Consider the following 56,070-nt stretch of genomic DNA (forward strand, 5'->3'; position numbering starts at 1 on the left):
GGCGGTGCTCATAATGGTCATCGGCTGCGGGATGATCTCCATCCTCGGGGACAAGTCCCAGCCTGCCCTGATGGAAGGGAAGCTGCTGTGGTTCGACATGTACATGACCGAGGACAGCTTCAACCAGGCCTGGCTGGTCTTCTTCAGGGCGATAGCCGGCGTGACTCTCATGCTGGCCTTCGCCAGCTCCACGCCGATACCCCATCTGACGCAGGCATGCAGGAAACTGCATCTTCCCAGGGAGATTATCGAGATCGTGGTGCTGATCTACCGCTACGCCTTCCTCCTGCTGGAGAGGATGCTGGTGCTCATCAAGGCCGCCCAATGCCGCCTCGGGTACAACGGGGGCCTGCGCACGATCAGAGCATATGCTGGGGCCATGGTGGGGACGTTCCTGTTCTCCATGGAGATAGCCGAGAAATCGGACGCCGCCCTGGCGAGCAGGAACTACCTGGGAGTGTTCCCGGTCTACCGTCGCCCCAAGGGGATCTCGGCCGCCTGGGTCATCGCATCGCTGGCATGCGCGGCCTGCCTCTGGTGCTTCGGAGAGTACGCAGTCGACTGGAACGGGATGGCGGAGCTCTTCTCGCCGCTCTTCGGGTGGGGCCTGTGAGTGGCAGCGTGTTCAGGCTGGAAGGCGTGTCCTACAGCTACGGCAGCTCCGGCCGCAAGGCGCTCGACAGCGTCACTCTCGATATAGAGGAAGGGTCCCGCACCGCGATCCTGGGGGCCAACGGGTCCGGGAAGTCCACCATGTTCTACTCCATGGACGGCGTGTACAGGCCGTCGGAGGGGCAGGTGCTCCACCGCGGGAAGCCGATATCATACACGGTCCCGGGGCTCACATGCCTGCGCGCGGACGTTTCCGTGGTCCTGCAGAACCCGGACGAGCAGATGTTCTCCTCCACAGTGGAGGACGATGTCGCCTTCGGGGCTGTGAACACCGGCGCCACCAGGAAGGACATCGACAGGAGGATCGACGGGGCGCTGCGCCTGGTCCGCATGACGGAGTACCGCCGCACTCCTCTGCACCAGCTTTCCGGAGGGCAGAGGAAGAGGGTATCGATCGCCGGCGCCCTCGCTGTCCGTCCGCGGGTGCTGATAATGGACGAGCCCACCGCCGGGCTGGACCCGCAGGCGTACATGGAGGTCATGGAGCTCGCAGAAAGGCTCCGCCTGATGGGAGTCACCTTGATAATCTCCACCCACGACGTGGACCTGGCATATTCATAGGCGGACAAGGTTCATGTGATGAACGCCGGGAAGCATGTCTACGAGGGCAGTTCCGAAGGGTTCTACAGGGACCCGGCTGCCGTCCGCGCCTGCGGGCTGTTCAGGCCGGCGGTCTACGAGATGAACGATGCCCTGTCAAGGATGTCCGGGTCCGCCCCGGACCCATACCCGAGGACGGTCGGGGAATATCTGGCCAAATTCGGGGGCTCGGGAAAGGCCGGCACCGTATATTGCGTGAGCTGCCCGTCTGACGGGGAGGGCGTGGCCGAGAGGTACGCCGAAGAGGTAAGCAGGGCGGGGGAGGATTCCCGCCGCGGGATAACCGGCATGGATTCCAGGGATGCAGTGTCTGCCGCCCGCCTGAAGGCTGACTTCTATTTCGGCGGGATAGACTCGTGCCTCGCCGAGGCCGTCCTCGGCAGGGATTCCGTGCTGATATTCGATAAGGTCTACGCTCCGCTTGTAAAGGAGAGGGCGGAGAGGATCAGGAGCTTCGGCTCCGATGTGGAGCTGGAGGGGGACATATGACGGACACGCCGATAATGGAGCTCAGGGACGTCGCCTTCAGCTACGGCCGCGGTAAAGGGAAGGCGCTGGACGGCCTCAGCCTGAAGGTCCGCAGGGGGTCCAGGACAGCGGTCATCGGGGCGAACGGCGCCGGGAAGTCCACGATGTTCTGGAACATGAACGGGATCTACCGTCCCGATTCGGGCGAGGTGCTGTATGATGGCATCCCGCTGAAATACGGCCGCCGTGCGCTCACCAGGCTCCGTTCCGACGTAGCGGTCCTCTTCCAGAACCCCGATGAGATGCTCTTCCGCCCCATCGTGGGGCAGGATGTTGCCTTCGGCCCGGAGAACATGAAGCTTCCGAAGAGAGAGGTGGAGTCGCGCGTTTCCGAGGCCCTCCGTATGGTCGGCATGGAGGAGTACCGCGACAGTCCCGTCATGAAGCTCTCCTACGGCCAGAGGAAGAGGGTCGCCATCGCAGGCATCATCGCGATGATGCCCCGCCTTCTGATCATGGACGAGCCCACCGCCGGCCTGGACCCGCAGATGGCCTCCGAGGTCATGGAGATAGCCAGGCAGCTGAACGAAGAGGGCGTGACCGTGGTGATGGCGTCTCATGACACCGATCTGATCTATTCATGGGCGCAGGAGATCCATGTCATGAGGCACGGGAAGTGCGTTTACTCGGGGGACCCGGACGGTTTCTTCTCGGACGGGACCGCTGTGTACCTGGCGGGGCTGATGCCTCCGCGCATATTCCTGATGAACAGGGGGCTCTGCGAGCTGCGCGGGAAGGACCCCGCGCCCTATCCGAGGACCTATGCCCAGCTGATCTGCAAGACAGCGGAGCGCGGGGGTAACGCCGGGAAGGTAAGCATCCTGCCCGTTTCCAACGGCTGCGATGTCCTCGATGTGAAGGAATCCCTCTCCGCAGCGGGGCTGCTGGATGTTCCCAAAGGGGTCTGCGGCAGAAGTGCCAGATGCGCCGAGGGACTCCTGACCAGGGCACGCATAGACTATGTATGCGGAGCAGCGGAGGCCTCCATGGCCAGGGCGATGGAGGGCACCGACACGGCGCTCATCTGCGATCCTGCGATGGTGGACTCCGTGCTGTCGTCGCTTGAGTTCTCCGAGCGCTGCGGATGGGGGACGATACCCCATGAGGTCCTTCCCGAGTGCGTGCACAGGGACAGAGGAACCGGGAACTGACTGATCCGGGACATCAACGCATGCTTTTCGAAAGCGTCTCCGCCGAATCAGGAGCAGGACAAGAACTGGATGAGTGCATTCGTCGGGATTCGAACCCGAGTAGCAAGCTTGGAAGGCTTGAATCCTAACCAACTAGATTACGAATGCGCTTAGAAGTCGGATATTTTGAATCCGTATATAACACTTTTCGACAGATGCTGAAGTCCAGCCAGAACGGGACGGGCTGGAATGAAAATCAAGGGTTAGGGGACGGGTCTCCCCCGTCCCCGGGGTTTACTGCTCAGGCTTCCTGCATAGGGTCGCAGAGGACGTACTTCCAGACGGCCCAGGCGATCGCAGCGCCGATGAGGGGCGCGATGATGAACACCCAGACGTCTCCGGCATTGCCGACATCGGCGATGGCGTCGACGATAGCGGGGCCGATGGACCTGGCGGGGTTGACGGAGGTTCCGGTCAGGTTGATCCCGATGAAGTGGACCATGGTCAGGGTGAGGCCGATGAAGAGTCCGGCGTACTTGTCCATGCCGTTCTTGGCGGTGGCCGCCAGGGCGACGAGGACGAAGACGAAGGTCAGGACGACCTCGATCAGGATGGAGTATGCGACGTCGTCATGGACGAGGTGGTTGGACCCGACGCTGGTGAGATCGTCGAGAGCACAGTCGTTCATTCCCATGGCGAACAGGGCGACGACGAAGGCACCGATGATGGCGCCGATGACCTGGAAGATGAAGTAGAACACGAACTCGGTCCAGGTGATCCTCTTGTCGAGGGCCATGCCGAGCGAGACAGCGGGGTTGAGGTGGCAGCCCGAGATCTGTCCGACAGTAACCGACATGACGACTACAGACAGACCGAAAGCGAAGGCAGTGGCCACGAGATCGCCGGTCAGGACAGCGGTCCCGACACCGGCGAGCACGAGGACGAAAGTGCCGACCAGCTCAGCCATGTATTTCCTTATTTCAATTGCATCCATTTTATGCCCCCTCTGCCTGAGCAGAGAGTATCCTGCCAACCTCTCAGACCATATTAACGCTTTTTCATCGTACGGATACTGGAAATCACTCTCTCTAATATCTGGCACATTATGTAAGCCCGAGACTTCCATGCCGGCGTAAAATAACGCTCCCGCCTGCTGGCACATCATAAACGGATGCGTCCGCACTCTCAGCGGACCTTTTCCCATACCTACAAATATTAATTATAAGGCAAACCTTAGCCCCAGGCATGAACGGAAGGCCGGTCTTCGGCAATAAGACCGAGACCGAGGAATGGGAAGCCGTCCAGAGGATCGACCGTGCTAAGGACAAGGTCAAAGCCCTGTCCGACATCATCGTCAAGATCACCCTCTCGGACGGGCCGGTGCACTCAGCCATTCTCACAGATGTCATCAACAGGGTTGCGGAGCACAATGACGTCGATGACTGGGAGAACATTCTGAAAGACATGGTGGCCAAGAAGCGCCCGCAGGACACCCGTCCGGTGCTGGCGGCGGCCGAATACTGCGTCAAGATGGGCAGGGCGGACCTTGCCAAGGAATATCTGGATACAGTCAAGGAGACCTCGGACGTGCCCATGGCCTGCGTGGCGTGGGCGAAGTACCTGGACCTCATCGGGGACGCCAAGGGCGCCGTAAGGCAGCTCTACACTGCGATATCCAGCGACCCCTGCTGCAGGGAAGCGTACCTGATGCTCGAGAAGCTCGACCCGGAGAACGACTGGGAAGACCTGATGGCCTGCGAGTGCATATGGGCGAAGGAGCCGTTCGACGAGCCCCCGGAGAAGAACACTCCCGAGCACGATCTTTACGGGATATACCGCGAGTGGTTCGTGGACGGCGGGGAGAAGGCAACCCATGCCCAGACCCTGCTCACCAACCACAAGCTGTTCAACGAGGGCGAGAGCATGTTCCTCACCGTCCGCGCCAGAATGGCAGTGTCCGAGCGCGACTGGACCGTCGCCGAGAAGATGTACAGCGCCGCCACCGCCGGCAGGCGCGTCGGCCCTGCCATGCTCTGCGAGATCGCCGAGATGTACGCCGCCCAGGGCGATTACGGGAAGGCCCTCTCCAAATACCGCGATGCCGAGGCCAGCGATCCCGGGTCGGCCAGGGTGGCCATGGGCCTCATTGACTCCTACACCGGTCTCGGGAAGGTCAACGAGGCCGTAGAGGTCACCAAGGAGTTCCTGCCCTCCGAGACCTCCGGGTACGATGCCTATCTGCACGTGGCAGATATCCTGCTGAAGAAAGGGTACCTTGACGAGGCGTACTCCAACGCCGAGAGCGTGTTCACCACATATCCCAACGACTGCAGGACATCAGTTCTCCTCTCGAGGATATCCATGGCCCGCGGCGACACTGTGTCCGCCAGGAACCAGGCCAAGGATGCTGTCCATGCCGATCCCAAGGACCCGGAGGCCCTCGCCCACATGTCGAAGGTCTGCCTGGCCGGAGGGGACATAAAATCGGCCGTCAAGTACGGCAGGAAGGCCGTCAAGTACGGCCCATCCAATGTCAATGCCCACATCTCGCTGATGGAGGCGTACCGCCAGTCCGGTGACAGCGGCAAGACCATCTCGGAGTGCCAGGCGGTCCTGGCGCTCGACGGGAGCAACACTGAGGCGTCAGACACCCTGGCGAGCCTTCAGTTCGAGGCGTCTCAGCGCACCCGCACCGAAGACCTCTCGTCCAAGATCGAAGGCGAGGATGCGTTCGTCCAGAAGCTCAGCGACCTGATCGCCGCCGGGGATTACGACGAGGCGCTCACCCTATGCTCGACCCATGAGTCCCAGTTCGGGGGCCTCGCCATCGTCCGCAGGCTCAGGGGCAACGCTGAGTACGCGCTCGGGCAGTACGCCAAGGCGTCCGCGTCATATGCGAGCGCCGTCGCCGTCCAGCAGGATGCCGAGACCTGGTATTCCAAAGGTATGGCCGACGAGGCCCTCGGGGACCTGGAATCGGCCGAGTCGTCCTATGACAGGGCGATCATGATGGATATCAAGAACGACAAGTACTGGATATCCAAAGGCTGCGTCCAGGAGAAGAAGGGAGACCGCGCCGAGGCCGTCAAGTCCTTCAACCGCGCCATCGAGTTGAACCCTGTGTCCTCGTACGCCCTGGCGAGGAAGGCGGCCATATTTGCCGAGGAAGGCCGTTACGAGGATGCGCTGCACTATCTGTCCATGGCGGGCATGGTGGAGCCCAACAACGATGCCATCTACGCCCTGCGCATGAAGATCTGCCTGAAGGCCAGCAGGTACCGCGAGGTCATCGACATCGGCACCAAGCTCCTCAGGAGCAAGAGCGAGCCCGACGACACCATCGTGTACTGCATCGTGCAGGCGTACATCGGCTCCGGCGATACTTCCGGAGCTGAGAAGGTCCTGGAGAAGCCGCTCAGGAACAACCCCGAGTCGGAGATCCTCATGCGCGCATCGAGGGACCTCTATGTCGCCATGAGCAGGAACGATGAGATCATCCAGGTCTGCCGCGCGCTCCTCAGGGTGGCGCCGCATGATAGGGTGACCAAGAAGGACCTCGCAGACGCTCTCTTCCGCACCGGGAAGGGGGAGGAGGCGGCGTCCATCTACGCATCTCTCAGCGAGTCCGCCTCGTCCGAGAAGATCGATGACGCCGGTTCCATGAAGGACCCGGAGGCCAACATGGCGGTCGCCAGGTCGCTGATGGAGGCGAGGGACTACGTCGGGGCCGGGAAGATGGCCGACCGTGCGCTCAACGCGGACCCCAACAACACCGACTACATCCTCTTCAGGGCCTCGCTGTACCGCGTCAGCGACAGTGCCAGGATAGCAGAGGCATACCTCTCGCAGAACATCCAGAGGACCCTGCGGCCGCCCCGCTGTACGTTTACGCAGGCGACCTGCGCGTAGAGGAAGAGGATTACGAGGGGGCCATCGAGGCCTACAACAAAGCGATGGAGAAGGGGATCAAATCCGCTTCCCTGTACGATAAGCTCGGAGCAGTCCAGAAGACCATGGGCAGGACCGATGCCGCCATGCAGAGCTATGAGGCGGCCCTCAGGCTCGACCCGAAGGACGATTCCGCCGGGAAGGAGCTCGCGAAGCTGCAGATCTCCAAGAAGATGTACGACAAGGCGCTCATGACGATAGACAACGCCCTCGCCGTCCACCCCAGCTCAGACGGGTTCGCCATCAAGGCGGCCGCCTGCCGCGGGCTGAAGGACCGTGAAGGCGTGAAGGACGCCTACTCCAAGTTCATCGCCTATCCCAACCCGGCCGAGGAGGACGTCAGGGCGGTCATCGCCGCGCTGAACAGCGTCAATCTCAGGTCCGAGGCGGACAGCATGAAGGACGGCATCTCGCAGGAGGCCGTCAAGGAGACCCACCTAGTCCCGCAGAGCGTCATGAGGACCGCGGAGCGCATCATGCGCCGCGCCTACATGATGGGGCTGGCCATCGACGACCAGGATGTCCTCGACGCCATCGATAACGAAGAGAGCGAGGCCGCGGTGGCTATCTGAAGAACATCCCTGAGTACGGCGAGGTCGTCTACGGGGCCGCCGGCTACGAGAGGATGGAGGCCCTGTCCCGCAACGCGCTGGTCAGGTCCAAGGCCGAGAAGATGTCCGACATCACCGTCGAGAAGGCCTACATGGCCGGCGGCGCGAGGGATGCGGAGGAGGCCAAGCTCCTGGTAGCCTACATCCGCAGCTGCCCCGAGTCCAAGCTCCCCAGGGAGATGCCCGACGAGTATGCCTCGATCGTACCGAGCGTGACCAAGAAGGACACGCCGGAGCAGGTCATGAGGGACATGGGCGTCGGCTACTTCGGCGCGAGGATAATCCTCTCGGCCGTGGAATGAGGGAGCCTCTCCCCGGCCTTTCTTCTCCGGCCGGGGAGCTCTCCTGATGATCTCAATAATCCGTTATCTCGGATTTCATGAACTCGCGCATGAGGCATGTCGCGTAGTTCCCTTTGGGCAGGAAGAACTTCAGGGAGTAAGAGTTCCCGGAGACCTCGTAGGAAAGGTTCCTGACTGGGCAGAGGATCTCCCTCCTGCCGCCTTCCGAGCTGCAGTGCGGCAGACCGGGTATGATGAAGTTGTCGGGCTCGAGGCCCTGTTCCTCCACCACTTTCCTCTCGATCTCACCCATCTCGCCGTCCGCGAACTCGCTTGCCGAGCCGAAAAGGCACCCGGTGACGAACGCTTTGCCGAGCCTGATCTGCCTGTCCACCAGGTCGATGTTGGCATCCGTGGCCTTCACAGTCCTCTCGTGCATCGGTATGCCGTCGGAATCCAGCGGGATGACGATATCCCCGACGCAGGTCTGTTGATGGGCATGCCGGCGGCGATGCGCCTGCTGAGCATGATGTTGAACAGGTACGACTGGTACGCATGGACGAACATCATCTGCAGGTTCACGGGCATCTCCGCGATGGCGCCGACCCAATCGCCCGGGCGGTCCACCATGTGCATGACCATGGTATTCTCGAAGCTCATGGCCTCGGGGATCTCCCCGACCAGCGGCGCCCAGTCATCGGCGGCCGCGAGCTTCTCCCTCATGCCGAAGGCGGAATCGTCCTTGGATGCGTTCGTCGCCGGGTCGCAGACGTAGCATCTGACCGCTCCCTCGATGTCCCCGCGGACGAGATGCTCGCCGACGAGGTGCGTTATGGGCCTGACGATGCCGAACCTCTGCACCCCGTAATAGTTCGGGAAGCCTCCGACAGCGCCTATCTCCGCCGCGACGCTGCCCACGGCATCCCCGATCTCCGCTTCCGGCATATCGCAGCCGGTCACCCTGATTTCGAAATCATTCCCGGAGAGGTCTCCGAGCTTCAGCCCGTGATTGGAGGTGTATACATCGGAGATCTCGATGTCCTTGAGGGAAATCCTGTCCAGAAGCTCCGGGGGGCCCAGGATGGACATCAGCTGGGTGGTGACGGCGCGCTTGTCCTTGGTGCCGGCGAAGCTATCCTGTCGCGGGATATGCCGAGCTGGCGGGACATCAGGCGGATCATGCGGTTGGTCTCCCAGTTGCGGGCCCTCACTGTGGCTATGGTAAAGCGTCCGTTGCCGGCAGGCTCCGGCTTGGAAGAGACCTCCGTGACGATGAAATCCTCGGGGGCGGCCTTGATGCGGCCGCCGGTGCCCGCGCCGCCCGTGAGGTAGTAGAGTATGCCGACATCCGCTTCGGCGGTGCGGCATTCCCTGAAGGACATGTTCACTCTTCGATCTTGCTGAAATAGGCCGCGACCGCCTCGGCCGCCCTCTTCAGGGCCGCTTCGGGAGTGCCGGAGGAGACCTTGATCTCGAGGTAGGGGTCGTCAAGGTCGGGGTGGTCCTCGATGTACCTGCTGTAAACGACGTCCTTGTCGGCGTTGAGCTCCTGGATCAGGGGCTCCACAAGGGTTGTGCTTGAATCTTTGAGCCCGATCCTGAGGGTCTTGCCCTCGTCGGACCTGGTCACAACGTACATCTGCATATTTGGTCCATCGCGCGTATTGTTATAAAGGTTTGTCACTCGTCCGCGGGGCCGTCCTCCGATGCCCTCTCGGCCTCTTCCACGCTCTCCACGTCCCTCTCGTCCTGCATCTCGTAGAATTCGACGATCTCGGCGGCGGTGGTGCACTGCTCGGGGGTCTTGTCGTCCCTCACCCTGCCGGTGAACCTGGGGAACCTGAGCCCCAGCCCCGCGCCTTCCTTGACCGCGCCGCAGGCGATGGTGTGGATGGGGCTGATGCTGATGTCCGCCGCCGTCACCTCGAGGACCAGGCCGGGGACGAACCACACGTCCGGGACCATCTCGGCGTCCACCGATGACGGTTTCTTATCAGTCTTGTACTTCTCCAGCATCCCCGGCAGGGCCGCCAGGAACGCATCGTCGAACCCTGTGCCCAGCTTGCAGGCGGTGCCCCACCTTCCGGTGTCTGGGTCATATGCCGCCATCAGCAGGGCGCCGTAGACTCCGGCGCGTTTGCCCATGCCGTAGAACGCGCCCACGACGGTGAGGTCGAAGCTGTCGACGAGGGCCTGGGTGTAATCCTTCTTGTACTTGATCCAGAGGAACCCCCTGGAGCCGGCGCGGTACACGGAGTCCTGGCCCAGGGACTTGGCCATGATCCCCTCGCATTTCGACCCGATGGCGGTATCGAAGAACTTCCGGGCCTCCTCCTCGGACCCGATGACCGCCCTCTCCGAATATCCAAGGCGGTCGTACCCTTCATTCTCCGACTCCGAGAACGAGGACTCGAGCAGCATCCTCCTGTAAGGGTACGGCTTGAGGGTCAGGTCCTCTCCGTCGCGGTAGAGCATATCGAACATGAATATGCGCACGGGGACATCCTCGACTGCCTTGGACATGCCGTGCTTCTTCCTCCTGTGGGTCACGTTCTGGAACGGGAGCAGGCTGTCTTCGGCGGGATCGTAGGCAACGCACTCGCCCTCGATTATGGCCTCCTTCCCCCTCAGCTGGGCGGCGAGCGCCTCCCCGATGTCCGGGAAGTTGGACGTCAGGTCCTCCAGCCGGCGGGAGTAGAGCTTCACGAAGCCGTCCGGGCCCTTCCTGATGTGGGCCTGCACGCGGATGCCGTCGTACTTGTACTCGAAGGCGCACTTCCCGCCCATCCTCGCCATGATGTCAGGGAGGGACCTGAGCCTTTCAGCGAGCATAACCTTCACCGGGCTCCCGACGGCCACTTTTATGGCGCGGACGCCGTCCATCCCATTCTCCGCGAGGGTCTCGGCCACCAGGCCCATGTCGCAGGTGATGTTGAACGCTCTCTCGATGTCCGGGCGGTCGTCCTTCGATGCGAACGCCTGTGACAGCGCGTCCATGACGGTCATGGTGCCTGCGCCCACCCTCATCCTGCCGGTGACTATCCTGCAGAGGTAGCGGGCCTCCAGCGGGCCGGAGTCCGACAGCATCCTGGAGAGTATCTTTGTCTTCCGGTCCTGGGAGTCCTTCCCGGAGGCAGATTCTATCTTCAGCAGGGAATCGACCACCCCCTCGAAGGTCAGCGGCTCGGAGAACAGCGTCATCTGCTTCTTGCTCTGGGTCAGGACCTCGGCGACCTCTCCAGGGTCCCCGGTCTTCACCCACATGTCCTCGACCTCGGAGAGGCTCCTCCCCGAGACCGTGGAGATCGCCCTCAGGACCAGCTTGTCCGCCATGCCGAGCTCCAGGGGGACGAAGTCCGGGTGCAGCCTGCCCACGGACAGGTAGATCGTCTGCCTGATGTACTTCGGGTCGATCCCCGAGAAGTACTCTGCCAGTATATCCGTCATCTCCAGTCTGCTCGATGTCGATTCGAGCCTGTCGAACATCTCCGCAAGTTCGCTGAAAAGCATGTTTCTCTCCCATCCTCAGTCTTGATATTCCGATCTGCGCCGGGACGTCAGAAGTACGTCTGGCCCGAACCCACCCTCGGCCCCTTGGACAGGGACCTGCTGAGGGACTCCAGCCTCTGGCGCATCATCTCCTCCTTCTTCTTGCTGGCCTTCTCGACGGCCTCGTCCATCGTGTCCTTGGCCACCAGCACATAGACCTCGCCGTCGCTCTTCCTTCCGGTCCTCCCGCGCCTCTGTATGGTGCGTATCTCCGAGGACACCGGCTCGTAGAATATCACGGCATTGGTGCTGGCTATGTCGAGCCCCTCCTCGCCGACGGAGGTGGAGACCACCACATTGAAGTCGCCGCGGCGGAAGCGGTCCAGCATCTCGATCTGCTCGCTCTGCCTCAGGCCGCCGTTGGCCTGCCCGATGAGCTTGGCGACCCTCGCCCCGTTCACCAGGGCGAGCTTCTCGCTCAGGATATCGCATGTCTCCCTGTACTGCGCGAAGACCAGTACCCTGGGGCTCTCGCCCGAGGAGATGACGCGCGACACCAGGCCCATCACCTGGGAGATCTTCGGGTGCCGACGTTGCTGCTCTCTGCCATGTGCAGGCGTGCAGGTATCCTTTGTCGGCGGTCAGCTCGCGGTCGGCCTTGGACGCTCCGGGCGCCTCGGCGTCGGCGTTCACCTTGGACAGGAACTTCCTGAGCTGGGGGATCCCCTGCGTCTCCGCGAGCTCGATGGCGTAGAGGAGCTTGATGCAGACCGAGGTTAGGACCAGGCCGCGGAAGACGGTGTAGGTCTTCTCGCCCCTGCCCAGGCGCATCTGGAGGGACGATTGGATCGAGAGCATGTGCTTCTTGGACGCCGGCCATCCGGGATCGGTGAGCTTGAGGGCCACCAGGTCCCCGAAGTATCCGTCGAGGACCTTCTTCAGCTCGGCTGAGATGTCCGTGATCTCATGCGGCAGGGTGACCTCGATCCTGTTCACGTAGGTGTCATGCACGTACGGGGAGACGTCAGGGTCGTCCTCGGTGCGCATCTCTATCCTCTCCAGGCCCAGGTTCCTGCAGACCTCCTCGATCCTGGAGGCATCGCTCCCGGGGGGAGGCGGTCATGCCGAGGGTGCGGCAGCCGGTCGGGATGTAGCGGGCGACGTTCACGTAATCGTAATTGCCGGTGGCGCGGTGGGCCTCGTCGAATATGACCATGCCGAACCCGGACAGGTCGTAGACCCCGTTGTCGAGGTCGTTGGAGACAGATTGGGGGGTGGAGACCGTGAACCTGCTTCCGGCGATGACAGCGGCCCTCTTCGGCGGGCGCATCTGCCCGTTGAGCATCCCCACGGAGATGCCGTCCAGCATCGATGAGAAGTACTCGCTGTGCTGGTCCACTAGCGGCTTGGTGGGCGCCAGCATGAGCACCTTCTTCCCTTCCGAGAGCACCCTGGCCGCCGCCAGCAGGGCGACTGCGGTCTTCCCCAGGCCCGTTGGGAGGATGACGAGGGTGTTCTGCCTGAGGCATTCCGCGGCGATCTCCGACTGGTAGCGCCTGTCCTCCAGTCTGCCTTCGGCAATGCCCGGCATGCGGACATACTGCATATACCCAGGTTATCGGCGGTTTATTAATAATGATTATCGGGCCGGCCCCGCCGGGGGCGCGGCCCGGTGAACAGTTTCAGTAGGAACCGCATCCGCCGCCGCAGGAGGCGCAGCCGTTGAAGTTGGGGTTGCGGATCGAGAGGCCGGTGCCGAAGTTCGGGTCGTCGACGAACTCGATGACGCACTCGTCGAGGGCCTTGGCGGTCTCATCGTCGTAGAACATGTCGAAGCTCTTCGCGGTCTTGTCGACCTGCTCCCCCTCGGAGGGCTTCTCCTGGAAGGACATCCCGAACTGCGGGCCGGAGCATGCGTACCCGGAGAGGTATACCTTGATACCCCATCCGGTCTTCTGGTTCTTCTCGAGGAGCTCGTCGATGAACTTCTCCGCTTCAGGGGTTATTGTAACCATGTTCTATGATTAGTCAGGACTGCTATAAAAATGTTAGGTGGTACCTAAATCAGCTCCTGCGATTCATTCCACATCCATGCCGTAAGCGTCCGCGAAGACACGGAAAGCGTACGACTGGCTCCTGGTCATGCACATGTAACCGGCTATCTCGAGGGCCTCGAGGATCTCATCCTTGGTGGCGCCGAGGGCGGCCGCGTTCCTGATGTGCTCCTTCATGCAGTACTGCCCTCCGAGGGCGGCGGCCGCGGCGAGCGCAACCAATTCCCTGGTTTTCTTGTCCAGGCTTCCCTCGCCCTCGAACAGCTTCATGCTCAGTTCGGCGTTGGGGACGAACAGGTCCGGGCGTTCCGAAAGGACCCGGTTCACTACCGGGACTTTCCCGCGCATGCTCTCAATCGCGTTCAGGATTTCATCGGCCCTCTGCCTGAGTTTCTCTTCGTTCTCCATGCCTGATGATGGGGGAGCATGAAATCATTCTTTTCCCTGCGATGGATGCCTTATCCAATTTGGATTGATAATTTATACCGTACAGGGGATACTTCGGCAGGGAAATCGAATGCTGAAGACCACCAAGATTTTCATCGGCATCATCGTCGTCGCCGCGGTTATCGCGGCGGCCTGCTTCCTCGTTTTCTATGAATGAGGGGGCCGGCCCGTTCTGTCCGGGCCGGAAACGCTTTCTCTAATATCTCCCGCTGGACCCCGCGCTCTGCATCCATTTACGGAATCTTCGCAAGCTATATATGGCAGATATGTCCAATCGTTTTTATAATCTGATTAAGTTATCGCATCTGGCAAAGTGTGGTAATCATGCTGAAAACAACGAAATTGTTCATTTCGATCATCGTCGTTTCCGCAGTCATCGCCGCGGCAGCCGGAGCAGTCTTCTACGACGATTCCGACGGGGCGCATGACTACGACGGTTCCGTGCTCATCGAGGATCAGTACGGCGTCTACTTCTGGGTCCACGGCGACGGCGACAACTACGGAGAGGTCATCAAATCGGTCGACGGCACCCGCGGACTCGACATCGATTACACCGACGGGAGCTACGGTGTCATGGTCAACGGTATCAACGGGCTGTCCCAGACATCTGATTATTCGGGATACTGGGCCCTGTACCAGTACGAGGACGGCAAGTGGGTCTACAGCATTGTGGGCCTCAGCAGCGTTTCAACTGACGACTGCGATTATGTCGGCCTGTTCTATGTGAACTGCGACACCTCCACCTACGCGGTGACCGCCGGCGGACCTGACAACGTCGAAGTTCCCGAGGTCTGGAAGGCGGCCTACTTCACCGGCTCCCACAACGATGTCGTGTTCACCATCCAGTCGCAGTCCGGGATGTACCTGTACGCCAACGGCCACGGTGACAATGTGTTCGACGCCTTCGTCGATGCGACCGAGACCTACAATATCCCCTTCGTGGCCAGCCATGCATCGTACGGGGACGGAATCTCGTCCCTGTTCGGCATGTCGACGTCCTCGACGGCTTCCGGATGGATATACTGGGCGCAGTTCACCTCGAACAACAACGGCCCCTGGGCGTATGCGAACCAGACGATGGAGAAGCTCAGCACTTCGGTGTTCACCCAGGTCGGCATCTCCTACGGCGACGGTTCCGAGATCACCGCCCCGCTTTATTCCCAGTCGTCCGAGAATGCGTCCTCGCTGATCCTCATCGAGGACCAGTACGGCGTCTACACCTGGCTTTCCGCCGACAGCAGCGAGTATTCGACCTATGCCGACATGCTCGTCGGCCTCAACGGGAAGAACGGGCTGAGCATCGACTACTCGGACAGCGGCACCTACTTCAGCATCAATTCGATCAACGGGCTGGCGTGCGACTATTCGAAGGCCAGCGAGAACATCTACTACTACTGGTCCACCTACGTCTATGAGAACGGGACGTGGACCTACAGCGACAAGGCCGTCGACGGCCTCAGCACATCCATGCACAGCGTCATCGGCCTGTTCTACATCAAAGGAACCATGACAGGGGCAGAGGAAGGAGGACCTGAGAACCTCACCGTCCCGAGCGTCGCCGATGCGGCCGCCTGGAACGGATCCACCGACGGCACCGTCTTCGCGGTCCAGTCCGAATCCGGGTACTACTTCTACATCAACGGCACCGGAAGCACGGTCTTCGATGCGTTCAGCAATGCTGCGGAGACTTACAACATCCCCTTCGTGGCCAGCCATTCATCCTACGGCGACGGCATCTCGTCCCTGTTCGGCCTGTCCATGTCCTCCAAGACGGACGGCGACAAGACCGTATGGACATACTGGGCGCAGATGGTGCTCAATGACGGAGGCACCGGCTGGACCTACTCCAACTCCACGATGGACAAGATCAGCTCCTCCGGATGCGCGCAGATGGCGGTCATCTACGGCGACGGCGGCATGGGAGAGGGAGGGACGGCCACCGTCCCCGTGTACAGCGCCTGAGACTGAAACTTCACAGTTCTGAAAGGAACGGGCCCGGGACCGGTCAAGGCCTCCGGGCCCCATATGCTGTGATATCATGGAGGGGACCCTATGGAAGACCGTTCTGACCGTTGCGCTCCTTCTGACGGGGTGCGCTGTCGGAGTCGCGGCCGTCCCGCACTCCTCCGCGTCGTACGCCGCGGGGATCATCCTGGATTTCGGCGGCTACGACATAGATTACATGGGTCTCGAGGATCCCAGGGAGGATGCGGTCTCGGCATTGGACGGCATCTGCGCCGACAGGGGCTACGAGGTCGTCTATCCCGAAGGCTCGTCCGTGCCGTCATCGGTCGACTCCCTGCCGGCATCCGGGTCATCCGGGTCATGGTCGCTGTACGTCACGTACACGGGCGATACCGAATGGACCAGATGGACCGGGGATCCTTCCGATGTCTCCGTAGGAGACTATGCCGCCGTCTGCTGGGGCCTCTGCGGCGACGGGGAATATCCGACGCCCGGCGTCGATGCGACCGGCGTATGCTACTACGGCTACGGACAGAGCATGCGCATTGTATCCATGTCGCCGTCATGCACCGAGACCATCGCCGCCGCCGGCGCGGGAGGCGCGATAGTGGCCACGGACAGCTACAGCAATTATCCTGCATCCGTGGTTGAAGGGAAGAAGAACGGCTCCATATCGGAGATCGGAGGGTACACCAACCCGAGTTTCGAGACGGTCGCCGCTCAGAACCCCGATCTCGTGGTAGGCATGGGGGACCAGTCCGTGCATCTGTCGATCATCGGCAAGATGCGCGCCCAGGGTGTGGACTGCCTCGCTGTCTACGATGCGTCCACTGTCAGGGAAATCGAGGTCAACACCTACATGATCGGCGTCGCCTGCGGTTACGAGATGCATTCTGTCCAGACCATCGGTCAGATACAGGATGCCCTCGATGAGCTCGCCTCTCTGGTATCCTCCGGTTCCGAGGATTCCGGCGTCATGGTCGCCCTTTCATCGGCCAAATCGCCCTGGGTGGCGGGAGGGAGCACGTACGTGTCGGACGTCATCTCCCGCGCCGCGTGCAGCAATGTCTACTCGGGGCTCAGTGGCTGGGTCCAGGTCAACAGCGAGACGGTGGCCGAACACAACCCGAAGTGCATAATCGTGGTGTCCTCGGACTACGAATGCTCCGAGAGCGGCTACAGCAGGATGCTGAGCTCCCTGAGCGCGGAATGGCGGAGCACCGACGCCTATGTGGACGGGAACATCTACCTGCTGACCGACGGGGCAACGGACCTGGCCTCCAGGCCCTCCACGCGCATAGCGCAGTTCGAGGAGCTCATGTGCAGGATACTGCAGCCCAGTATTTTCACGGACATAGAGGTCCCGCATTGGATTGGGGATGATTACACGGACTATCTGACATACACAGCAGAGCTGGGATTCGCATCATGAACTGCCGGCGCCTGGCCGCAGTCATTGCGGTCCTGGCGGTCATACTGTCGGGCATTGCCGTGCAGGCATCGCAGGGCTCCGATGCGGACTCGGGCCCCTGGGTCCTCATCGACGAGGGAGACGGCGACACATATTGGGCCGCCGCCGATCAGACCCAGACGACGGTCGGGGGAGTGCTGCGGTCTGCGGCCGAGAGCCTCGGCCTGGAATATTCGGAAAACGGCGGCACCGTCACCGTAGACGGCATGAGCGAGGTGACGGTGGGCGGATCGGAGCATTCCGAGACCTGTTCGTGGAGATATTATGTCTGGGGCTCGTCCGGCGAATGGACGGACTCGACGTCCGCGTCGTTCCTTTCAGAGGCCCCTGCCGCGTCCAGCATCGCCCTGGGGTTCTACCCTGACGGCACAGTCCCCACCGAGACCCCCGACGATATGGCCTCATGGACCATGATCCGCGGGAACTCATCCCTCACCAAGGTCCAGGAAGGGGACGACACCTCCGGGTCCGGCCCGGCCACCGTGATGTCCAAATCATTGGGGCAGAACTTCGTCGATGCTAACCCTCTCATAGCCCGCGGATGCGTCTACGCGGTCTATGGCGGCTATTACAGTGGGGACAGCGTGCCCACGCTCTACTGTTTCGACAGGTACACCGGCGCTGAGAAATGGCATGTGTCCTCGCCCGAGCGTCGGATACGAGACCCAGACGGGCGCCATCGCCGGGAACTATTATTATTGGCCGGTCACCAACGGCCACATCCTGAAGGTCCCTCTGTCCGGGCCCGGCACCGAATCCTATACAGTGGAGATATCCTCGGTGCTGGCCTCGGCGTCATCAGGATCTCTGACGGTGAGCGCTGTCGAATACAAGCTGAGCTCCGAATCCTCGTATGTATCCGCGGAGAAGGAGGAAAGGGACACCGACGTGTTCATCATACCTGCGGAGATCGGGTCCTCCTATGACATCAATGTGACATCCGACGGCACTGTATATTCGGGAACCGTGACGGTGGATTCTGCATCCAAGGGCGGTGTCTCGGTATCCTTCGACGGAGACTCGCTCAAATCATACACGGACAGCACCGTCACCGCCTACAGCGATGTCGACAGCGTCTATGTGATGAAGAAGTTCGCCGCCTTCGACAGTTCCCGCACCATCGAAGGGCGCTCGACGTATGCCACCGGCGTCGCATCGATGACCGTATGGGGAGGCGCCCTGTTCTTCGGCACCTCCAGCGGCTACACCTATGCCATGGACTTCGACCTGAACGTCCTGTGGAGGACCGACACCGAGGGCCAGAACTACTATGACTGTCCCTCGGTATCCGGAGGGAACGTCTATCTTGGGAACTACAACGGGCAGCTGTATGTCCTGGACGCAGCCACCGGCGATGTGAAGGCCAGCGCCGATATCGCATCGTATCCATCCAAGGTCTACGGCGAAGGCGGGAGGGTATGCTCTCCCCTCGCTGTAGGGGACCTGATCTTCATGAGCATCTCCGACGGGTTGGGAATGAACAGTACCCAGGGAGGGCTGCGCGTGTACAGGTTCGGCGGTTCGTCCCTAACCGAGGTCCTCAGCGACGACTCCGTCGGCCTGTCGTCAACCTTCATGACTTATGTCGATTCCGAGGACGGATCCTGGGTCTATTTCCTGTGCGACAAGGGGCTCTGCAGGGTCTCCGCCGACGGGAGCGGAGGCACGGAGACCGCGGACTCCGATGTCAGCGGGATCCGCGGTTCGCCTGTGAACGTCGGCGGGAAATACCTGGTGTACCAGGACTATGCTTTCAGCAGGAACGGGAGCGGAGGCATCATCCACGTCGTCTCATTGGACGGGAAGGAGGTCGGGAGCATATCCCGCCCGTCCGACATCGACCAGTGGACGATGACCTCGGTGCTGGTGTGCGGGAGCATGATCTACATCGGCACCGACGGAGGGTTCGCCGTCCTGAAGTCCGATCTCACCGTGGGGGTATCGCCGGGAGGGGACAGCGGAGGCCTGCCGGGATGGGTCATCTGGGCCGCCGTCGCATGCATCGCACTGGCGGCGCTGGCCGCGGCGGCCATCCTGCTGGCCCGCAGGGCCGGGAAGCCCCCGGGGAAGTATCTGTCCGAGAAATTGGGAGCGATGAGCGGGTTCCGCAACGAAGCGCTCTCCAAGACCGCGGCGAACAAGCGCCGCCTGCTCTTCGTCCTCGTCCTGGGCACGGCCCTGGCCGCCGCCGCGTTCCTCTGCTGCCTGGCCTTCGGTCCGTCGCACAGCATGTCGCTGTCGGAGGCTGCCGGCAATCTGATCTCTGCTATAGACAAAGGCGGGAAAGGGCTGACCAATGACGAGCTCTACGTCTACGAGTCCCGCCTGCCCAGGGCGATCGCCGCCATGGCGGTGGGCATGGGCCTCTCGGTCGCAGGGTGCATGTACCAGGCGGTCATAAGGAACCCTCTCGTGGACCCGTACATCATGGGCGTGTCGTCCGGGGCCGGGACCTTCGCGGTGGCCTCCATCGCCAGCGGGTTCACCCTCTGGGGGCTCCTCGGGAACTCCGACTTCATGGTGCCGGTCCTCGCCGTGATCGGCGGCCTTCTGGCCTTCGGCCTCACGATGCTCATCGCCGTACTGGCCGGGAGGACCTCGACATCGTACGTCCTGGCCGGAGTGGTGATCGGTCTCGCCTTCTCGTCGATCCAGACGGTCATACTGACCACATCCGATTCCGAGGACCTGCAGAACGCGGTCTCCTGGCTGTACGGGAGCTTCACATCCGTCGACTGGGACAATGTCTGGCTCATATTCTTCCCGACGGTCTTCATGTGCGCCGCGTCGCTCCTCTGGGCGAAGGAGCTCAACCTGGTCCTCCTGGGGGACGACAACGCTCAGCAGATGGGGCTCAACGTCAGGAGGTTCGATGCGGGGATGCTGATCCTGGCTTCGGTGCTGACCTCGGTCTGCGTGGCCTTCGTCGGCATCATAGGGTTCGTCGGGATGGTCGTGCCCCACATCTGCAGGATGATCCTGGGGAGCGACCACCGCCTGGTTCTGCCGGCGTCCATCGTGCTGGGGGCGGCCATGATGCTCCTGGCCGACCTTCTCGCCAGGATGATCATGATCCCGCAGGAGCTGCCGGTGGGGGCCATCACCACGGTGATCGGCGTCCCGCTGTTCGCCTACCTGCTCATCAAAAGGGGGAAGATGTACAGTGGATGAGGTAAAGGCCCCGTTGCTGGAGGTCAGGGACCTGTGCAAGACGTACGAGAACGGCTACAGGGCGGTGGACGGAGTGTCGTTCAGCCTGCCGGAGGGGCGCCTGGTCGGGCTCATCGGGCCCAACGGGTGCGGGAAGTCCACCATGATGAAGTGCATCAACAAGATGCACCAGATCACCTCCGGGGACGTCCTCATCGACGGGGTATCCGTGAAGGGCCAGACCCCGAAGCAGATATCGAAGCAGGTGGCGAACGTCCCTGCCGAGCTTAAGAACAGCTTCGGCCTCTCGGTGTCAGATACGGTCATGCTCGGGCGCTATCCCTACCTGAGGAACCTGTGGTGGGAGACCGACGAGGATGAGACTGAGGCGGTCGACGCCATGAAGAAGTTCGGCGTCTACGGCCTCCGCGACCGCAGGATCGACATGCTGTCCTCCGGCGAGAGGCAGAGGGTGCTCATCGCGAAGGCCTATGTGCAGAAGCCGAGGCTTATGCTTGTCGACGAGCCCACGTCGCACCTCGACATGAAGTACAAGCTCAATGTGATGGAGTACCTCAAGGGACTCACGGGCGGCAACATGACCGTCCTCGTCGCCGAGCACGACATCTCCCTCATGGCGAGGTACTGCGACATATGCCTCATAATGAAGAAAGGGCATCTGGTGGCCTCCGGCGATCCCAAGAAGGTCATCACCGAGGACCTGATCCGCGACGTCTACGACGTGGAGGCGACCGTCGGCCTCGACCGCGAGGGCGAGATCTACGTGCTGCCGAAGAGGTACGTCGGGAAGGACTTCTGACCGTTGCCGCTGACTGCCGCATCCCCCCGTTCATAAACCGTCCTGAACACTCCTCTTCCGCGCCCTGAGCGGTGCGGAGAGAGCCAATGAACGACAATGAAGAGCTGACCGCGGTCTTCGCGGAGGTCGGTAAGAAGTACGGGTTCGAGACGGTGAAGGCGGAGTTCATGTCCTGCCGCGATTTCAAGGTCAGGTGGCAGATGAGCTACCGCTGGGCCGATTTCAAGGTGTCGGACTACATGCGCAATGCCCCGCGCGAGGCAGTTGAGAGCCTGGCCAACACCATCTTCGGGAAGATGGTGAGCGGTGAGGACAGCGTCTACGAGAAGATCATAATCGATTACGTCTCGTCCCCGAAGTTCGTCGAGACGTACCAGCGCTGTACCTCAGGAGGAACAGGGACCTGACGCATTCGCCCCTGGGGAAGAACAGGGACCTCGGGGAAGCGTACGAGCGCCTGATCGGGCTCGGGCTGGTCGAGCGCGACCCTGCGGTGTGCCTGACGTGGACCAAGGAGCCGATACCGACGGGGAGGGCCGCCAGGTGCTCGGTGCTGATGAAGGTCGTGGCGGTCTCCTCCCTGCTCGACGACCCGAACATCCCGGAGGAGTGCCTTGATTACGCACTCTACACGGAACTATGCAGGATCTCCATCGGCTTCGACCCGAACGGGGACAGGAACCGCCTGCTGATGCCGAAGCTCACCGAGAAGTACGGCAGGGAGAGGTCGAAGGAGGCATCTGACGGGCTGAAAGCGGTCCAGATGTACGTATGACGGTGCCGGGCCGCAGATGCACGGATGCCGGAGACGCCCGGGACGGGCAGAAGTGTCCCCCGGGCGCTAACACGCCTTTTCACGGCCCGCTGTAACGGCGGTCTCCGGGCACTGACGTACGCCGGGGGTATGTGTCGGACCCTGCGTTGGCCTCCGGTCATCGTCCGCGGCGTCACGCCGCAACTACCGCAGGAGCCCAATACGAGATTGGGACAGGGCCTCTGTCGGCCGCCCCGTACGCGTTGCGTTCACTGATCGCGCACCCCGGTCAGGGCGGTACAGTATTCCATCCGCAGGCGCGTATAATACCGTATCCTACGACGATGGACGTACAAAAGGTTCGTCGATAATGCCTGCAATACGTCAAATGTCCGAATTCGAAAATTTAACCGCCCAATTATTACGAAAAACGTGGAAACACTGCAGAAATAAGGCTTATTTTTTCGAATTTCACAGTCTAATTGATTAGCCTTATTAATGAGAAGTTTATACTGCCGATTTATGATAGAATTCCTCAACCCAGAAGGAGTTGCCGTCATAGGCGCATCCGACAACCCCTCCAAACTAGGGGGGATGCTCGTCAAGAACATGCTGAACGCGGGTTACGACCCAGAGAAGCTCTACCCCATAAATCCCAAGGGAGGCATGATCCAGGGAGTAAAGGCGTACGCTTCCCTTGCCGACGTGCCGGCCGACAGGAAGATCGACCTGGCCGTGGTCGCGGTGAAGAACACCTTCGTTCTCCAGGCCCTCAGGGACTGCGCGGCGCGCGGCGTGCACAGCATGAGCATCCTCACCGCGGGATTCAAGGAGGATTCCCCCGAGGGAGCGAAGCTGGAGAAAGAGCTCCTGGCCGAGGCCAAGGCAAACGGCATCCGCATCTGCGGCCCCAACTGCTTCGGCGGCATGAACATCAGGAACCACGTCAACTACACGTTCTCGCACCTCCTCCCCCAGCCCGGGAACATATCCATCATGTCCCAGTCCGGGGCCGTCGGGTCGTCCATCCTCGACTGGTCCTGCGCCAACGGGGTGGGTCTTGCCAACTTCGTGACCTTCGGGAACAAATGCGACCTCGACGAGGCCGACTTCCTGAAGTACTTCTCGGAGGACCCCAACACCAAGGTCATCGGGATCTACGCCGAGGGCATCGCGAACGGCGAGAAGTTCATCTCCGCCGTCGAGAACATGCCGATCAAGAAGCCCATCGTCATCTTCAAATCGGGCAAGACCGCGGCCGGGTCCAAGGCCGCCTCGTCGCACACGGGTTCCATCGCGGGCTCGGACGCCGTCAACAACGTCGTCTTCAAGAAGCTCAACATCCACAGGGCGTTCGACCTCGACGAGCTGTTCGACGCTCTCCTCGTGTTCTCCTGCTGCAGTCCCATGAAGCAGGACGGCATAGGCATCATCACCAACGCCGGCGGGCTGGGCGTCATGTCCGCCGACGCAGCCTACAGCGCCAAGTGCGTCAGGGCCGCCAAGCTCTCCGACGAGACCATCGCGGAGCTCCACAAGGCCCTCCCCAAGCTCGCCGGCGTCACCAACCCCATCGACATCAGGGGAGATGCGCAGCCCGGGGACTTCGAGATCGCAATCAACACCGTCATGCAGGACAAGGATGTCGGCGGGCTCGTCATCATGGGTTCCCCGCTCGACACCGCCGACCTCGTCTCCGTCGCCAAGCTCCTCGTCAGGATCATGGACGACATCCCCTACCCGACGACCGTCTGCTTCGCCGGAGGGTCGAAGTGCGAGGAGGCCGACGCCATCCTCAGGAAGGGCAAGTTCCCGTGCTACCCCACTCCCGACAGGGCTGTCCGCGCCCTCGACATCCTCAGGCAGTACAACATCGGCCTGGACCAGGACAACGATGCCCTCCAGGTGCCTAAGGTCAACGGCCGCGCGAAGGTCAAGGAGGTCATCGACAGGGCCTACGCCGACGGAAGGCACTCGCTAACCGAGGCGGAAGGCAAGGAGATCTTCAGCGCCTACGGCATCCCGACCCCCGGAGAGGCCACCGTCAAGTCCGAGCAGGAGGCCGCCGACGCCTGCAACAGGATCGGCTACCCGACCGTCATGAAGATCGTATCTCCCGACATCCAGCACAAGACCGATGTCGGAGGCGTCGTCGTCGGCGTCGCCGACGAGGCCGCCGCCCGCGCAGCCTACAACAGGATCATGTCCTCCTGCAGGAAGAACGCCCCCAAGGCCCGCCTCGACGGCGTCTCCGTGCAGCAGATGGTCTCCGGGCAGGAGGTCATCCTGTCCATGATGAGGGACCCGCAGTTCGGCCCCGTCGTGTCCTTCGGCCTCGGCGGGATCTACGTCGAGATCCTCAGGGAGATATCCCAGATGCACGTCCCGATGTCCGAGCAGCAGCTCGAGGAGATGATCACCTCCACCAAGGCGTACAAGCTGCTCTCCGGAGCCAGGGGAATGCCTGTAGCGGACATCGACTCCATCAAGGATGTCATCAAGAGGCTCGTCCTCATCGCTCAGGAGAACCCCGAGATCACCGAGCTCGAGATCAACCCCGTGCTCGTGGGCCTCAAGGGCAAGGGCTGCTGGGCGGTCGACTGCCTCTGCAACCTGAAGCACTGAAACGAAACATTTTGGCCGGGGTCATCCCCCCGGCGATTTTCACATACTCAGACCGCCTTCGGGCCGCGTCTGCTGTCCCTGTTGCGTGCCGGAAGCACGTTCGATGCAGGACTGTACAGGCAAAATGGTCTGTATCTTGCTCTCGGTCTGCAGGAACCGATCGATATCGATGTCTCTGAATACTTATTGCTGCCCGGCAGTTAATTCATAATGTGCCAGCATGCAGAAATCATGTCAGAATCGTTCAGTGCAGAATGCTGCTCTGCAGTCTCAGGGCCAGCGACTCTTCAGGCGGAGGAAAGAGACGTCCAGGATGCCATTAGGTGGATGGTCAGCCCGCTGGTCGAAAGCAGGTCTGAGACAGTCTGGCCGCTGCTGGTGCCTCCGCTGCTGATCACGGTCACGCCGTCGGTTCCGGTGAAAACATCATAGCAGCCTACCTCGTAGCCGCTGATAGCCAGAACCCATTGGTTCACAGAGTTTGAATCGCTGATGCTGTTGGTCAGTTCGTATTGCAGTTTGGGTGCATCCCTGTAGAGGACGATATCGCTGCTGTAGTTGCTGAATTTGAGCGTGACGGATTTTATCCCTGCGCCGCTGTTGGCATTATCTGACTCATGGTCTATGGTGAAATATCCGTACAGGTAGGCACCCGGGTCTTCTCCGGTGTCCTTGTTAGATTCTATGCTTATCGAATATCCGCCGTTCGCAGGTATGAGCTGGAATGATGTCGGCGTGGAATCAACGGCGCTCCAGTAATTTTCATTGAACGTCAGGCTTGAAGCTGTTGATGCATCGCCGCTCCCGGAGATCTCCAGAAAACTCAGGCCGATATAATCCGAGTTCACAGAGTTGCTGTTGTTGGTGACGCTGGATGTCAGGGCGTAAGCGGAGGGTATAGCTACAGCTGCCGCCAATACGATTGCAGCAACTGCAAGCAAACCCGTTGTCCTCCTGTTCATTATTAACGCTCCTTTTCCGAATCCGCAAGAATCCTTACTCTGAGTAAAAGCGATTACTGCATTTCGATTTAAATTAGTATGATGGCTCAGCCGGTTCGATGGATTCTTTCCTCAGTTTGCGCTATCCGCATAGAAAGGGCAGGATGGATTTTCTTGATGAGCCGTACCTGATGCCTGCATATGCTTCGTTCATGTCTCTTCTTTATTGTGTTGCCCACGTTCAGGTGTTTGTATCAGGTTAATAATTTTTATAAAAAGAAAAGAACAACTTCTTCGTTCAACAGACGAGAGCAATCGCATATCTGGCACGGAATGTTCATTATGTCCAATTACAGTCGCAAGGCAACAGGAGTCGGAAGGATTGACCGTAAGAAGACGCTGTTCGCGCTTTTCGCTGTCATCATAATGCTGCTGTCATCCGCAGCGATCCTCGGCGGGAGCTCTGCTTCCGATGAAAGCTCCGGAAGCAGCAGTTCGGTGCATTCCATAACCTACTACGAAGATGAAGCGAGCCTCAACAGCAACACTAACGGAGTGACGGTGGAATACGACGGCATCGCATCCACCGAGTACAACCCGGCTTACAGCGATGTGTTCAAGAACTCAGGCTGGAGCAAGCTTAGCGAAACGACGCGCGTCGGTAGCATAACGTCCGAAACCGTTTCGAGTTACAAAATCAATGTTACTGTGCCTCTGAGTGAAGGTATAACACTGGATCTTTCCGACTGTTCCGACTGGAATATTTCCGGAACAATTTCTGCTGCTAAAGCAGAGTTGTATAGCCGGTACCCGGGTTATTGTACTTCAAGTCCAACTGTTAGTAGTGACAATGTTATCACATATTCACCAGCTACTTACTATGATGGTAGCAAATACAGCGGAAACGCTACAGCCACTGCTACTATCACAATATCGCGCTTAACCACGCCCTCGTCAATATCTGTGCCTTACGTTTTCTGCGGCTGGACTTCCAACGGTTCGGATCTCATATATCCGGGAGATGTCGTTGACGGAAGCATAGACAAACTTTATGCGAAATGGGCCACGCCTGATGTATTCCTGCTTTCCTCTCTGACTCCGGCTTCGGGAAGCACGCTCAGCGGCAAACCCGCATCGCCTGCGTATGCCACGTATATGCTCCCGATTACAAGCAACGGCAGCTACACAAGTTACCGTTCTATTCAATATTCGGACGGCCGCACTGCGTCCACGATGTTCACCACGATCTACGAGATCAACGGAGCGTTTCCGACCGATCTTCGTACCGGAACATACCGTTCCAGCGATCCGGATGCTACGGTCAATTGGAACAAAACTGTGTATTGCAGCGGAGATGTTATCATCGACAGCGTGCACCTCAACTGTTCCAACGGCGGAGACCACGGAGATTCGGGCGGCTATCCGCTGTTCGCCAACGGGCACCGCCTCATTCTCGGTACAGGCCTTGATGCCACCAGCGGATACCAGATGCAGGTCTTCGGAGGATCCAGCAGCGGGACGCTGACATCAGCCATCGAATCAGGGAAATCCATTGTTTCATACGATTCTCAGCTGAACGGGAAAACCTTCGACATCGGCACGTTCCTGATCGTTCACAGCGGGACATATGATAACATCGGGGCTGTAGGGTGGTGCACTCTCGGCACTTTCACCAGCCCGCTCTCATCATACATGGTGCTGAAAGGAGGAACCATAACCGATACCGTCGTCGGAGGCGGTTCGAGCGTCATATGGGGCGCTTCTAACGGCACGATCACAGACAGCAACAAGGACCAGCTCCTGGGAGGCACGTTCACTTATGTCACCGGTGCCAAGATGACCGGAGACACCTGGGAGGAGAGCCAGCTGGGCTACGGCAGCGTCGGCAGCGGCAGGACAGAATCATCGATCCTCGAGGGAGGGCCCGGAGGTTCAGGCGGCAGAGGCTCTGTGTATGGCGCGGCCCACACGTTCATCACCGACAAGGCCAAACTGTGGGATGCCCAGGCGGGAGGAAGAAGAGGAGATTCCACCACTCAGTTCGCATACATGGAGATCAGCGGATCAGCGGTCATCAGCCATATCGCATGCGGTACAATCACCGACGGTAACAGCAGTTCCGGGAACCGTGATTCGGTCGGCAATGTCAAGATCTCCACCTACGACAACTGCAAAGTAGGAATGCTCTTCGGAGCAGGTTATGACACATGGGCGTACCCTAACTACACCAGTATGCTGAGCGGAACCATCGATGTTGAGATCAACGGCGGGACGATCGGCTATGTGTACGGCGGAGGCTACAGAGGTTCCGTAGGTACTTCATCCAGCAATGTGGCCATCAAGGTCGCCGTCAACGGCGGGACGGTCCTCAAGGATGTCTACGGGGGCGGGAGGGGAGGAGTGGACAAGATCCTCCACAACGCAAGTACCGGGGCCAGGGAGGGCAGTTCCTCATATTGGAACTCCATGGGAAAATCCTATGTGTACGGCACGGTCAGCGTCCTCATCGCCGGCGGGACCGTCGGAGGCAATGTGTACGGCGGCGGGGAATCGCTTCCCAGGCTGTCCGGTTACAACGCCGAGGGTGGCATCAATGTTGCATCGGTCATAGGCAGCACGAGCGTGACCGTCACCGGAGGGGAGATCAAAGGGAGCGTTTACGGAGCCGGAAAGGGAGTGACTATCGACAGTTTCTCCGCTCAATCTAATTCCGGCACTGTGACCTACTCTGGCACAGTTCCGGGGACGACCGACGGAGGGAACTATTCCCAATCATATGTCGTCAACAGTTCCGGGAATTACATTTGGCTCGACTGGTTCTCTGGATTCACTCCCACATACGACACCAGCATCATTGAGAGGTACCTAGAGTTCGCCAAGGTCGAGGGGAGCTCCAGCGTCAACGTGTCCGGCGGGACCATAGGAGGAAGCGTCTACGGCGGCGGCGCATACGGAAGGATCACCGGAGATGCCAGGGTAGCGATCTCTGGAGGTCCATCGGAGGAAGCGTCTACGGCGGCGCCATCGGCCACAGCGGGATCACCGCGGTGGAAGGAGACAGGTACATCGACGTCAGCGGGACCGCGACGATCACGGACAACATCTACGGCGGGACTGCGTACGGGAATGACGGGGTCAGCGAAAAATTCGACGAATCCGATGCGACGATCTGCATTCAATCCGGCTCCATCGGGGGCTCCCTGTTCGGAGGAGGCTTCCAGGGAACCACTTACGGTGATGTCAAGATATACATCGGATACAGGGTCAGCGATCATTTCAGGCTGGAAAGCACCGATGACAGGACAACCATAACCATAGGGGGATCTGTCTACATCGGGGGAGATGTAGGAGAGATCGGCGAGAACGATACTCCGTATACCCAGTACCTCGTCATGGGAGGAGGGAACCTCAGCATCTTCGGTGCATATTCCGACATCTCCATAAGCGGAAGCCTAATGGGCAGCGGGAACGCCTGCCTCACCAAGGGAAATACTGTCATCTACTGCGACCGTTTCATCAATCTCAGCGAGATGCATGCGATCCACCGTGCCACCACTGTCACCCTGTCCGGAACGATGATCACGCTGAAGGGAAGGGGGACTGTCGACGCTAATTCGGCGGATTCGCTCTATTCTCTGTTCATGATCGTCACGCTGCAGCTGAGGGATTCCTCGGTCATCACGCTCGACAGTGCGGTGGACGCCGTGACGGACTATTACAGCCAGAACAAGGACGGCAATCCGACCACTCCCTCGTCCCCTTCCAACAAGATCATCATCGGAAGCGGCAACTCGTTGACCATAAGGGGGGCCGGCAGCTACGGCTCCTCGTACGGCACCGTGTCCGGATACACCGTCCTGTCTGTCAGCAGCAGCGACGGCGGTTACGGGGTCTACGTCCTCGGGAGCACCGCCTCCTCAGGAGGTTTCGTGGCCACCAGGAACGGTACCTATGTGCAGGCCGACTTCATGGACGTCTCGGATTACTGCAGATGCTGGTTCATCTCCGGTACCATCACGAGCGCCCAGTCGGTCAGGCTCAGCTACACGTCCGGAACGGCATCCGAATCCGTGGACTTCTCCATCATCAAACTGCGCTCCGATACCGTCCTCAGGTACATGGGAGGCTCCTTCGTAACGGCGAACACCGCTTACAGCCTGGTGGAGACCCCGTCGGAAACGAACCAGTTCGGTGTATCCATCGTCAGCAGCACCAGCTCCGAATCAGAAAGCGTGAATGTTGTGCCTCACGCATCCGATTCCAAAATCGGAACGATACTCCCGACTGATTCGCAGAACCCAACCCTCAGCGTCACCGTGAGCGGGATCTTCGGGGACGAATCGCACCACATCGGATACTGCACGATATACCTCCAGGAAGCGAGCGCCATCTCGTACGTCGGGGACGACGGCAGCGAATCTACCAGCTACGTGCTCACCAACAGCATCCAGCTGACGGTCGAGATATACACCGAGGGCAGCGGGACCAATCTTGAGAATGATTCTGTCACCATCGGGGCCGTCCACGGTTCCGGTTCCGGGGACATCATGATACCCAGCAAGCTGAACGGCTACACTGTCGCCGTCGAAAGCGTCAGCTCCCCCGACGGATCGGGCTCGACGCTCACCATCGCGGCCGAGATGAACCTCGACAACACCTCCGGATGGAGCAGCACGAGCAGAGCCTTCCAGATCAGCCCGTCTCTCGAAGGGAGCACCCTCGGGGAGCTCAACGGAGGATACACAGCCAGGCTGGTCTTCTCGGTCACAGGGTTCGACAGCACCGAGAGCGAGGTCTACACCGTGGTCCTGTCGCTGAGCTACGAGGGCACCGTGAGAACGGTCACCGTCACGGTCACCGTCCAGGCGCTCGCCGATATCAACGTCACCTTCGTCGATATGAGGCAGGATTCCGAGGTCATCTACGCGTTCCCGTACGGAACGGTGATAACCGAGGCCGACTGCCCTCCGACACTTAGCAATTTCATCGGCTGGTACTATGAGTCGTCCTTCGAGAGCGTCTACAGCTACAGCACTCCCCTGACCGCGGATACGACGCTGTACGCCAGGTACATGCTCACCGTCACCTTCGACAGCCAGGACGGGACCGTCGCGCAGATGTACGTGGCGGACAGCGAAGGAGGGACCCTCATCACCGCTCCTTCCGATCCTTCCAGGGAGGGATACACCTTCAGCGGATGGTACACCGAGAAGGACTGCATCAACAAGTGGGATTTCACCCTCGACAAGGTCGTCCGCAGCATGACCCTGTACGCAGGATGGGTCGGCCAGGACATCACCGTCACGTTCACGTACAACGGCACCCAGATCACAGACTCAGGCACTGCTTACACGGCCACCGTTCAGTACGGTTCCGTGTTCGGAGTCCTGGACGAGGCCAAGTCCTCCGCAGAGCACAAGGACGTCACGATACTGGCCGCCGCCGAGAGCATCCTCAGGACGAACTACCTCAACAACGGCGAGATGTTCATCCGCTGGCAGGCGGAGGTCTCGGACAGCGTGACCATACCCATCTATGATGATACAACGGTCGACGTGAACGTCATCCCCAGGGTCGACGGCGCCATATCGTCGACGGTCAACCTCATCGCCGTCACCTCGGACGTCGCCCTGCAGGTCACCATGGACGGCAACTCCAGCGATCTCACCACGAATGTCTCCGCCCCGGTATCGTTCCTGGTGTACCCCGACAGCGATTCCTTGCTGTCAGACTCCTCAGGTTCCTATTGGGAGTTCGTTTTCAACCTCAACGATGCGACCCGCTCGGGATGGCTCCTCGCAGGCTGGTCCGAGTCGAAGGATGCTCAGCCCGACGATGATGACACCTATGGGAACGGAACCTCCGTGACCGTCAAGGTCTATGTCACGGACGCGAGCGGCAACGCGATCGACAGCCCGAACTACGAGAGGACCTACTATGCCGTGTGGGACCACATCCCGTACACGGTGACGATCATGGAGAGCTCCCACGGGACCATCGACGCTTATTACAACGGCGTGTCTGGGAGCACTTTCACCGCATACTACGGCGACCGCATCTCCCTGAGGTTCACCCCGTACAGCGGCCAGGAGCTCGCCAGATGGGTCATCAGCGGAGAGGGGACGATCCCCGATGACCAGATAAGCTCGTCCAGCGCGACTCTGATCGTCACCGGAGACTGCGCCGTGTACGCCAACACCGTAGGGCCCCAGATCGTGCAGCTGTACGTGTCGTTCAACGGCGGAGAGCAGATCGACAGCCCGCCCCGCGCCATGCTCAGCACCGACGGCGTGACCGCCGCGGATAACGTCCAGGACGGCTTCTGGAACACGAGCAGGAACTGCTACCAGTACCAGATAATCGCCGGCACCGGCGACTACTACATCTGCCTCGAGGGAAAGAACGGGACGCTGTACAGCTTCGGCCAGATCACCGTCGGCGTCAACGGGAACTCCCAATCGCTGGACGTCCTCACCGTCACCGACAATATCACGGATGCGGACGGGGGGGCACAGCTCCGTCAGCGAGTACATCTCGCCCGGATCGGATGTCAACCTGACGGTCCTCGCAGGGTACGGGTACAGCATCAGCTATGCCATCGGCAGCGGGGATGCCGTCGTGCTGGGGACCGGCTCGCCGGCCTCTACCGACACCCACCTGTCGTTCAACGTTCCCTCCGATACCGCAGCAGGCATCGTCCTGACCGGCACAGTGAAGGCTGCGTCTTACACCCTGAACCTGCATCTCGTCTATGACGGGACCTTCAGGGACAGCAAGGCCTACTCTGTGCCCCAGGCGACGTACACGTCCTTCAAGTTCGGGACCTCCTTCTCCACAGTGATCCCGGCGGACAGCGAGATAACCAGCAGCTCCGGGACCACCCTGACCGATGACAGCTATGCGGTCGTCGCGTGGTACCTGACCCGCACGGTATCCGGTTCCACCGTCACCTATTCGGACCCCATCGCGGCCACCAGGACCTTCGACGCCGCCCTGCTCAACAGCACCGGCGTCATCGACCTGTGGTCCAGGATCATCGACATCACGAACGAGTACCAGGTCACGGTGGAAGAGAAGGTGATGAACGTCAACGGCGTTTACGAGTCTGTTTCCGGCTCTGTCGTCGCCCATGCAGTGACCGAGGACACCTCGGGCACCGACTACAAGGATAAGATCTACTCCGGGACCTACGTCATCGGGGATTACAGCACCTTCAGCATGAACATCAGCATCTACGCCAAGGAAGCTGACCACGGATATGGAACCCCCAGTTACACCATAAGCGGTAACGAGATGACGTTCACCCTGCCGTGGGGATATGCCATCCTCATCGAATACGTAAGACCCAGCATCGCCGTGTCGTTCGATTTCGGCACCGGAACCGGGACCTCCGACATAACCGAAGCGTACTATGAACAGGAGATCTCTCTCCCCGATGCGACCCCGCCGGACAATTACACGTTCAGCGGATGGAGCGTTACCGTCGGCAGCAGGCAGTTCACGCTGAGCGCGGACGCCGGCACCTACACCGTCACATCGGAGGATGTCGAATCGTCCTCGATGGTGTTCACAGCCGTATACGAGCCTCAGACCGCATACACCCTGACGCTCGTCACCGAGATCGGGGCCTTCAGCAACGGATACTCCAGGATCTCGTTCACGGTCGGAGTGGGCGAGGATATACAGGGATACCTCAGCAGCACGCCCACGGTCGAGAGCGGCAGCCCGTACACGTTCAGCAGATGGTCTCCGGCGACCGTCGCGGTGATGCCCGAGAACGACCTGACCTATACCGCCGTCTGGACCATCAGGACCTACACCCTCACCTTCGCAGGTGTGCCGGTGGATGAGAACGGGACTTCCGTGGACCGCGTCAGCATCAGCGCCGCGGCCGACAAGGACACCTTCGTGAGCGGGAACTCCCTGCCCTACAACACCCACGTGACCCTCACGATCAAGTTCGACACGAACTACACGCTGGGCTCCTTCTCTCCCTCTGCCTCGGTCATCGGGAGCGCGCCCTCCGAAACCGGGACGAGGACATTCACCTGGTCGTTCTTCCTGACCCAGGACACAGATATCAAGATAACACCGGAATGGGCCGGCCTGGAGCTGCAGTTCTTCCTCGTGGGCACCGACGGGACCGTCACCCACGACACCTCGCTGGACATAGCCGTCCAGAGGTACGGGGATGCCAGCTTCTCGAAGTTCACCAGGGCCGGGTACACCGACGGGAACGGGAACCTCGAGATCAAGTGGTACACCGACCGCGCATGCACCACCGAAGCGAACTGGGACGAGGCCTCCGGGAAATACATCGTGACAGGGGTCATGAGCTCGATGGCGTTCTACGCCAAGCCCGTGCCCAACACCTACACCGTGAAATACATCGATTCCGACGGAACCGAATACGGGACCCAGACGATGACCTATGATGTGCCGGCGCAGCTCTCCGGGTTCACGTATCCCGCTAAGGACGGTTACATCTTCATCGGATGGGAATACGGCTCCAAGTTCTACATCATCTACGATGTCAAGGTGCTCAATCTGACTGACACGAACGGCGGCACGGCCGAGTTCGTCGCCGTATGGGCGGAGATACCCAGCGTGGACGTCAAATACGACGGCACTGCGCATTCCGGATCGATCTCCGCGGACCACGGCACCGTCTACTACGGCACCGTCAACCTCACCGCCAGCAACTACGGGACCAGCGGGAGCACCACGCCCGTGGGCTATACCCAGGCAGGCACCTACACTACCTATTACTTCATCCTGTTGACCAGCGAGAACAGCGGCGGCGTCGATAACCTCCACGGTTCCTTCGAAGTGAAGATCGAGAAGAGGGACGTCACCTTCACCTCCGGCAGCTCCGAGAAGAGCTGGGACGGCGAAGCTCTAACCGACCATACCGTCACGGTCTCAGGGGACGGCCTCGCTTCCGGCGATACCGTCACCTATGATTGGACCGGGACGATAACCGATGTCGGGACTGCGGAGAACACCTTTACCGTGGTATGGAGCGGGGCATCCCAGGACAACTACAACGTCACCGTGGCCTACGGGACGCTCGAAGTGCTGACCGCGTCCGGAGGCATCACGGTAAGCCCCACGTCGTACACCAAGACCTATGGGGATGCGTCGTTCAGCCTGAACGCCAAGCCCACGCAGGAAGACTCTTCCGCGACCCTTACCTATGCGTCCGGCAACGAATCCGTCGTCACCGTGGACAGCAGCGGCAACGTGACCATTGTCGGTGTCGGTTCCGCCAGGATAACCATCAACCTGAAATCAGATAATGTGACAGCAGACCCCGCCAACGTCAGCATCACCGTCAACCCGAAGGAGCTCACCGTCACCTACGATGAAAGCTACAGCAGCGGCATCTCCAAGGTTTACGACGGCAGCACTGCGGTGACCCAGGCCCTCGAGTTCGCGCTCAGCGGCATCGTGAGCGGCGATGAAGGCAATGTGTCCCTCACGGCCTCCTACGCATACACGTCCGCGAACGCGTCCGCTTCGGTGCCTGTGCGCGTGGCGCTGTCACTGACCGGCGACCGTGCAGGCAATTACACCGTCAGCGACATAACCCTCCCGGGATCGATCTCCGCGAAGACCGTCACGCTGACCTCGTCCTCCGCCAGCAAGGTGTTCGACAACACCGCCCTGACCGACAGCACCGTCACCGTCTCGCCTTCGGCGGACAGCAGCCTGTTCAGCAGCCTCAGGGCCACCGGTTCGATCACCAATGCGGGCACAGCGTCCAACACGATCGTCTACACGCTCGCTTCGGGCGTCACTGCGTCCAACTACAGCATCGTGTCCGTGCCGGGGACCCTGACGGTCACCGTCAGGTACATCGACGTCCCTGCCGCCAGCGCGGTCGAGTACACCGGGAGCGCCATCTCCGCTTCCAACGCGTTCGCCGTGAGCCCGTACTACCGCGTCAGCGGCACAGGCACCGCTGTCGGAGAATACGATGCGACCCTCTCCCTGACATATGCCGGCAACACCCTCTGGAACACCGATCCGGCGACCGGGGACAACCAGACAGTGAAGTGGACCATCGCCCAGGGAACCATCAAGGCATCCGATTTCACCGTGAACACCGATGCCGAGACATACAGCGGAGCGGACATCACCAAGGAGATCTCCAGCAGCCTTACCCTCGGGACCGATTACCGTGTGGCCTACAGCGACAACCGCAATGCCGGAAGGGCCACCATCACCATCACCGGGATCGGAGGCTATGCGGGGACCGTAACCTTCAACTTCACCATCCAGCCCAAGGAGCTGACGATCGTCCTGCAGGATACGGAAGTGCCGTACGACGGGCAGGCCCATAACATCAGCTACGAGATGGCCGGGCTTGCCGACGGCGATACGGAAGACGGGGCCGGCATGATCTTCGAGAACAACGGCCAGACGCAGCCTGGGACATGCACAGTCACCCTGACAGGGCTCAGCAACACGAACTACAAGATCAGCGATAACAGCCTGAGGTCCGCGACCCTCACCATCGAGAAGTACCGCCTTATCGTGATCGCCGCCAGCGCTTTCACCAGCGTGAACGTGACCGACACGCTGAGCACCGATGCTTACACTGTGATAGGGTACAGGGGAAGCAGCCTTGCCGAAGACTTCAAGATCACCGTGAGCGGGACCCAGAGCGGATGCGGGATCTCCGAGAACACGGTGACGGTGGAGGCGCTGACCGACAGCGCGGGGCTCTACGAGATAGAAACGCACAACGGGATCCTGGCGATCTTCAAGACCGGGTACAGCTCGGTCCATATCGTCACAGCATGAGGGCAGAAGATGAGGTATGCGATCGCGGCCGTAATTGCATTGGCAGCGCTGGCGGCGGCCTTGGCCGCCCCGGCCGCGGATGCGGATGATGCAACGAGCTGTGACATCGGGGATTTCACCTATACCCTCAACACGGACAGCGGCACCGCCGAGATAACCACCTACATAGGGGAAGGCGGCGCCGTCACGTTCCCAGCGACGGCGGAATGCGGCGGGAATACCTTCACTGTCAGCTCCATAGCCGAGGGGGTCCTCGGAGAGAAGGCCTCCGCGGTCACGAGCGCGGCCATCGAATCCGAGGTTCAGTACCTCCCGGCCGGGATCTTCAGGAACTGCACCGCCCTGGAAACTGTAACCTTCCCGTCGACGGTGGCCCTGGTCCCGATCCAATGCTTCGACGGATGCACCTCCCTCAGGTCCGTGAGCCTGGGGAACATCACGATCATCAGCGATGCCGCGTTCAGAGGATGCACCGCCCTTGAATTCAGTATCCCAGAGACCGTCACTCAGATCGGCAGCGAGTCGTTCAGCGGATGCTCGGCGTTGGATGCCCAGCTCCCGTCGGGACTGGAATACCTCGGCCCCGACGCCTTCAGCGGATGCGTTTCCCTGAGCGCTGTGTTCGTCCCTGGTACAGTGAGAATCGTGGGCGCGGAGGCGTTCTACGGATGCACCGGGATAACGGATCTGACTCTGGGCGGCGGGGTCGCCAATATCCGCGACAGAGCGTTCTACGGATGCACGGGCATAGCGTCCGTGACGCTTCCGTCCACCCTTACAGCGCTGGGCAGCCAGGCGTTCGGAGGATGCTCGTCCGTGACCGGTTTTGAGTCAGACAGCTCAGCGTTCACTGTCGCGGACGGAGTGCTGTTCGATTCGGACGGAACAACGCTGATCGCCTACCCTGCGGGGAAGGATGCGGACTCCTATGCCATCCCGTCCGGCGTGGACTCCATCGAGGGGTATGCGTTCAGAATGCCGTCCTCGGCATCGCTGAAGACCATCGATGCAAGCACGCTCGCCTCCGTTCCGAGCTATTCCTTCGCAGAATGCGCATCCGCTGTCTCGATAATCCTGAACTCCTCTGTCAGCAGCATCGGCAACGGCGCCTTCTCTGGATGTGCCAGCATGACAGGCATCGACCTGGGGGACTCGCTTGCCAGGATCCCTGTCAGATGCTTCGAGGGATGCACGTCCCTCACCGAAGTGACCGTCCCGGCATCGGTCACCGAGATAAGGAGCATAGCTTTCAGCGGCACCTCGGGCCTGCGCCTCGATATCCTCTCCTCCAGGCTGAACGTCTACTCCGACGCGTTCAGCGGGGCCGAGGGGCTCAGGGTGAACACGGTCCTGGACACCTCCTCATGGGGCTCGGGGATCACCGTGAACCAGGACCTGTTCACGATGACCGTGGTCCTGACCGACGATTCCTCGTACGAGGTGCAGTTCCATGCCGGTGACGCGACCGACCTGGAGACCCCTGTCCGTGCCGGGTACGGGTTCGTGGGTTGGATCGGCAAACCGGCCGTCATGCCTGCGCAGGACATAAGCGTCTCCGCGGACTGGACTCGGAACATCTACTATCTGGCATTCGATGCCAACGGCGGCACCGGGAGCATGGAGGCCCAGACCGTCCTCTACGGGATCAACACCCCTCTGAAACCGTGCGCTTTCGACAAAAGCGACGGTGTGTTCGCCGGATGGTCTCTCACCGCCGACGGTTCAGTCGTGTACACCGACGAGGAAATGGTGACCGATGTCGCTTCCCAGCAGGGCGAGACCGTCATCCTGTACGCGGTATGGGCGGAGCCGGATTACATCATCGTCTTCAACGCGAACGGCGGAGAGGGCGAGATGGCCAACCAGAGCTTCGCCGAAGGAGTAGGGCGTATCCTCAGGCCCAACACCTTCCAGCGCGAAGGATTCACCTTCGAAGGGTGGGCCCTCACCGCCGACGGCTCCGTCGTGTACACCGACGGCCAGTTCGTGACCCCGACCTCCGACATGGTCCTGTACGCCGTATGGGGCGGCGGGGAGCCCGCGGACGGGGATTCATCGGAGTCCGCAGCCGCCATCCTCGCCGTCTTCGCCGGGACATTGATATCCGCCGCCGTGGCGGCCGTTGCATACGTGCGCCCGAGGATGTGACGGTATCCGGGCACCCAGGCACGGCCCGGTCCGGACCGTGCCGGCCTGCATCCGCCGTCCCTTTCTTCCCTTTATTTATAGATGTGAAAGTTACATGTCACGATTATGACACCCGAGCTCGATTTCGTAGGTCTCGGCCTGAGCGGCGTGGACGGCATGACCGTGAAGGCGTTCAACGCTCTGAAGGAATGCGACAGGATATTCGCGGAGTTCTACACCTCCAATCTCATCGGCGCCTCCGCGGAAGATCTCGAGAAGGCCCTGGGGAAGAAGATCGAGATCGTCTACCGTTCCGAGGTCGAGGAGGGCCACAGGATCATCGACAGCGCCAAAGAGTGCAGGACCGCCTTCGTGACCGCCGGCGACACGATGCTCGCGACCACCCACGTGGACCTCATGATCCAGGCGAAGTACGAGAACATCCCCGTGAAGGTGTTCAACGGGGTCTCGATCTTCAGCGCCTGCCCTACATGCTTCGGCCTCCAGCCTACAAGTTCGGGAGGGCGGTCACCCTGCCGTTCCTCGAGAAGGGTGGCAGCCCAAGTCCCCCTACGACCACATCATGGAGAACAAGAAGCGCGGTCTCCACACCATGATCCTCCTGGACATCCGCGCCGAGGAGCTGCGCTACATGACCGCCAAGGACGCCATCGAGTGGCTCCTGGCCGGGGAGGAGAAGTGGGGTGAGGGACTCATAGACGACAAGACCCTCCTCTGCGTGGTCTCCCATGCGGGAGCGCCGGACCAGAAGGTTTCCGCCGGCTACCCGAAGGACCTCCTGAAGATGGACCTCGGGTCTCCCCTGCAGACCCTCGTCCTGCCGGGCGAGCTCCATTTCATGGAAGCGGAGGCCCTGGTGGACTTCGCCGGAGCTCCCAAAGAGATCATCAAGGACGATGAATGATGGCCAGGTGCATTCGTGTCCCGAAGAAGGGCGCCGAGCCTCTGAGGGAGGCCCTTATGGAGCAGGGCCTCCTGGACCTGGACCACAGGATCCGCCGTGACGGGGACTTCATCCTCATCCCGGTGCTGGCCGATTCCTTCGGCGGCTATGAGGCCGAGGAGGCCGACCTCGAGGTCCAGGAGCACGGCGAGACCGATTACCGGAACCTCTCCGGGGTCCCCGAGGGTCTCAGGGATCTCCTGCCGTCCTCGTTCGATGTCGTCGGCGACATCGCGATTATGAAGCTTCCCGATGAATTGCTTCCTTACAAGGCGGGCATCGGGGAGGCCTTGCTCAAAACGGAGCATGGGGTTCGGGCGGTGTTCCTCGACGGGGGTGTCAAGGGCGAGTTCAGGATCCGCGACCTCGAGAAGATCGCCGGCGAAGGCACTTCCGAGACGGTCCACCGCGAGTGCGGCACCAGGATGATGACCGACCCGTCCAAGGTCTACTTCAACCCCCGCCTGGCCACCGAGAGGGCAAGGGTCGCCTCGCTCGTAAGGGACGGCGAGGTCATCATCGACATGTTCGCGGGAGTGGCGCCTTTCGGCACCGTGATCGCGCGCCATGCGCATCCCGCGAAGATATATTCCATCGACCTGAACCCAGAATGCGAGAGGTTCATGCGCGAGAACATCCGCATGAACGGGATAACCTGCATGGAGGCCATCATCGGGGACTCGACGCAGGTCATAAAGGGCCTGCCGAAGGCGGACCGCATAATCATGAACCTCCCGCAGATGGCCGACCGGTTCCTGGACTCCGCTCTCCGTGCCGCGAAGCCGTCCGGTACGATCCACATGCACCGGGTGATGGAGCGCTCCGCGTTGGAGGATTTCGAGCGGGACCTCGTATCCCGGATGGCCTCCGAGGGCCTGGGGATGAGGATCGTCCGCGTTCAGGAGCTGAAGACGTACTCGCCAACCATGAGCGTGTACGTCTTCGACATCATGCCTGAGGCTGCTGATTCTTCGGAGTGAGCGTGACCCCGGTCTGGCCCTGGTAATGCCCCGAGCGCTTCTCGTAGCTCTTCTCAGAAGGGGAGCTCATCGTCTGGAAGACCAGCTGGCAGTAGCGCTCCCCGATGGGGATCTCGAGCTCGCTGTCCGAGGTGTTGTAGGATCCGAGGGTCAGGGTGCCTTCGAACCCTGCATCGACCATACCGAAGGCGGCCACCGTGCCCTTCCTGATCCAGGTGGTCCTCAGCCAGAGGTTGCCGCAGATATCGTCGGCCATCTTAACCCTCTCAACGGTGGATACGAAGAACATGGTCTTCGGGGGGATCCTGACGGTCCCTTCCTTCACGATGCTGCCGTTGACCGAGATCTCCGCGACGCGGAGGTCGTAGCCGTTGGGGGTCAGGCTCTTCTCGCTGTAATCGGAGATGCCGATGCGGCCGGTCTTCATGCAGTGCAGGATATCTCTGTCGGAGAGTATCGTCATGCTCAGCACATGCTCCAACGGACTATTATCGGTATCGGAAGGCGGATCCCGGGGCAGCGATGGACGGATTGCGCCTTCCTTTTCACTTTATTTAAATATTGTTCTTATGGGATGCTCAATCCAAGCCGTTCTGTCCGACGGATTCCGCATCCTGCGGATGCTGGCACATTTCCATTCCGGCGGAAACCGGGCGGGGTCGAATGGATGGGATGTCCGACATATTATTATCGTACCCGCCTATATGCGGGCAGATAAGATGAGGTTCGAGCCGAGGAAGGAGATAGCGGACCTCCCCGCGACCGTTCACGGGGGCCAGGGATGGCGCTATGCCGGCGTGGAGGACTACAGTCAGAACCTGAACCCGTTCGGTCCTCCCCCGGAACTTGCTGATGCGATAGTCGGCGCCATGTCCCAGATGGGCCACTATCCCGACGCTTCGAACGCCGAGCCCCGCCGCGCCCTCGCAGAGGCGTACGGCGTCCCTGCCGAATGCATCTCCATGGGCGCCGGGTCCTCGGAGATCATCAGGGACTTCCCGAACGTCTTCTGCGCGAAAGGCGACAGGGTCCTTCTCATGCATCCGTCCTTCGCCGAGTACGCCCAGCAGTGCCGCATCGCGGGCGCCGAGGTGTCCTACATGGAGCTGGAGCCGGAGAACGGCTTCAGAATAGATGAGGTGGCCCTCTCCGCCAGGCTCAGGGAGGAGCCCTATAAGGCGGTCTACATCTGCAACCCCAACAACCCCACCGGGGTCATCGAGGACAGGGCCAAGCTGGAGCGCACCATCTCAGAGGCTTCGGACCTGGGCACCCTGGTGTTCCTCGACGAGACCCTGCTCGCCCTCTCGGACCCCGACGGCACTAGGACCATGATCCCGCGCATCGGCAGGTACGATAACCTCGTCATCGCCGATTCCTATACCAAGAGCTTCGCGGTCCCCGGATTGAGGATCGGGTTCTGCATATCCTCGCCCGAGATCGCGGAGCAGATGGCCAAGGTCCAGCTCCCGTGGAACCTCGGCGTCGCCGAGCAGGCGGCCGCCGTCTATCTGGCGGGAAGGCTGGATTATGTGAGGTCGGCGGCCTGCGAGCTCCGCAGGGAGTCCGAGCGCATGGAACGCGAGCTGTCCGGCATAGGCTTCCCGTGCGTGCATACCGACTCGTTCTTCAGGTTCGCGCCTGTCGGGACCGCCGCCCGCGACGGCCGCGGCCTGCAGGAGAAGATGCTCCGCCATGGGATCATGATCAGGGACTGCGCTTCCTTCGGCGGCAGGTTCGCCGGATACGTGAGGTACTGCGCCAAGGACAGCGAGCGCGACGGCCGCTTCATCGAGGCGGCGGAAGCCGTGATGAAGGAAACGGAAGGCCTTTGAATGGAACTGTGGGCCGACGGTATACTGATCGCTGTCGCCGCGCTGCTGATCGACCGCTACATCGGCGACGTCCCGAACAAGTACCATCCCCTGAGGTGGATGGGGAACCTGCTGGACGCCATGGACCGCAGGATACATGACCGGAAGTCCAAGATGTGCGTCCTCTACGGGTTCCTGGGATATGTCATCATCCTCCTGATCTTCGGCGGCGCGGCGCTGACTATCACGGCAGTCCTCCGCAGGGGCCTGGAGGGCGTGATGGAGTTCAGCATCTTCGGGATCGAGGGAGACCTGGGGGAGGTCCTGTGGATCATCGTCTCCGGGCTGTTCCTCAAGGTAACCTTCGCGCTCTTCGCGTTCAGGAGGTTCTGCTCTCCGATACAGGACGACCTCAGGGAGGGCCGCCTGGACGATGCAGCCGACAAGACCCAGATGATGGTCAACCGCAGGACCAGGGGCATGGACGAGGCGCACATCGCCTCGTCGTGCTGCGAGACGGTGTCCGAGAACCTCGTGGACAGCGTGGTGTCCCCCCTCTTCTACTACGGCCTCCTGGGGCTCCCCGGGGCCATCGCTTTCAGGTGCTCCAATATGATGGATGCCATGTGGGGCCACGTGAACGAGAAATACTATGTCCTGGGCCATTTCCCGGCGAGGCTCGACGACGTCCTGGGGTTCATCCCCTCCAGGCTCGCCCCGTTCTTCGAGCAGCTGGCCGCCTGGCTCATGCGGCTAAAGGGCAGGAAGTCTGCGGTGAGGGCCGCCGTCCGCGAGCACAGGAAGACGCCCAGCCCCAACAGCGGATGGCCGATGACGGCCGCTGCCGCCGCCCTGGGGATCTCGTTCGAGAAGGAAGGGGTCTACGTCATGGGCGAGGGCCCCCTTCCGTCGGTAGACGATATATCCAGATGCTGCCGCCTGATAGAGGTCACGTCCCTGCTCTTCGCTGTCATAGCGGTGTTCTCCCTGTCGGCGCTGCTGGGCGTGCATGTGCAGGTTTTCGCAGAGGACTTCATCCTCGATCTGCTAGGGGTGTTCTGAAATGAAGTATGTGCGCGGTTGCGAGGTGATCGACGAGGGCGGCGGGAATGCCACCGCCGTCATCCGCCTCACAGAGAAGATGGAGGTGCTCAGCAGCGCCCCCATGAACGGAGGGGAGGCCCTCACCGATACGGTGTTCATCATGCAGGTCCCCCACGACTATGACAGCGTGGATTACCTGGCCGACCTGGAGGCCGTCAGGCGCAGGCATTCCCTGCCGGAGGACTCCGTGGGGTTCATGACGGCTGCCGAGGTGAAGCACGTGTTCTCCGTCTCGGAGGACAGCTTCGGCGACGCGAGCTCGTTCGTGGCCGCCACGGCCGGGGCCACCAACGCGGTGGAGGCCGGGCAGGAGCTGGACCGCTGGGAGGAGAGGAAGGCCAGGTCGGAGGAGATCTCGCGGAGGCTGGCCGGCACCATCAACATCGTGGCGGTCTCGTCCGTGCCCCTCGATACCGCCGGCAAGGCGAACCTCTTCATCCCGATCGTGGAGGCCAAGGCCCTGGCGATGCGCGACCTCGGGTACAGGGAGACCGGCACCACCTCCGATGCGATGGCCGTCATCTCCCCTGTCTCGGCGAGGAGGTTCGGCTTCGCCGGCACGGGCACCGACATCGGCATATCCGTGGCCAGGGGGGTGAGGAAGGCCGTCGCGGAGTGCCTGCGCAAGCGCGGGGAATCTCCGGAGCCGGAGAACGCCCTCAGGATGCTCTCCCGCCACAAGGTCACTCCCGGCATGCTCTGGGACTGTGCTTCCGCCCTCGGCCTCGATGAAGGGGTCCGCGGGAAGTTCGAGGAGACCGCGGAGGCCATGGCCTCGGACCCGGACATATGCGCCGTGGTATGGGGCATCCTGTCGGCCGGCTCTGCATCCGACAAGGGGCTCCTGTGCGGGCAGGACCCGGATTATCCGGTAGAGGTCCTCTCGGACGGGACCTGGGGGATATTCCTGGCAGGGAAGATATCTGAGGACAGGGGAGGCGATTCCACCATCGATCTGATGAGGATGCGCCCTCTCAAAGACACTATGATCAAAGAATACGCCGAGGTCGCCGCCTACGGGCTGGTGGGCGGGGTCGTCGGTTACATGACGGGGTTCTCCGATGAGCGACGGCAGCGCTGAATCAGGAAAGGGAGGCATCGCCGCCGCCCTGAAGGCGATGATCTCGTTCTTCACCATCATCCGCCTCGATGTCGGGCAGACGGAGTTCGAGTCTATGGAGCGCAGGTTCTGGCTGGCGCCGGTCATCGGCCTGCTCAACGGCCTTGTCGCCGGGTTCATCGTGTTGCTCCTCATCGAATGCGGGGTCTCCTCGACGGTCGCGGCGGTGTTCGTGCTCGTCACTCCGTTCCTGTTCTCCAAGTTCCTGCACTTCGACGGGCTGACCGACTTCGGGGACGGGATGGTTGTTTCTTCTGGTAAGCGCGAGGACCACATACGCGCCCTCAAGGACACCCTGGTCGGCGCCGGAGGCATCGGGACGGCCATAACCGTATGCCTGATATCCTTCGCCTGCTACTGCGGGCTCTCGATATACTGGCTCATCTTCCCGGCCGTCATGATCGCCGAGACCGCCGCCAAGAACGCCCAGGTGTTCGCGGCGGCCTGGGGGGAGCCCGGGAACGGCATGGCCTCCCGCCAGGTGGGGTTCACGAACAAATCCTCCGCTGTGCGTTCCCTGATCCTCTCGGCCGTTCTTTTCATCCTCGTGTGGCTGGCCTACATCATCATCGCAGGCAACCTTGGATGGCACAAAGAAGGCCAGCTGGTCGCGTACTTCGCCGTGCTGGCACTTATCATATCGTCCGTCTCGGGCTGGATCATGGCGCGCAACGCCAACCGGGTCTTCGGGTTCGTGAACGGCGATATCCTCGGGGCATCGAACGAGATCTGCCGCGCGGCCGTGCTGACGGCCTTCTGCATCATAGCCGGGCTGTGGTTCTGAATGGAAGCGCTCATCACGCCGGCGGCAAGGGCACCCGCATGGGCCCGATGGGGATCGAGAAGCCCATGCAGCCCATCGGCGGCGCGCCGGTGGTGTGGAGGGCGGTGAGCGCCATGCTGTCGGCGGACGGCATCTCCCGCGTGGTGGTGTCGGTGAGCCACAACACTCCCGAGACCGAACGCTACCTGAACGGCATGGGGATAGAGACCATCAGGACCTCCGGCGAGGACTTCATGATGGACCTGCATGACGCCTTCAGCGTTCTTGACGGGGATTACGTCATGACCTGCCCTTCCGACATGCCCCTGATAACCGACATCGCCGTCGAGGAGGCTCTGAGGGCCTTCCGCCCGGAGATGGAGTCCATGATCGTGATGGTGGATGCCGGCCTGGTCCGCAGGATGGGCATAACCCCGTCGTACACCAGGGAGATAGACGGGAAGGAATGGGTGGTGTCCGGCCTCTCGGTGATGGACAGGAAGGGCACGCTCGAGGGCAGGTACCTCAGGGAGCACTGCCTCCTGACCGATTGGCGCGAGCTCGCGGTGAACGTCAACACGCCTGCCGAGCTCGAGCTCGCGAGAAGCATAATCGGATGACCGGGGGCGGCCGACGGCCGCCGGGCCGGTCACTCTTCACCGGTGTCCTCGAGCGCGGGGCTCTCGGACTTCTTGGACCTGCGCGCCTGGGTCTTCTTGGCGGACGCGGAGCCCTTCGCCGTGGGGGACTTCCGGACCCTCTTCTTCTTGTCCGGGAGGACGACGGTGATGACCTTCCCCACCTTGCCGTCCGCGGCCTCGCTCTCATCCTTGTCCTTGGACGAGGCGCGCTTCTTCTTGCGGGTGGGGCAGTCCATGTTGATGCACTCTTTCACGTTCCCCATCTGGATGATGGGCGCTCCGCACTCGGGGCAGGCCTCGCCGGTGGGGGTTATGGTCCCCCTGGGCCTCAGCGGGTAGGTCTGTGTGCAGTTCGGCCACTCGGAGCATCCCGCGAACCTCTTGCCGGCGCGGGAGTAGGTGATCCTTATGGTGCCCTTCTTGCAGGTGGGGCAGAGACCCAGGTTGTTCTTCTCCGTGTTGGAGGGGCATTTCGGGTCGATGCACTGGAGGGAGGGGGGCATGCCCCTCCTTATCACCTTGATCTGCGCCAGGCCGCACACCGGGCAGACCGAATCGGTCATCTGGATCATCGCGCCCTTGGGGAGCGGATAGGCCCTCTTGCACTCGGGGTACCCGTTGCAGCCTATGAAGTTCCCGTTCTTCGACTTCTTGACGGTCATGCTGTTGCCGCAGGACGGGCAGATGCCGACGAACTGCTGCTTCTTCAGGGCGGCCTTTATCTCGTCCCCGATGGCCTCGGACTCGGACTCGATCTTCACCGCCACCCCGTGGAGCATGTTCTGGGACTCGGAGACGACATCCCCGAGCTCCCTCTCGCCGCTGGCGATGGAGATCATGTCCCTCTCGAGCTTGGCGGTCATCTCGGGCTCGGTGATGCCTCCTCCGTGGCGCTCCAGAGCCTTGGTGAGGGCGATCCCGGAGGCGGTGGGCACCAGGTAGTTACCCTGGACGTAGTTCCTGGAGAACAGCTTCCCGATGATGTCGTGGCGGGTGGACTTGGTGCCGAGCTGCAGGCGGTCCATCTCCTGGATGAGCGAACCCTGGTTGTACCTGTACGGGGGCTTGGTCTGGGACTCGTCGTTGGTTATGCCCCTGACGTCCACGGTGTCGCCCACAGCGAGCTCGGGGACCCTGGACTCGGCGGCCCTGAGGTACTTCCCGTAGTACTTCTTCCAGCCCTTCTCCTTCTGCACGTACCCCTCGGCCACGAACGGCTCCCCTCCGACGTCGAGCTTCAGCTTGGTGACCTCTGCCTGCGCGTTGGGCGCCAGGGTCGCGAGGAAGCGCCTGACGATCAGCTCGTAGAGCTTCCACTTGTCCCCCTTCATCTTCTTGGAGGAGGCGGCCGCTGTCGGGTAGATAGGCGGATGGTCCGTGGTCCTCCTCTTTCCGCGGGACGGGGAGATCTTCTCCTGCGCGAGGATCTCGGACGCTTCCTCCTTGAAATCGTCCGATTCCTTCAGCCTCTCGAGGACGCCCCTGAGGCCGAGGGTCCTGGGGTACTCGGTGTTCTCGGTACGGGGATAGGATATGTAACCGCCGGTGTAGAGGTCCTCGGCGAGCTTCATGGCCGCAGAGGGCGGGATGCCGATCTTGTTGGCCTCGACCTGCATCATGGTGGTGTCGAACGGAGGGGGCCTGTACTCGTCCTTGAGCCCTTTCTCGTAGCTCGAGACGGTCGCCTCCTTGGCCGCGCTCGCCTTGGCGAAGATGGCGTCGGCCTCGTCCTTGTCGAAGATCTTGCCCTTCTCATGCTGCCCCTTGAAGGCCAGCATGCCGAAGCGCCCGTTGATCTCCCAGTAGGGCTGGGGGACGAAGTTCTCGATCTCCTCGTTCCTGTCGACGAGGAGCTTGAGCGTCGGGCTCTGGACGCGGCCGACGGACATGAAGTTCTTCCCTACCTGCCCCGCGGAGAGGGAGATGAGGCGGGTGAGGACCGCTCCCCAGGACAGGTCGACGATCTGCCTCGCCTCGGCCGCGTCAGCGAGCTTGGCGTCGGGGTCCACCAGGTTCGAGAACGCCTGCGTGATCTCCCCCTTGGTCAGGGCGCTGAACTTGGCGCGCCTGACCTTGCTCATATCGCGCGGCGGCCTTGACGGTCTCCATGCCGATGAGCTCTCCTTCGCGGTCGTAGTCGGTCGCGATGATGATCTCGTCCGCCCCGGCGGACAGTTCGACGATCTTGCTGAGGATGGATTTCACGCGCACGGTCTTGACCTGAGGCGCGCTGACGAGGTCCACCGGGGAAGTGGCCCTCCAATCGGAGTACTGCTCGGGGTAGTCTAGCTCCATGATGTGCCCGCGGAGGGACACGACGTTGTAGTCGTCGCCGCCGGCGGTGAAGGTCAGGGAAGTGACCCCTCCGGCCGAAGCGGATTTCTGGGTGCCGTCCGAGAGAATCGAGGCTATCCTGCGTGCCGCGTCTGCCTTCTCGGTGATGATCAGCTTCTTCATCGGACCCCCGACAGAAGGGTCCGTATTTATGATGTGCGATTATTATTATAAATTTAAAATAAAACCAGCAATGGCGGAACAGAGCACCTCGGAAGCATATTTGCCGAATCCATCAACAGTTTGCTTTATAATCGGAATCATGGTTCCCATTATGGATGGATGTAACATCCATATTAGAACGGATCAGGCGCCTCCCGGGAGTAAGGGAAGCGTTCGTCATGACCATGGACCTAAGGCTGCGCATCGAGGCCGAGGAAGGCAGGATACGCGCGACAGGTGGCATGCTGTACGTCAACCGCGGGATGGAGGCCTGCCGCGATGCCGAGGTGCAGATCTGCGTGCTCTCGGACGGCTTCATAACCAACCCGGGGCCGTTCAGGATGGCGATGGAGGACGAGTACGGGAACGTATGCGGGCATGACGCCTGCAGGTCGAACCCAGTCTACCTGCACGAGAACCCGATGTGGGTGGACGACGATTTCGTGATGTACCCCGATGTGATGCTGAAGAGCGAGCCGCGGATATCGATCATGCCGCAGAAGGTCGATCTTCTGGAGGAGGACGGGTTCCGCTGCACAGCCTATCTGCCGGCGCTCACCGCGGACCACATCCTCAAAGAGGTCTCGGGCGGGGACCCCGATTCAGGTTTCGTGAGCACGGTCATCGGCCTGTTCCCGGTCACCGAAAAATACAGGCACTTCGCTATTCCCTCCTCATGAACGAGGAAACGGTCCTCGCAGAGCTCCGCGCCCTGCCCAACATGATCAAATGCCTTGTCCCGGACAGGGAGGACCTCGAGCGGGTCTTCGGCGAGGAGGCCGAGTCCAAGACGTCGTCCGGCATGCCCCTCGACAACCGCGCCCTGACCGAATGCATGGACAGGGGCAGCCACATCTTCGCCGTCTTCAGGGGCGAATTCGACCCCATCCCCTACGTATCAGTTCAGATGGAGGATCCAGACGGGAACATCGTCGGTCAGCAGATACCCATCTCCGAGAGGCCGAGGTACGAAGGCAGGGAAGACCTGGTATGGCTGTCGGACGACTTCTGGATGTCCCCGACGGCGATGGGAGGCGAGATAAAAGTGGTCCTCGTCCCCCAGCACCTCACGGTCATCGGCGGAGGCGACGGCGCCTCCGACCCGGTGGCCATGTACCCATCTCCTCCGGCGGACCGCATTGTGAGGGAGGTCCTCGGCGTCGGGGACGACCCGTCGACGGCCACGGCGGTCATAGGGTACAATTGAAAATCCCGGACGGCCTCTCGGACCGGCCCGGCAGGGTATGCGCCGGCCGGTCAGTCCTTCCTGAGGCCGATGTAATGCATGTGGCCGGTGGTCTTGGAGGCCATCGTGAGCTTGCACCTCTGCACGCCTTTGATGGACCCGATATCGTCGCTCAGGTGCTTGAGGTCCCCGAGCTTCCCCTCGACCGCTATGATCTCCATGCAGATCTCGGGGTTCAGATGCATGTGTATGGTGGTGTAGATGTTTTGGTTCGCGCCGTGCTCCAGCTCGGTGAGCTTCTCGGTGAGCCCGGTGACCTCATGGTCGTACACCATGGTGATGACCCCGCAGACGAGCTCGTTCTCGTTCTTCCAATCGGTCTCTGCGAGGGAATCCCTTACCAGGTCGCGGATGGCCTCGGACCTGCTGACATATCCTTCTTCGCGATGATCTTGTCGAACTCCGCCAGGAGGTCCGGCTCCAGGGAAACGCCGATGCGCGTAACACCTTCCATGCTACGCCATCTTTTTGCGGCTTAATAAAAGTTGCATTTATGCATACTAACAGGATACGAATATGTTTATTTAGTATCACTAAACGCATAACCAACTATAAAGGCGACAGGCCGATTACCTGGGTGATGAGCGAATTATCCAAGCGCACTGCGGAACTCCTCGACGCTTCGGCCGCCAGGCTCTTCGAGGGCCGCGATGTCGCCGTGGCCTTCTCCGGCGGCATAGACTCCGGCATCGTCGCCGCCCTGGCGGTCAGGCATGCCTCCTCCGTCCGCCTGTACACCGCCGGTACCGAAGGGTCGCACGACATCGCGGCCGCCCGCGAGATCGCCCCGCAGATCGGCGCGGAGCTCTCGGAGATCGCCGTACGCGAATCTGACATCCCGGACATCCTGAGGGAGGTCATGCGCCTGACGGGCAGCGATTCCCCCATGATGCTCTCCTTCGAGCTCCCCCTGTTCTGCGTCCTCAGGTCATGCGGCGAGGGTTTCGTCGCCGGAGGGCAGGGGTCCGACGAGCAGTTCGGCGGATACAGCAAGTACGCCGGCAAAGGGGCCGCCGCCATGCGCGAGGAGATGGCCGCGGACATGGGGAGGCTCTTCAGGGAGACCCGCCCCGCCGAGGCGAGGATGGCGCAGGGGTTCGGGAAGGAGATACTGTACCCGTACCTCGACAGGGACCTGGTGGCGTTCATGAGAAGCGCCCCGGACAGCGAGATACTGCCGACGGCCGAGGGGGAGAGAAAGATGCTCCTCTCCGCCGCCGCCCGCGACCTCGGCCTGCCGTTCCTGGCCGACCGCCCCAAGAAGGCCGCCCAGTACGGGTCCGGCACCATGGACGCCGTCAGGCGCATCTGCAAGAAGCGCGGCATAACGTTCAGCCAGCTGGTGTCGCAGCTGAGGAAAGACCTGGACGGATGAGGCGGCGCGATGAGATTCATGACTCCGGAGGAGAGGAAGGAGCTCGACCTGAAGTGGCTGGCCGGGCTGCAGATGCACGGCATAAAGCTGGGCCTGGAGAACATAACGGAGCTGCTGAGGAAGCTCGGCAATCCGCAGAGGACCTATCCATGCATCCACGTGGCCGGATCGGACGGCAAGGGCTCGACATGCGAGATCATCGCCTCGGTGCTGGAGAAGTCCGGGTTCCGCGTCGGCCTCTACACCTCCCCGGAGGTGCTGGATTTCCGGGAGAGGATCGCCGTGAACGGCGAGCCCATCTCCGAGGACAGGGAGGCGCGCCTGTGCGGCCGCCTGAAGCACGAATGCGACGACATGGCGGAGAGCGGCCGGCAGTGCACGTTCTTCGAGGTCACCACGGCCATGGCCATGATGCATTTCCGCGATGAGAAGGTCGATATCGCCGTGTTCGAGGTGGGGATGGGCGGCAGGTTCGACGCCACCAACGTCGTCACTCCCTTGGTCTCGGTCATAAGCAACATCAGTCTGGAGCACACCGAGTATCTCGGGGACACCATAGAGAAGATCGCCTCGAGAAGGCCGGCATAATAAAGGAGGGCGTGCCCTGCGTCACCATCAATCCGGAGCCTGCCCTCGGCGTGATCAGGAAGAGGGCGGAGGAGATGCACGCTCCCCTGACGGCCGTCGATCCGGAGGAGATCCGCGTGACCAAGAGCACGGAGAAAGGGCCGGAGTTCTCCTATGAAGGGAAGGATTGCTTTGTCTCGATCCCGGGGAGGAACGAGGCCAGGAACGCCTGCCTGGCACTTGAGGCCCTGAAGCTCCTGCCCAGATACCGGGAGAGGATAGAGCCGCATGTTTCGGAGGGCATGGCGTCCGCCCGCTGGCCGTGCCGCCTGGAGCGCAGGGGCAGGTACATCATCGACGTCACCCACACGCGCGCCGGCGCCGACGGGCTCGCCAGGGATGTGTCGGAGATCTACGGCAGGGTCGTCACCGTGTTCGGGATCCTGAAGGACAAGGACGCTCCGGACATCGCGGCCGACATAGCGTCGTTCTCGTCGGCCATCGTGGCGACGCAGCCTGAGGGCCCCCGCGCAAGGCCCGCGGAGGACACCTGGCACATTGTCAAAAAGGTCTTCCCGGCGGCCGAGATGAGGCCCACTGTGGAGGAGGCAGTTGCAAGGGCGGAGGAGATCGCCGGGGAGGGTGTCCCGATCCTTATCACCGGCTCGTTCCGGATGGCGGAGGCGTTCCTGAGATGCAGGAAAATGCAGTTGTGACTACCCTCGACCGCATGGCCGAGGTCTACACCGGGGGCGCCTATCCCGGGAGGAACTCCGAGGGGCTCAATCCCGAATGGCCTCCGGACCCGTTCCACGTGCTCATCGCCACCATACTGTCCCAGAGGACCAAGGACGACAACACGAGGAAGGCCTCCGACGCCCTGTTCTCGAAATACCCTACGCTTGACGATGTCGCTTCCGCCGACCCGGGCGACGTCGCTGCGCTCATCCGCCCGGCAGGGTTCCCCAACCAGAAGTCGAAGGCGATCGTGGAGTGCTGCAGGGAGATCCGCAGCAGGTACGGCGGGAAGGTGCCGGAGTCCACCGAGGAGCTGTGCTCCCTGCCGATGGTCGGGAGGAAGACGGCCGCCTGCGTCCAAAGCTACGCCATGGGCATCCCGGCGGTGTGCGTGGACACCCATGTGCACAGGATTTCCAACCTGATGGGCCTGGTGCACACCAAGACGCCGGAGGAGACCGAGTACGCCCTCATGGGGATCACCCCGAAGGAGAGGTGGGCGGACATCAACAGGTACTTCGTCCGCCACGGCCAGGTGGTCTGCCTGCCGAACCATCCGCACTGCGAAAGGTGCATGGTCCGCGACCTGTGCGAGTTCGGCTCAGGACAGGGGAAGCAGGGCGGCAGGCGGCCGTGACGGGCCGGGATCGCGGCCCCCGCCATGCATCATCCTGGCTCCGCGGCGCGGACAGATGCGCACGCGCGTGCGTTATCGTTTTTAATCCAATCCGCCATCCGCATAAGAATGCACGAGGCCACAGTCATCGCGAACATCGTCGACGCCGTCCTGGAGGAGCTGGGGAAGCACAAGGTCAAGAAGGTCAACTCGGTGACCATGGTCGTGGGCGACCTCACCGAGCTGGGCTACGAGCAGATGGAGTTCGCCTGGGGGGTCCTCACCGAGAACAACATCCTGAAGGGCTCCAAGATAATTTTCGAGCCTGAGAAGATCGTCGTCAGGTGCAAGGACCCGGCCTGCGGGTTCGAGGGGCCGTGCAAGGAGATCGACATGGGGGAGGACACCTACGAGCACAACATCCCCGTCCTGAGCTGCCCGGTCTGCGGCGGCGGGGTCGAGGTCGTGCAGGGCATGGCCTGCCGCATCAAGAGCCTCGATGTCGATCTGGAAGAGGAGGAAAACCGATGTTCAATTACAGGGACGCAGCGACGGCCAGGAAGATCGTCGAGAAGACGAAGGAGCTAGGCGTGAAGGGCAGGTTCATGCACATCTGCGGGACCCACCAGGACACCATCGTCCGCTTCGGCCTCAAGTCCATGATGGATGAGGCTGGGGTGGAGGTCCACCAGGGGCCGGGCTGCCCGGTGTGCGTGACCACCAGCCAGGAGATCGCCGACGCCATCACGCTGGCCAGGAACGGCATCACCGTCACCGCGTTCGGGGACATGATGAGGGTCCCGACCACCATTGGCTCCCTGTTCGACGCCCGTGCGGACGGCTGCGACGTGAGGATCGTCTATTCCGTCGAGGACGCCGTCGCCATGGCGAGGAGGGAGCCCAAGAAGCCCTTCGTCTTCGTCGGCGTCGGGTTCGAGACCACCGCGCCCTCCACCGGCGTCCCCCTGCAGAAAGGGGATGTCCCGGAGAACTTCACGATCTACAGCTGCCACCGCTACACCGCACCCTGCGTCGAGACCATACTGAACATGGGCGAGTCGAAGATCGACGGCCTGGTCATGCCCGGCCATGTCGCCGTGGTCACCGGGACCAAGGCGTTCGAGTACTTCTCAACGAAATACGGAGTGCCCCAGGTGGTCTGCGGGTTCGAGCCGCTTGACATGCTGATGTCCTGTTACATGCTCTGCCGCCAGCTGAAGGAGGGCAGGGCGGAGATCGAGAACGAGTACACTAGGCTGGTGAAGCCCGAGGGCAACGTGAAGGCCCGCAAGATCATGGACGACACTTTCGTACCGGTCGACCGCAAATGGCGCGGGTTCCCGGTCATACCCAAGTCCGGGATGGCCCTGAAGCCCAAGTTCGCCAAATACGATGCCACCAAGGTGTGGGAGGACATCCTTGCCAAGACCCCGCAGGTTGACGAGGAGCCCAAGGGATGCAACTGCGGCCAGGTCCTCCGCGGCCTGATCGATTCAGAGCAGTGCCCCATGTTCGGGAAGGCATGCAAGCCCACCTCGCCGATGGGTCCCTGCATGGTGTCCGCCGAAGGGAACTGCAACATCGCCTACCGCTTCCGGGGGGAAGCTCTGAATGAGGGACAAGGCGTATCCGAAGGCCCCAACCCTCGTTCTCGTGATAACCAACGATTCGACCGTGATGCTGAAGGACGGGATCTGCAGCGCCTTCGAGCTCTTCGGAGGCCGCGCCCAGGAGGTCAAGAACCTGGTCGCGAGGCTGGACCTTGCCAAGAAGCGCGACGGGAGCAAGCTCTGCGAAGTGTCCTTCGGGATCGTCACGAGCCATTTCGGGTATGTGCCGGCCGACTACACGGTGATGAAGTATCCCGTGTCCGAGGTCATGTCGAAGCCCGAGGATTACGAGAGGGTGCAGAAGGAGAAGGACTTCCTGGGCAAGATCGATTACACCTCCACGCTCTTCGACCGCGTCATCGTCTGCGTGCCCAAACACATGATGGAGATGATTATGGCGAGCAACTGCCTGCCGGAAGGCAGGGTCATCGCTGTCACCAGCCCCGACCTGAAAGAAGAGTGCCAGCAGCGCGATTGGATGTTCCTCCCAAGGAACGGCCCGCGCGTAGGCGCAGAGAACGCGGCGCTCATAATGCAGGAGATCGTCAGGATCTCCGACCCCTGACCGCCTCAGCGCTTCCCGGGCCTGTTCCCGGAACGCGTCGGTGCGAATTCTTCCCTGATGCGGGCCTTGTCCGCGGGGGAGACGGCGCGCGACTCGCAGATCTTCTTAACGGCCAGCCTCAGGACCTCAGGGTCGGCGCATCCCGATCTCAATGCTTCTTCGGTCATCTCCGGGTAAGCGATATAGCAGAATGAGAGGCACCAGCCGGCGCCCATGCTGCAGTAGTATCCGGGGCTGGAGATCCGGCGCATCCGCTCCACCACCTCTCCGATGTGCTCATCATCGATGAAATGGAACAGCATCATGACCGTTCCGACGCGCATCATGAACTCGCTGCCTGTCCCGAGCATCCTCACGGACATGTCCCAAAGCATGTCAGCGGATTGTTTCGAGTCGATCTTCCACGAGCCGCAGAGGGTGTCGCACGTTCCCCAGTCCGATATGCTGCGGGAGAACTCCTCGGTCAGGCGGATCCTCTCCTGCGCATCCATCTCTGCCTCCGCGATGACCAGGGCCTTCAGGACCTTCTGCTCGTAATAATGGGGTTCGAGCTCCAGGAACGAACGCCAGTCGCCCTTCATCATCCTCCCGGCGAACTTCCGCAGCAGGGGCATGCGCACCCCTGCCATCGGGCCCGCTCCGGGTATGATCCTCTCGTTGAACCTGCGGTAGGCCGGGTCGGCGTTCGCCTCGAGGAACGCATCGACCTCCTCTTGGTTCACGACTGCTCCTTCTCGATGGCCAGCAGGCGGGATTTCAGCTCGCTCCGCCGAGGTAGCTTCCGACCCCGCCGTCAGACGGCACCACGCGGTGGCACGGCACGATGATCGGGATCCTGTTCGCAGCGCATGCCGAGCCTGCGGCACGGGCCGCCCCGGGATGCCCGGATGCTTCGGCCAGTTCCGCGTACGTCACGGTCTTCCCGTAAGGTATCTCCGAGAGAGCGCGCCAGACATCAAGGCGGAAAGACGTTCCCTCCTGCAGGTACTGGACATCGAACTTCTTCCTGCCGCCGGCGAGGTATTCTCCTATCTCGGCGGCGGCCTCCT

50 protein-coding genes, 1 tRNA gene and 4 pseudogenes (1 of these 55 only partly in view) are annotated in these 56,070 nt (G+C 61.4%); 37 read left to right on the forward strand and 18 right to left on the reverse strand.

Features of this window, described 5'->3' with window-relative positions; all coding sequences use genetic code 11:
- The 4 genes in view from AUQ37_RS00290 to AUQ37_RS00300 are tightly spaced (at most 18 nt apart) and all read left to right on the forward strand, a layout consistent with a single transcriptional unit that may run on beyond the window.
- Positions 1–613, forward strand: the 3' portion of a protein-coding gene (locus AUQ37_RS00290; RefSeq protein WP_058746929.1) for an energy-coupling factor transporter transmembrane protein EcfT. The gene continues 233 nt to the left of window position 1, outside the view; only the last 613 of its 846 coding nucleotides appear in the window; its start codon lies beyond the left edge, outside the window; the stop codon is at positions 611–613.
- Complete coding sequence (locus tag AUQ37_RS10335) at positions 610–1,233, forward strand: energy-coupling factor ABC transporter ATP-binding protein (RefSeq protein ID WP_201013582.1); 624 nt, start codon at positions 610–612, stop codon at positions 1,231–1,233. The genes AUQ37_RS00290 and AUQ37_RS10335 overlap by 4 nt, the downstream gene beginning before the upstream one ends.
- Before the next feature lie 18 nt (positions 1,234–1,251).
- Positions 1,252–1,761: a hypothetical protein gene (locus tag AUQ37_RS10340; RefSeq protein ID WP_201013583.1), complete on the forward strand. Its 510-nt coding sequence runs from the start codon at positions 1,252–1,254 to the stop codon at positions 1,759–1,761.
- Positions 1,758–2,951 carry an energy-coupling factor ABC transporter ATP-binding protein gene (locus AUQ37_RS00300; RefSeq protein ID WP_058746930.1) on the forward strand — a complete coding sequence of 398 codons (1,194 nt, stop codon included), beginning with the start codon at positions 1,758–1,760 and terminating at the stop codon, positions 2,949–2,951. The genes AUQ37_RS10340 and AUQ37_RS00300 overlap by 4 nt, the downstream gene beginning before the upstream one ends.
- A 74-nt stretch (positions 2,952–3,025) precedes the next feature.
- On the opposite strand, the gene AUQ37_RS00305 is transcribed toward AUQ37_RS00300, so the two are convergent.
- Together AUQ37_RS00305 and AUQ37_RS00310 are read right to left on the reverse strand one after the other, a co-directional pair.
- A tRNA-Gly gene (locus tag AUQ37_RS00305) sits at positions 3,026–3,098 on the reverse strand.
- A gap of 133 nt (positions 3,099–3,231) precedes the next feature.
- Entirely contained in the window at positions 3,232–3,897 is a 666-nt protein-coding gene (locus AUQ37_RS00310; protein WP_201013584.1) for an MIP/aquaporin family protein, read from the reverse strand.
- Positions 3,898–4,175: 278 nt separating this feature from the next.
- Here AUQ37_RS00310 and AUQ37_RS00315 point away from each other — a divergent pair, with 278 nt between their 5' ends.
- From AUQ37_RS00315 to AUQ37_RS00325, 3 genes are read left to right on the forward strand one after another with little or no spacing between them, the layout of a single operon-like run.
- Positions 4,176–6,839 carry a tetratricopeptide repeat protein gene (locus AUQ37_RS00315; RefSeq protein ID WP_058746931.1) on the forward strand — a complete coding sequence of 888 codons (2,664 nt, stop codon included), beginning with the start codon at positions 4,176–4,178 and terminating at the stop codon, positions 6,837–6,839.
- A gap of 44 nt (positions 6,840–6,883) precedes the next feature.
- Positions 6,884–7,450, forward strand: coding sequence for a tetratricopeptide repeat protein (locus tag AUQ37_RS00320; RefSeq protein WP_058746932.1), 567 nt, complete (start codon positions 6,884–6,886; stop codon positions 7,448–7,450).
- A 53-nt stretch (positions 7,451–7,503) separates the two neighbouring features.
- Positions 7,504–7,791: a hypothetical protein gene (locus AUQ37_RS00325; protein ID WP_058746933.1), complete on the forward strand. Its 288-nt coding sequence runs from the start codon at positions 7,504–7,506 to the stop codon at positions 7,789–7,791.
- 52 nt (positions 7,792–7,843) lie between these two features.
- On the opposite strand, the pseudogene truD reads toward AUQ37_RS00325, so the two are convergent.
- The 5 genes and pseudogenes from truD to AUQ37_RS13270 form a co-directional block, all read right to left on the reverse strand.
- Positions 7,844–9,152 (reverse strand): annotated as a pseudogene (gene truD / locus AUQ37_RS00330) (tRNA pseudouridine(13) synthase TruD).
- A gap of 2 nt (positions 9,153–9,154) precedes the next feature.
- On the reverse strand, positions 9,155–9,415 hold the full coding sequence (locus tag AUQ37_RS00335; protein ID WP_058746934.1) for an RpoL/Rpb11 RNA polymerase subunit family protein: 261 nt from the start codon (positions 9,413–9,415) through the stop codon (positions 9,155–9,157).
- Positions 9,416–9,450: 35 nt separating this feature from the next.
- Positions 9,451–11,280, reverse strand: a complete 1,830-nt coding sequence (locus AUQ37_RS00340; RefSeq protein ID WP_058746935.1) for an ATP-dependent DNA ligase — start codon at positions 11,278–11,280, stop codon at positions 9,451–9,453.
- 47 nt (positions 11,281–11,327) lie between these two features.
- Entirely contained in the window at positions 11,328–11,825 is a 498-nt protein-coding gene (locus AUQ37_RS10345) for a helicase-related protein (RefSeq protein WP_201013585.1), read from the reverse strand.
- Between the two features lie 121 nt (positions 11,826–11,946).
- Positions 11,947–12,117: pseudogene (locus tag AUQ37_RS13270) on the reverse strand (ATP-dependent RNA helicase); the annotation flags it as partial.
- Between AUQ37_RS13270 and AUQ37_RS10350 the strand changes: the two are divergent.
- Positions 12,116–12,259, forward strand: coding sequence for a hypothetical protein (locus AUQ37_RS10350; RefSeq protein WP_201013586.1), 144 nt, complete (start codon positions 12,116–12,118; stop codon positions 12,257–12,259). The pseudogene AUQ37_RS13270 and the gene AUQ37_RS10350 overlap by 2 nt on opposite strands.
- 24 nt (positions 12,260–12,283) lie before the next feature.
- On the opposite strand, the gene AUQ37_RS10355 is transcribed toward AUQ37_RS10350, so the two are convergent.
- The 3 genes from AUQ37_RS10355 to AUQ37_RS00355 form a co-directional block, all read right to left on the reverse strand.
- A complete protein-coding gene (locus tag AUQ37_RS10355; protein ID WP_201013587.1) occupies positions 12,284–12,850 on the reverse strand; it encodes a DEAD/DEAH box helicase in 567 nt (188 codons plus the stop codon).
- 91 nt (positions 12,851–12,941) lie between these two features.
- Positions 12,942–13,274, reverse strand: coding sequence for an iron-sulfur cluster assembly accessory protein (locus AUQ37_RS00350; RefSeq protein WP_058746936.1), 333 nt, complete (start codon positions 13,272–13,274; stop codon positions 12,942–12,944).
- Between the two features lie 63 nt (positions 13,275–13,337).
- Positions 13,338–13,721, reverse strand: coding sequence for a carboxymuconolactone decarboxylase family protein (locus tag AUQ37_RS00355; RefSeq protein ID WP_058746937.1), 384 nt, complete (start codon positions 13,719–13,721; stop codon positions 13,338–13,340).
- Positions 13,722–14,084: 363 nt separating this feature from the next.
- On the opposite strand from AUQ37_RS00355, the gene AUQ37_RS00360 reads away from it, so the two are divergent.
- The 8 genes from AUQ37_RS00360 to AUQ37_RS00390 all read left to right on the forward strand — a co-directional run bounded on the left by AUQ37_RS00360 (position 14,085) and on the right by AUQ37_RS00390 (position 24,545).
- Entirely contained in the window at positions 14,085–15,722 is a 1,638-nt protein-coding gene (locus tag AUQ37_RS00360; protein ID WP_157844221.1) for a hypothetical protein, read from the forward strand.
- A gap of 76 nt (positions 15,723–15,798) precedes the next feature.
- Complete coding sequence (locus tag AUQ37_RS00365) at positions 15,799–17,157, forward strand: ABC transporter substrate-binding protein (RefSeq protein WP_058746939.1); 1,359 nt, start codon at positions 15,799–15,801, stop codon at positions 17,155–17,157.
- Positions 17,154–18,122 carry a hypothetical protein gene (locus AUQ37_RS10225; protein ID WP_162262190.1) on the forward strand — a complete coding sequence of 323 codons (969 nt, stop codon included), beginning with the start codon at positions 17,154–17,156 and terminating at the stop codon, positions 18,120–18,122. The genes AUQ37_RS00365 and AUQ37_RS10225 overlap by 4 nt, the downstream gene beginning before the upstream one ends.
- Positions 18,010–20,367 carry an iron chelate uptake ABC transporter family permease subunit gene (locus AUQ37_RS00370; protein WP_162262191.1) on the forward strand — a complete coding sequence of 786 codons (2,358 nt, stop codon included), beginning with the start codon at positions 18,010–18,012 and terminating at the stop codon, positions 20,365–20,367. Before AUQ37_RS10225 ends, AUQ37_RS00370 begins: the two co-directional genes overlap by 113 nt.
- Positions 20,360–21,166, forward strand: a complete 807-nt coding sequence (locus AUQ37_RS00375) for an ABC transporter ATP-binding protein (protein WP_235584750.1) — start codon at positions 20,360–20,362, stop codon at positions 21,164–21,166. The genes AUQ37_RS00370 and AUQ37_RS00375 overlap by 8 nt, the downstream gene beginning before the upstream one ends.
- 86 nt (positions 21,167–21,252) lie before the next feature.
- Complete coding sequence (locus tag AUQ37_RS00380) at positions 21,253–21,573, forward strand: hypothetical protein (RefSeq protein ID WP_058746941.1); 321 nt, start codon at positions 21,253–21,255, stop codon at positions 21,571–21,573.
- 86 nt (positions 21,574–21,659) lie between these two features.
- Positions 21,660–21,941 carry a hypothetical protein gene (locus tag AUQ37_RS00385; protein ID WP_058746942.1) on the forward strand — a complete coding sequence of 94 codons (282 nt, stop codon included), beginning with the start codon at positions 21,660–21,662 and terminating at the stop codon, positions 21,939–21,941.
- Positions 21,942–22,442: 501 nt separating this feature from the next.
- Complete coding sequence (locus tag AUQ37_RS00390; protein WP_058746943.1) at positions 22,443–24,545, forward strand: acetate--CoA ligase family protein; 2,103 nt, start codon at positions 22,443–22,445, stop codon at positions 24,543–24,545.
- Positions 24,546–24,832: 287 nt separating this feature from the next.
- Here the strand turns inward: AUQ37_RS00390 and AUQ37_RS00395 are convergent, their stop codons facing one another.
- Positions 24,833–25,507, reverse strand: coding sequence for a hypothetical protein (locus AUQ37_RS00395; RefSeq protein ID WP_157844222.1), 675 nt, complete (start codon positions 25,505–25,507; stop codon positions 24,833–24,835).
- A gap of 1,134 nt (positions 25,508–26,641) precedes the next feature.
- Here AUQ37_RS00395 and AUQ37_RS11645 point away from each other — a divergent pair.
- The 7 genes and pseudogenes from AUQ37_RS11645 to AUQ37_RS00420 all read left to right on the forward strand — a co-directional run bounded on the left by AUQ37_RS11645 (position 26,642) and on the right by AUQ37_RS00420 (position 40,366).
- Positions 26,642–28,798, forward strand: coding sequence for a hypothetical protein (locus AUQ37_RS11645; RefSeq protein ID WP_235584751.1), 2,157 nt, complete (start codon positions 26,642–26,644; stop codon positions 28,796–28,798).
- Positions 28,799–30,384: 1,586 nt separating this feature from the next.
- Positions 30,385–30,756: pseudogene (locus AUQ37_RS11650) on the forward strand (InlB B-repeat-containing protein); the annotation flags it as partial.
- A 1,225-nt stretch (positions 30,757–31,981) separates the two neighbouring features.
- On the forward strand, positions 31,982–36,295 hold the full coding sequence (locus AUQ37_RS11655) for an S-layer family protein (protein WP_058746946.1): 4,314 nt from the start codon (positions 31,982–31,984) through the stop codon (positions 36,293–36,295).
- A 9-nt stretch (positions 36,296–36,304) separates the two neighbouring features.
- On the forward strand, positions 36,305–38,443 hold the full coding sequence (locus AUQ37_RS00410) for a leucine-rich repeat protein (protein WP_058746947.1): 2,139 nt from the start codon (positions 36,305–36,307) through the stop codon (positions 38,441–38,443).
- A 105-nt stretch (positions 38,444–38,548) separates the two neighbouring features.
- Entirely contained in the window at positions 38,549–39,130 is a 582-nt protein-coding gene (gene dph5 / locus AUQ37_RS00415; protein ID WP_235584752.1) for a diphthine synthase, read from the forward strand.
- Positions 39,075–39,347, forward strand: coding sequence for a hypothetical protein (locus AUQ37_RS11660; RefSeq protein WP_235584753.1), 273 nt, complete (start codon positions 39,075–39,077; stop codon positions 39,345–39,347). The genes dph5 and AUQ37_RS11660 overlap by 56 nt, the downstream gene beginning before the upstream one ends.
- Positions 39,347–40,366 carry a class I SAM-dependent methyltransferase family protein gene (locus AUQ37_RS00420; protein ID WP_058746968.1) on the forward strand — a complete coding sequence of 340 codons (1,020 nt, stop codon included), beginning with the start codon at positions 39,347–39,349 and terminating at the stop codon, positions 40,364–40,366. Before AUQ37_RS11660 ends, AUQ37_RS00420 begins: the two co-directional genes overlap by 1 nt.
- Here the strand turns inward: AUQ37_RS00420 and dcd are convergent.
- A complete protein-coding gene (gene dcd, locus AUQ37_RS00425; protein WP_058746948.1) occupies positions 40,335–40,829 on the reverse strand; it encodes a dCTP deaminase in 495 nt (164 codons plus the stop codon). The genes AUQ37_RS00420 and dcd overlap by 32 nt on opposite strands.
- 256 nt (positions 40,830–41,085) lie before the next feature.
- Here dcd and AUQ37_RS00430 point away from each other — a divergent pair, with 256 nt between their 5' ends.
- From AUQ37_RS00430 to AUQ37_RS00450, 5 genes are read left to right on the forward strand one after another with little or no spacing between them, the layout of a single operon-like run.
- Entirely contained in the window at positions 41,086–42,201 is a 1,116-nt protein-coding gene (locus tag AUQ37_RS00430) for a histidinol-phosphate transaminase (RefSeq protein ID WP_058746949.1), read from the forward strand.
- Entirely contained in the window at positions 42,202–43,242 is a 1,041-nt protein-coding gene (gene cbiB, locus AUQ37_RS00435) for an adenosylcobinamide-phosphate synthase CbiB (protein ID WP_058746950.1), read from the forward strand.
- Between the two features lies 1 nt (position 43,243).
- Positions 43,244–44,365, forward strand: coding sequence for a bifunctional adenosylcobinamide hydrolase/alpha-ribazole phosphatase CbiS (gene cbiS, locus AUQ37_RS00440; protein WP_058746951.1), 1,122 nt, complete (start codon positions 43,244–43,246; stop codon positions 44,363–44,365).
- Positions 44,346–45,188 carry an adenosylcobinamide-GDP ribazoletransferase gene (gene cobS / locus AUQ37_RS00445; protein WP_058746952.1) on the forward strand — a complete coding sequence of 281 codons (843 nt, stop codon included), beginning with the start codon at positions 44,346–44,348 and terminating at the stop codon, positions 45,186–45,188. Before cbiS ends, cobS begins: the two co-directional genes overlap by 20 nt.
- 38 nt (positions 45,189–45,226) lie before the next feature.
- Complete coding sequence (locus AUQ37_RS00450; RefSeq protein WP_058746953.1) at positions 45,227–45,787, forward strand: NTP transferase domain-containing protein; 561 nt, start codon at positions 45,227–45,229, stop codon at positions 45,785–45,787.
- Positions 45,788–45,816: 29 nt separating this feature from the next.
- Here AUQ37_RS00450 and AUQ37_RS00455 read toward each other — a convergent pair whose 3' ends face one another.
- Both AUQ37_RS00455 and AUQ37_RS10360 read right to left on the reverse strand, forming a co-directional pair.
- Entirely contained in the window at positions 45,817–47,889 is a 2,073-nt protein-coding gene (locus AUQ37_RS00455) for a DNA topoisomerase I (protein WP_201013588.1), read from the reverse strand.
- Complete coding sequence (locus AUQ37_RS10360) at positions 47,792–48,265, reverse strand: toprim domain-containing protein (protein WP_201013589.1); 474 nt, start codon at positions 48,263–48,265, stop codon at positions 47,792–47,794. Before AUQ37_RS10360 ends, AUQ37_RS00455 begins: the two co-directional genes overlap by 98 nt.
- A 155-nt stretch (positions 48,266–48,420) precedes the next feature.
- Between AUQ37_RS10360 and AUQ37_RS00460 the strand changes: the two genes are divergently transcribed.
- Together AUQ37_RS00460 and AUQ37_RS00465 are read left to right on the forward strand one after the other, a co-directional pair.
- Entirely contained in the window at positions 48,421–48,984 is a 564-nt protein-coding gene (locus AUQ37_RS00460; protein WP_058746954.1) for a hypothetical protein, read from the forward strand.
- Positions 48,981–49,511, forward strand: a complete 531-nt coding sequence (locus AUQ37_RS00465) for a hypothetical protein (RefSeq protein WP_058746955.1) — start codon at positions 48,981–48,983, stop codon at positions 49,509–49,511. The genes AUQ37_RS00460 and AUQ37_RS00465 overlap by 4 nt, the downstream gene beginning before the upstream one ends.
- A 50-nt stretch (positions 49,512–49,561) precedes the next feature.
- On the opposite strand, the gene AUQ37_RS00470 is transcribed toward AUQ37_RS00465, so the two are convergent.
- Positions 49,562–49,903, reverse strand: a complete 342-nt coding sequence (locus AUQ37_RS00470; RefSeq protein WP_320408835.1) for a nickel-responsive transcriptional regulator NikR — start codon at positions 49,901–49,903, stop codon at positions 49,562–49,564.
- A complete protein-coding gene (locus AUQ37_RS13275; RefSeq protein WP_394325613.1) occupies positions 49,888–50,004 on the reverse strand; it encodes a CopG family ribbon-helix-helix protein in 117 nt (38 codons plus the stop codon). Before AUQ37_RS13275 ends, AUQ37_RS00470 begins: the two co-directional genes overlap by 16 nt.
- Positions 50,005–50,130: 126 nt before the next feature.
- On the opposite strand from AUQ37_RS13275, the gene AUQ37_RS00475 reads away from it, so the two are divergent.
- The 7 genes and pseudogenes from AUQ37_RS00475 (at position 50,131) to AUQ37_RS00510 (ending at position 55,021) form a co-directional block, all read left to right on the forward strand.
- The gene (locus AUQ37_RS00475) at positions 50,131–50,925 is read left to right on the forward strand and encodes an asparagine synthase C-terminal domain-containing protein (RefSeq protein ID WP_058746956.1); all 795 of its coding nucleotides are present in this window, start codon (positions 50,131–50,133) and stop codon (positions 50,923–50,925) included.
- 9 nt (positions 50,926–50,934) lie between these two features.
- Complete coding sequence (locus AUQ37_RS10365; protein WP_058746957.1) at positions 50,935–51,513, forward strand: folylpolyglutamate synthase/dihydrofolate synthase family protein; 579 nt, start codon at positions 50,935–50,937, stop codon at positions 51,511–51,513.
- An 11-nt stretch (positions 51,514–51,524) separates the two neighbouring features.
- Positions 51,525–52,208 (forward strand): glutamate ligase domain-containing protein, encoded by a 684-nt coding sequence (locus tag AUQ37_RS10370; RefSeq protein ID WP_058746958.1) that lies wholly within the window; start codon positions 51,525–51,527, stop codon positions 52,206–52,208.
- Complete coding sequence (nth, locus tag AUQ37_RS00490) at positions 52,187–52,867, forward strand: endonuclease III (protein ID WP_058746959.1); 681 nt, start codon at positions 52,187–52,189, stop codon at positions 52,865–52,867. The genes AUQ37_RS10370 and nth overlap by 22 nt, the downstream gene beginning before the upstream one ends.
- 108 nt (positions 52,868–52,975) lie before the next feature.
- Entirely contained in the window at positions 52,976–53,434 is a 459-nt protein-coding gene (locus tag AUQ37_RS00495; RefSeq protein ID WP_201013590.1) for a hydrogenase maturation nickel metallochaperone HypA, read from the forward strand.
- A gap of 17 nt (positions 53,435–53,451) precedes the next feature.
- A pseudogene (gene hypD / locus AUQ37_RS09245) lies at positions 53,452–54,384 on the forward strand (hydrogenase formation protein HypD); the annotation flags it as partial.
- A gap of 73 nt (positions 54,385–54,457) precedes the next feature.
- Complete coding sequence (locus tag AUQ37_RS00510) at positions 54,458–55,021, forward strand: hypothetical protein (protein WP_058746962.1); 564 nt, start codon at positions 54,458–54,460, stop codon at positions 55,019–55,021.
- A gap of 5 nt (positions 55,022–55,026) precedes the next feature.
- Here AUQ37_RS00510 and AUQ37_RS00515 read toward each other — a convergent pair whose 3' ends face one another.
- Positions 55,027–55,743, reverse strand: a complete 717-nt coding sequence (locus tag AUQ37_RS00515) for a DNA alkylation repair protein (protein WP_058746963.1) — start codon at positions 55,741–55,743, stop codon at positions 55,027–55,029.
- Between the two features lie 34 nt (positions 55,744–55,777).
- A partial coding sequence (locus AUQ37_RS00520; protein WP_201013591.1) for a methylated-DNA--[protein]-cysteine S-methyltransferase occupies positions 55,778–56,070 on the reverse strand: 293 nt, incomplete at its 5' end.

The sequence above is a fragment of the Candidatus Methanomethylophilus sp. 1R26 genome, assembly GCF_001481295.1.
Classification (GTDB): domain Archaea; phylum Thermoplasmatota; class Thermoplasmata; order Methanomassiliicoccales; family Methanomethylophilaceae; genus Methanomethylophilus.

Bases quoted from the DNA above. Each gene is read 5' to 3' on its own strand.
- AUQ37_RS00340 (WP_058746935.1), bottom strand. From the start codon at position 11,280: ATGCTTTTCAGCGAACTTGCGGAGATGTTCGACAGGCTCGAATCGACA.
- cbiS (WP_058746951.1), top strand. From the start codon at position 43,244: ATGAAGTATGTGCGCGGTTGCGAGGTGATCGACGAGGGCGGCGGGAAT.
- AUQ37_RS00360 (WP_157844221.1), top strand. From the start codon at position 14,085: ATGCTGAAAACAACGAAATTGTTCATTTCGATCATCGTCGTTTCCGCA.
- AUQ37_RS00315 (WP_058746931.1), top strand. From the start codon at position 4,176: ATGAACGGAAGGCCGGTCTTCGGCAATAAGACCGAGACCGAGGAATGG.
- AUQ37_RS11660 (WP_235584753.1), top strand. From the start codon at position 39,075: ATGACCGCCAAGGACGCCATCGAGTGGCTCCTGGCCGGGGAGGAGAAG.
- AUQ37_RS00365 (WP_058746939.1), top strand. From the start codon at position 15,799: ATGGAGGGGACCCTATGGAAGACCGTTCTGACCGTTGCGCTCCTTCTG.
- AUQ37_RS00355 (WP_058746937.1), bottom strand. From the start codon at position 13,721: ATGGAGAACGAAGAGAAACTCAGGCAGAGGGCCGATGAAATCCTGAAC.
- AUQ37_RS00320 (WP_058746932.1), top strand. From the start codon at position 6,884: ATGGAGAAGGGGATCAAATCCGCTTCCCTGTACGATAAGCTCGGAGCA.
- AUQ37_RS00390 (WP_058746943.1), top strand. From the start codon at position 22,443: ATGATAGAATTCCTCAACCCAGAAGGAGTTGCCGTCATAGGCGCATCC.
- AUQ37_RS00380 (WP_058746941.1), top strand. From the start codon at position 21,253: ATGAACGACAATGAAGAGCTGACCGCGGTCTTCGCGGAGGTCGGTAAG.
- AUQ37_RS13275 (WP_394325613.1), bottom strand. From the start codon at position 50,004: ATGGAAGGTGTTACGCGCATCGGCGTTTCCCTGGAGCCGGACCTCCTG.
- AUQ37_RS00300 (WP_058746930.1), top strand. From the start codon at position 1,758: ATGACGGACACGCCGATAATGGAGCTCAGGGACGTCGCCTTCAGCTAC.
- AUQ37_RS00310 (WP_201013584.1), bottom strand. From the start codon at position 3,897: ATGGCTGAGCTGGTCGGCACTTTCGTCCTCGTGCTCGCCGGTGTCGGG.
- AUQ37_RS00455 (WP_201013588.1), bottom strand. From the start codon at position 47,889: ATGAGCAAGGTCAGGCGCGCCAAGTTCAGCGCCCTGACCAAGGGGGAG.
- cbiB (WP_058746950.1), top strand. From the start codon at position 42,202: ATGGAACTGTGGGCCGACGGTATACTGATCGCTGTCGCCGCGCTGCTG.
- dcd (WP_058746948.1), bottom strand. From the start codon at position 40,829: ATGACGATACTCTCCGACAGAGATATCCTGCACTGCATGAAGACCGGC.
- AUQ37_RS00450 (WP_058746953.1), top strand. From the start codon at position 45,227: ATGGGCCCGATGGGGATCGAGAAGCCCATGCAGCCCATCGGCGGCGCG.
- AUQ37_RS10350 (WP_201013586.1), top strand. From the start codon at position 12,116: ATGTGCTTCTTGGACGCCGGCCATCCGGGATCGGTGAGCTTGAGGGCC.
- AUQ37_RS00410 (WP_058746947.1), top strand. From the start codon at position 36,305: ATGAGGTATGCGATCGCGGCCGTAATTGCATTGGCAGCGCTGGCGGCG.
- AUQ37_RS10365 (WP_058746957.1), top strand. From the start codon at position 50,935: ATGAGATTCATGACTCCGGAGGAGAGGAAGGAGCTCGACCTGAAGTGG.
- nth (WP_058746959.1), top strand. From the start codon at position 52,187: ATGCAGGAAAATGCAGTTGTGACTACCCTCGACCGCATGGCCGAGGTC.
- AUQ37_RS10345 (WP_201013585.1), bottom strand. From the start codon at position 11,825: ATGGGCCTGGTGTCGCGCGTCATCTCCTCGGGCGAGAGCCCCAGGGTA.
- AUQ37_RS00495 (WP_201013590.1), top strand. From the start codon at position 52,976: ATGCACGAGGCCACAGTCATCGCGAACATCGTCGACGCCGTCCTGGAG.
- AUQ37_RS00350 (WP_058746936.1), bottom strand. From the start codon at position 13,274: ATGGTTACAATAACCCCTGAAGCGGAGAAGTTCATCGACGAGCTCCTC.
- AUQ37_RS00430 (WP_058746949.1), top strand. From the start codon at position 41,086: ATGAGGTTCGAGCCGAGGAAGGAGATAGCGGACCTCCCCGCGACCGTT.
- AUQ37_RS00475 (WP_058746956.1), top strand. From the start codon at position 50,131: ATGAGCGAATTATCCAAGCGCACTGCGGAACTCCTCGACGCTTCGGCC.
- AUQ37_RS10360 (WP_201013589.1), bottom strand. From the start codon at position 48,265: ATGAAGAAGCTGATCATCACCGAGAAGGCAGACGCGGCACGCAGGATA.
- AUQ37_RS10340 (WP_201013583.1), top strand. From the start codon at position 1,252: ATGAACGCCGGGAAGCATGTCTACGAGGGCAGTTCCGAAGGGTTCTAC.
- AUQ37_RS00335 (WP_058746934.1), bottom strand. From the start codon at position 9,415: ATGCAGATGTACGTTGTGACCAGGTCCGACGAGGGCAAGACCCTCAGG.
- AUQ37_RS11655 (WP_058746946.1), top strand. From the start codon at position 31,982: ATGCGGACGGGGGGGCACAGCTCCGTCAGCGAGTACATCTCGCCCGGA.
- AUQ37_RS00465 (WP_058746955.1), top strand. From the start codon at position 48,981: ATGAACGAGGAAACGGTCCTCGCAGAGCTCCGCGCCCTGCCCAACATG.
- AUQ37_RS00325 (WP_058746933.1), top strand. From the start codon at position 7,504: ATGGAGGCCCTGTCCCGCAACGCGCTGGTCAGGTCCAAGGCCGAGAAG.
- AUQ37_RS10355 (WP_201013587.1), bottom strand. From the start codon at position 12,850: ATGCCGGGCATTGCCGAAGGCAGACTGGAGGACAGGCGCTACCAGTCG.
- AUQ37_RS00395 (WP_157844222.1), bottom strand. From the start codon at position 25,507: ATGAACAGGAGGACAACGGGTTTGCTTGCAGTTGCTGCAATCGTATTG.
- AUQ37_RS00460 (WP_058746954.1), top strand. From the start codon at position 48,421: ATGGATGTAACATCCATATTAGAACGGATCAGGCGCCTCCCGGGAGTA.
- cobS (WP_058746952.1), top strand. From the start codon at position 44,346: ATGAGCGACGGCAGCGCTGAATCAGGAAAGGGAGGCATCGCCGCCGCC.
- AUQ37_RS10225 (WP_162262190.1), top strand. From the start codon at position 17,154: ATGAACTGCCGGCGCCTGGCCGCAGTCATTGCGGTCCTGGCGGTCATA.
- dph5 (WP_235584752.1), top strand. From the start codon at position 38,549: ATGACACCCGAGCTCGATTTCGTAGGTCTCGGCCTGAGCGGCGTGGAC.
- AUQ37_RS00420 (WP_058746968.1), top strand. From the start codon at position 39,347: ATGGCCAGGTGCATTCGTGTCCCGAAGAAGGGCGCCGAGCCTCTGAGG.
- AUQ37_RS11645 (WP_235584751.1), top strand. From the start codon at position 26,642: ATGCTCCCGATTACAAGCAACGGCAGCTACACAAGTTACCGTTCTATT.
- AUQ37_RS00510 (WP_058746962.1), top strand. From the start codon at position 54,458: ATGAGGGACAAGGCGTATCCGAAGGCCCCAACCCTCGTTCTCGTGATA.